Source organism: Kitasatospora sp. NPDC001664 (genome assembly GCF_053596675.1).
Genome location: NZ_JBSFGS010000045.1, coordinates 1 through 53,634 on the forward strand (window position 1 = coordinate 1; position 53,634 = coordinate 53,634).

Sequence of the window (53,634 nt, forward strand, 5' to 3'; positions counted from 1 at the left end):
GCCGTCATCTCCGGAGCCGGCCCCACGGTGCTGGCGCTGGCGGACGAGGCCGGAGCCGAGAAGCTGCTCTCCTTCGCGGCTCCGGGCACGGGGCCGCTCTCCGGGGTCAGAGGTCGGCGAGCGGACGGTAGGCGGCGGTGAGGTCGGGGCCGGGCGCGCGGACGACGCGCAGCCCGGCGGCGTCCAGCTCCTGCGCGAGCTCGGCGGGTGTGGCCGGCCACAGGTCGAACCGCTCGCTCGCCTCGCGCAGCGACCTGCCCTCCCGTTCGACCCGGTAGGTGAACTCGACCCGCTCCACGCCCCGGTGGGGGCAGCGGGTGACGGTGGCGCTGTACTGGTCCGGCCCCACTCGCACCGGGCCCAGCGACCCCAACTCCTCCAACCCTTCGGGCAGCGCGGTCGGCGGCGAGTCGAAGAGCAGCAGCCCGCCCGGTACCAGGGCCGCCGCGATGTCCCGCCAGGCGGCCCGCCGGGTGGCGGGGCCCAGGCAGGCGATGACGTTGGAGGCTATGGCCAGGTCCACCGCCTCTCTCAGTCCCGCGCGCACGAGCGGTTCGGCGTGCACGGTCACCCGGGCCCGCCTGTCGGCCCCCAGGGCAGCCAGGCGCGACAGCAGCGCGGCCCGCATGGCCGGAGCGGGTTCAACGGCGTGAACCGGGGCGCCGGAGGCGTCCAGCAGGACTTCGGTGACGATGCCCGTGCCGGCGCCGACATCCAGGATCGCCCGCCGGGCCCGGGCCGCCGCCCGGGCGAACCGCCGCTCGGCCAGCCGACGGTCGGTCTCGGCCTGGAGCAGGTCGTAGAACTCGACCGAGACCCGGTAGTCGTCCGCACCGTTCATGACGGCGCGGACACGGGGTGGGGCGCTGTCACGTGCGGCCCGCCGTTCCGTTCCGGCCCTCGGTTTCGTGCGGGTGTCCCTGCTCGGACTGCTCCGCGACAGGCGCTCCGGCCCGCACCGTCTTCACGGTCGACTCGGGCGCCTCCTGGGCGTGATCGTGCTTCTTCGTGGCAGCGGCCCGGTCCGGATCGGGCTCCTGGTGGCGGCCGGGTGCTCCGCCGGCACCACCCTGCGGGGTGTCGTCCATGGTCTCCTCCTCACCCTCGGGCCACGGCGTCGGCCGCCACCCGCTACGCGGAACTCCCCGAGCGCTCGGAGGGCCCCGAGGAGCGAGTCCTGGTGGGCTCGTCGACGGCGTCTACCCCGATGCCCCGGGCTGACACCATCCGCCTCACCTGCCTGCGGCCCGGAGGCGGGGCCGGCGCCACAGAACGGTGACCGATCAGCAGGAGCGGAAGCAGGGACACGGTGAGCCGGCGCCGAGCCGGGTAGACGCCCGGTCGCCGCCCGCCCCGGCGGCGACCGCACTCGTGAAGGGACGGGCAGACCCATGAGCGTGACGACCGATCACATCACCGGAACACCCGACGGACACCACGACCTGCTCTGGTACACCCAGACCTGCCTGGACAACGTCCCGCGCCTCGACGCCTGCATCCAGCACGCACAGGAGGCCGGCGACGGCGAGGCGGCCGAGCTCTTCGCCAAGGCCCAGCATGACAGCCGCAAGGGAGCCGAGATCGGCAAGCGCCTCCTCGCCTCCCGCCTCGCGCCCTTGACCGGCGACCCCGTGGAGCTCCGTTCTGACGACCCGCCGTCCGGGGTCCCCGGAACCGGTGAGGTGCACGCACCCGATGTCCGAGGCGAAAGCCCGCCCGAACCCGACCCCTCGGATGCACCGCTCCCCCAGGATCCGCAGAAACCCTGATCCGATGTAGAGCGTCCTATCGAGTCCGCGGCCCGTTGGCGGGGGCTCCGGCGGTGTGCAGCGGCGTGGGGACGGTGCCGGGGCGCAGGTGGACGGTGCCGGGGTGGCCGTCGCCGCCGGGGGTGACCAGGGCGATGTCGGGCCAGGCGATCCAGCTCGCCCGGCGGGTCATCCGCCGGGCGAGGGCGGCGAGCGGTGCGGGGCGGTCGACGGGCCGGTGGTCCAGGCAGAGCAGCCGGGCCAGGCGGCCCGAGCTTGCGACCACGCCGGTCACCCTCAACCCCGGCATCCTGCTGGGGAGTTCGGCTTCGGCCAGGCCGAGGTCGGTGATCCGGCCCAGCGGTGCGCCGCCCGCGTCCAGAAGGGTGGCGCCGATCAGGTCGGCGGTGCGCAGCCCATCTGCGCGGCTGGGCTCAGCGGTTGGCATGGCCGGCTCCCGGGATGCGGTCGATCAGGTGGGCGCGGGTCCAGTCCTCCAGGGCGTGGAGGCGGTCGGGCCCAGGGGTGCAGACCAGGGCGGAGCCGATGTGGGTGATCCGCTCAAGCGGCAGGCGTCCTGGGCCGGGGGTGCCGGAGAGCGAGAGCCGGGCGGCGATGGCGGTGCACCAGCGGCCGATCCGCCCGCCCAGTCGCGGGCCGAGCGCCTGCGGGCCGACCAGGACGGCGGTGGCGTACAGGTGGCCGTCGGTTCCGGGGGTGAGTTCGAGGTCGTCCACCTTGCACACCGAGGTGCCGTCGGGGTGGACGACCTGACGGTCCAGCAGGTGGTAGCGGGCGCTGTAGTGCCGGCCGGGGGTGCGGGGTCCGTCGTGGTCCTGGGTGTCGGTCATCGTGCCGCGCTCCTCACAGTCCTGCCTTGGTGGCGAACAGCAACGGGATCGCGGCCAGCGCCGCGAGCAGGATGACGCCGAGGAAGAAGGTGCCGAGGACATTGGCCAGGCGCCCGTTCACGTGTTCTCCCATGAAGTCGCGGTCCCCGGCGACCACCAGGATCGGCAGGTAGGTGAGCGGCAGGGCGACGGCGGCGAAGATCAGCGAGTACTCGGTGACCTTCACCGGGTCGACCGCGGTGAGGACCAGGGCGGCGGCCGCGAACAGCGCGGTGAGGACCACCGCGTGGAAGCGCGAGGCGCGCTGGGGCGCGGCGCTCTTCCCCCAGGACCAGCCGAAGTACTGGCCGACGGTGTAGCCGCAGGACAGGGCGGTCTCCAGGGCGGCGCCGAAGGTGGCGGCGAAGATGCCCAGCAGGGCCAGCGCCAGTCCGACCTTTCCGAGCGCGAGACCGGCCGGCAGTGCCACCTGGGAGAGGTGGTCCACGTCGATCGCCTGCCCTTGGAAGACCAGTGCGGCGCAGGCGGTGATGCCGAGCGCGAGCAGGCCGCCGAGCGGGAAGCCGATCATCACGTTGAGCCGGGACAGGCCCAACTGCCGTTTCGTCCACCGTTCTTCCGCCCCTCCGGAGGAGAAGAAGAACACCTCGTAGGGGGTCATGGCGCTCGCGAACAGGGCGATGGCGTAGTAGAAGTACGTCGGGTGGCCCTCCCCGGAGGGCACGGTGGGGTGGGTGATCTGGTGGCCGATGTCCGCCCACTGCGGGTCGAGCCGGAAGAACGCCACCAGGAAGACCACCAGGGCCAGGCCGAGCAGGCCGAAGACCCGCTCCATGGTCTCGAACCTCACCCGCCAGATGACCACCCAGACCGCGAAGGCCACGGCCGGCACCCACAGCAGGTAGCTGACCGAGGAGAGCAGCTCCACCGCCAGTGCCACACCGGCGAGTTCGGCCGCCAGGGTGAGGCCGGTGACCAGCAGCGAAGCGGCGAGGTTGCCCAACGCCATCCGCGGGCCCAGCCGTTGGCGCACCAGGTCGAAGGTCGGACGGCCGGTGACCGCGACCACCCGGCCGGCCATCTCGGCGTAGACGCAGATCCCCACCACGCCGAGCAGCAGCACCCAGACCAGGCCGAAGCCGAAGCGCGAGCCGACCACCGCGGAGGCGACCAGGTCGCCCATGTCGACGAAGCCGCCGATCGCGGTGAGGATGCCGAGGGTCACCCGGAGCAGGTTCTTCACCGCAGCGCCTCCTGCTCCTGCTCCATCCGGTCCGCCACGTCCGCGAGCGGGGCCGTCGGGGCGCTCTCGCCGCGCTGGGTCGCGATCCGCAGCTCGGCCGCCCGCTGTTCGGCCCGGTGCAGCAACTCGTCCACCCGGGAGCGGACTTCGTCCGCCTGCGCCGAGGGCGGCTGGCGCGAGCGGAAGGAGTCGGCGGCCGCCGTCAGGTCCTCGTCCGCCTCCCGCACCAGGACCGAGGTGAAAGCTGACGTCAGGTCACCAGCCGCGGCCCCGTCCACGCCGGTGGTGATGGTCCGGGCGGCGGCGACGGCCGAGCCGAGGGTGTGGGCGGCCTTGTGCCGGTAGTCGTCGTCGGTGCGTGAGGACCCGGCGCAGGCTGCCGAGGCGGCCAGCAGCAGCGCGGCCAGCAGCGCGGCACCGGCCCGGCGCCTCATCGCGGCCGCCGCAGCACGAAGAACAGCAACACGGCGGCCAGCACGCCCATCTGCGCCCAGGCCGCCAGCAGCACCAGGCCCTGGTCCATGTCCTCGCGCCTCCCTGGACGGGGTCGGGTGAGCGTCTGCCCCGGATCACCGCAGGCACACGCGTGGCTGCGGGGTCCGGCGCACCGCGTCGCAGGCCACCCGATCGGCGGCCCGGAGCGACTGCCCCGGGGTCGGCCGTTCGGGCCGCACCGGCCCGGGTCCGATCAGCGTGTCGCCCGGCGCTGCTTCATCTCCGCTTCGGCGATGTGGTCCCTTCCCCGCGCCAGTGCCTCGCGCACCAGCCGCTCCACCTCGGTGAAGTGGTGGAAGTAGCCCTCGTCGTACGCGGTGACGATCTGGAAGGTCCACTGGCCCGGCAGCACATCGGCCCCCCGTACCCGTTGCTCGACGAGATCCGCCTGCTCGTGATGGCCGGCCTCGCGCAGTGCGTGCACCGCCGCGCCGAGGGTCCTGTCCGCACCGCCGGTCAGTTGGTGGAAGTCGTACAGGCGGCCCCTGGCACGCTGGGTCGTCTCCAGCGCCTCGGAGAGCAGTCCGAGCGCTTCGACGGTCGCGTCGTCCATGCCCTCGGGGCGGGAGTGCCGGTCGGCGTCCTTGTTCTCGGTCATGAGCGTCCTCACACAGGTCGCGGGCCGCGCACGGTGCTCCGGCAGAGTAGGGGGCGCCGCTGCGACGGGTCAGGGACGGTGCCCATGGGTTCGTGGCCGAGGATGTCGCCGGGATCCAGGAACGGGCCGAGGACTTCGTAGAGGTGGAGGTCGGAGCCGCACAGCCCGGTGCTGGTCACCTCGACGATGACGTCGGTGGGCTGCTGGATCACCGGGTCGGGGACGGATTCGACGCGCACGTCGCGTCTGCCGCGCCAGGTCAGAGCCTTCATCGTCACTCCTCAAGAGTGCTCGGGCCCGGGCGCGTGCCCGCGAGCGCGGGCTCCAAACGGGAAAGAACCGCAGGCCGGGGCCAGCCCGGGTACTCCGCCACCGCCCGCGGGTGCCGACGGGCGCAGCACTCCCGGCGAGCGCAGATCCTGGACCGACGCTGGTGGCTGATCGCGCGACTGCCGGGGTAGACGCCGTACATCAAGCCGGAGCGCGCACGAGAGCAGCTGTCGCCCCAGTCACCAGTTGCGGCGGCAGGCGCCGGCTGATCAGCCGAAGGGAATCGCCATGAGCGCCCCGTCAGAGCCCCGGCCCCGGTACGACCTGGCCGACGAGCTCCAGATCACCGAGGGCAGTGGGCAGTTGGAGGCAGTGGTCCTCCATGTCGCGGGTGCCGCCCACCACGACACCCGGCACCAGCTCGAGACGAGCCTGGCCAAAGCCGTCGCTCAGGCGCCCACCATGCTGATCGTCGACCTCACCTCACTGACCTTCTGCGACTCCGCCGCGCTGAACGTCCTGCTGCACGCTCATGACGACGCCGAGGCCGGCGGCACGTGGATGGTCCTCGTCGGCGCCGGTCCCCAGCCACTGCACCTGCTGTCCCTCACCGGCACGGACCAGCTCTTCACCATCCGCCCCCACATGCGGGCCGTGCGCCCACCGGTCCCGTCCGCGAGCCGCCGGTGAGGCAGCGGTGCCGGCCGGCCCGTCCGTCGTCGGCACAGGCCGTTCGACGATGCCACCTGCTCCGCGCTCGCGGCCATGGCAGCTCTCGCCGCCAAAGGTGTGGTCACGGGCGTGTCAGGTGCGGCCACAGGGGCAGACGCCCAGCCATGAGGCTGCTGAACCCACCCGGTGTGTACCGGGTCCAAGAAGACACCGACCTGCTGGTCGAGTGCCTCGGCCGTGAGCCCATCGGGGCCGGCGACTCGGTGCTGGACCTGGGGACCGGCACCGGGGCGGTGGCACTCGCGGCCGCCGGCACCGGCGCCCGGGTCACCGCCATCGACATCTCCTGGCGGGCACTGGGTACCGCACGGCTCAACAGCCTGCTCAACCGGCGGTGGATCCGGCTGCGCCACGGCGACCTCCTGGAACCGGTCCGTGGCCGCCGATTCGACCTGGTGATCTCCAATCCGCCCTACGTCCCGGCGGCGGAAGGGGGCGGGCCGCCCCGGGGCATAGCCCGGGCCTGGGACGCCGGACGGGACGGCCGCGCGCTGGTGGACCGGATCTGCCGCCAGGCTCCCACCGTCCTGGCGAAGGGCGGCACCCTGCTGATGGTCCACTCCTCCCTCTGCGGAGTCGCGCAGACCCGCGCCCAGTTGCAACGGCAGGGCCTGGCAGCCGAGGTGGTCGCACGCCGCACGATTCCCTTCGGGCCGGTGATGACCGGGCGGGCCCGCTGGCTGGAGGAGCGCGGGCTGGTCGGATTCGGTCAGCGGGTGGAGGAGCTGGTGGTGATCCGTGGTGTCCGGACGCCTTGACCGCCCCGCGGTGAGGGTGACCATGCCCCAGGCCGTCGGGCCCGTTCTGGTCGAGGGACCCCTCGAAGTCGCCCTGCCGGACGGCACGGTGGTGAGGAGCGGGCGTCCGGTGGTCGCCCTGTGCGTGTGCCGGCGCAGCCGCCGCTACCCCTTCTGCGACACCAGCCACCGTCGCCGCTCCCGGCCGCCCGTCGAACACCCCGCCGCCGACGAGCAGGCCTGATCTCCACCGGTTCAGGAGGAGGGTCTCACCGCGTCGCCCAGCGGGGAGTGCAGTGAACTGCGCTGCCGGCGCCAGCTGCTGACGAGGTGTCGGGCGAGGCGTTCCTCCACCAGTGAGGACGCCGCGAGGCCGAACGCGATGTCCTGCTCGGTCTGCGGTTCGTCGCGGACCAGGGCATCGATGACGCCGTGGCGCACCAGTTGCTCGTGGACGGCGTCGGCCTCCACGTGCTCCCGGTAGAAGGCGGTGCCCGCCGGACCCGCGCCGAGCCGCTCGAACGCCTCGGCCAGGCGCGCGGACCCCGGGGAGGAGGTGATCTCCACACCCGCGAACTGCCCCACCAGCGCTCCCCGGTGACGGCGGTGCAGCGCGAACAGCGACATCAGGTTCACCACCGCCAGCGCCGGCGCGGGCACCGCGTCGAGGTAGTGCCCGTAGCCGGGGTCGAGCCCGAAGTCGGCCATCATGTCCGCGAACAGACGGGAGTGGACCCGCTCCGGGCGCCCCGCCCCGTACTCGTCGAACTCGATCGCCACCACTGCCGCCTGGGCCCCACCGTGCAGGCGTGGGATCACCCACGCCTGCGGATCGGCCTCCTTGAGGTGGTAGAGGGAGCGGTGCACCAGGTACTCCCGGGCCTGCCAGGGTCGGCCCTCGCGCAGCAGGAAGTGCGAGACGCCGTCCCCGTCGGCCGGCTCCACCAGCAACGCCTCCAGCTGCTCCGCCAACGGCGGCACCACCCCGATGTCGGCGCGTACGGCATCGAGGAACCGCTCCTCCAGACGGTGTCGCAGGCGCAGCAGGCCGGGGTCCCACTCCCAGTCGTCGTCCACTCCGGCGAAGCCTCGGTAGTGCAGTTCGTAGCAGAGGTAGAGGGCGAGCTGCGTGTCCTCGTCCCAGCCTGTCGTGGCGGCATCGTCCCGCGGCAGAGGTGCCCCGGTCATCGGGGTGCCCGCGCGGAGCAGGTCGGTCAGGGCGGCGCTGAGCGGCCCCCGGGGCCTCGGCAGGTTCGGGAGCAGACCGGTCGCGATGACGCCCATCGGTGTGTCCTTCCTCCTCGGCGGACGCTGACGGCCCGCCTGCGTACCTGGTCCGGAGCCAACGGGAGCCGCTGCGCGGGCTGACCCCGCCGGGCGCGGTGACGGCGCCTCAGCCGGCCAGGGCGGGGAGCACGCTCTGGTGGTAGGCGTCGAAGAACGCCTCGTTGTCGGGGCCGATCTGGCCGACGTAGACCTCGTCGAACCCGGCCTCGACGTAGGCGCGCAAGGTCTCGATGTGCTGCTCGGGGTCGTCGCCGCAGGTCACGTGGTCGCTGATCATGGCGGGGGTGACGAGTTCGGCGGCCTGCTCGAAGTGGGCCGGGGTGGGCAGCACTTGGGCGAGTTCGCCCGGGAGCATTTCGGTGGGCCACAGGCGGTGCACCAGATCGACGGCCCGGTCCCGGTCCGGGTGCCAGCAGACCTTGACCCCGCCGATCACGGGCTTTCCGGCACCGCCGCCCTGACGGAACTCCCCCACCAGGTCGCGGTCGGGGGTCATGGTGACGAAGCCGTCGCCGATCCGCCCGGCCAACGCGGCCGCCGCGGGCCCGAACCCGGACACGTGGACGGGCGGTGGCTCGGCCGGCACGGTGTAGAGGCGGGCGTTCTCGACCGTGTAGTGCCGGCCGTGGTGGGTGACCCGGTGTCCGGTGAACAGCCGGCGCATCACCTCGACGGCCTCCTCCAGCATCTGGGCCCGCTCGGTGAAGGGGGGCCAGCGATCGCCCAGGACGTGTTCGTTCAGTGCTTCGCCGGTGCCCACGCCCAGGGCGAAGCGGCCGTTCAGGAGAACGGCGGAGGTCGCGGCCGCCTGCGCGGTGACGGCTGGGTGCAGGCGCACGGTGGGGCAGGTCACCAGCGTGGTCACCGGCAGGTCGACGGCCTGCGAGAGCGCGCCGATCACCGACCACACGAAGGGGCTGTTGCCCTGCGCCTCGTTCCAGGGGTGGTAGTGATCGGAGATCGCCAGGCGGGTGAAGCCCGCCTCGGCGGCCCGCCGGGCCTGGGCGAGGAGTTGCGCAGGGGTGAACTCCTCGCAGGAGAGGAAGTAGCCGAATTCGGGCATGGCCTCGGTGGTTCCTTCCGTGCGTGAGGGGCCGCCTGCGCGGCCCCTCGGTGCGGGCTGCTGCCGGGGAGCGGCTCAGTGCCCGAAGTGCAGGCGGTGCTTGCGGCGGGCAGACGTCGGGCCGGCCACCGGCTCGCCGGTCTCCGACGTCAGCGGTGCCGCGTCGGGACGGGCAGCCGCAGCGGTGAGGGCAGCCCGTTCGCGCGCTCGGCGGCGCGACCGGGCCCCAGCCCCGAGAAGCAGCATCAGCGCGAACCCGAACAGCAGGGTCAGGGCTATCCCCGCGAGAAAGATCGACGAACTGTTCATCGTGGCGAGGTCATTGCCGAGCACCATCACCGTGTAGTCGGGGCCGCCGTCGAGATTGTCGGCGATCAGCAGCCCGGTGAAGGCAACGACCGCGCCCAGCAGGAGCAGTGCGAGGAGAACCATGGCTTCCTCTCCCATCGGTTGGCGTACAGCTGCGCCTGCCCCGCGACAGCCCGCCCAATCCGCGTGTCACTCGCGGGCGCTGGGGACCTTGAGGGGGTTGCGCGGGGCGTCGGCCTTGGCGGCCTGGAGCCGTTCTCCGAGCTCGGTGAGCTTGTTGCGGCCCATGGCCTTGCGGACTTCGGGGAACCAGTCCTTCTCCTCCTCCTTCACGTGGTGGCGCACGTTCTCCATCAGCACCGTCATCTTGGCGTCGAACCGCTCGTCGGCCGGGTCCAGGCCGGCGAGTTCGGAGAGCATCCACAGCACGACGTGGTGCTCCTCGACGCTCTCCAGCACGTGGTCGGTCGTCTCCGGGGCGGCCTCGCGGGCGGCGGGGTAGAAGACCTGCTCCTCGATCCAGGCGTGGACGGTGAGTTCTTCGATCACCTTGTCCGCGATGTCCCGCTTGCGCTTGTGCGCACCGTCGCCGGCCTTCTCGAACTCCTTGAACAGGGCCTCGACCGTCTTGTGGTCGTCCTTCAGCAGCACGATGCCGTCCATCGGGTCGTTCTCCTTCGCCTTGCAGGTGAGGGGTCGTCAGATAGGGGGTCAGGATGCGGGCTCGGGCCAGGGGCGTCCGGTCAGCGCGGAGGCGACGTGGTGGAGGTTGGCGGCCATGGTGCGCCCGGTGCGGTGGGACCACTCGTGTCCCTTCTCCGCCTCCAGGTAGTCGGGGCCGGGTCCGGGACCGAGGTGCCAGTACGTCCAGGCCTGCGCGGGGATGGTGTAGCCGATGTCGACCAGGCCACCGCTGATCTCGCTGATCACGTGGTGGGCGCCGTCCTCGTTGCCGGTCACCACCACCCCGGCGACCTTGCCGTACGCCAACGGCACGCCGCTGTCGTCGGTCTCGGAGATCATCGCGTCCATCCGCTCCAGCACCCGCTGCGCGACGGAGGAGGGGCGGCCGACCCAGGTCGGGGAGGCGACGACGAGGATGTCGGCGTCCACCAGCTGCTGGTGGACCCCGGGCCACTCGTCGCCCTCGCCCTGGTCGGTCTTCACGCCGGGCAGCAGGTTCAGGTCGACGGCCCGGACGGTGGCGACCTGGACGCCTCGTGAGGTCAGCTCGGCGCCGACCACGGCGGCCAGCGCGTCGGTGTTCGACGGTTCGGGGGACGGCTTCAGGGTGCAGTTGACGATGAGAGCTCGCATGGACGCCCGCCTACCCGGCAATCAGGGATCAACTCACCCAAAGCGCACGTAGTGAAGACGGCGGGATCCGCGGCCGGCCCTTCCTCGCGGGAATGACAGCCCGGTGGTGTCCGCTCACACCGGCCAGGTCCCCTATTGGAGCGGGCACTCGACGAAGCCCTAGGCACCAGCCTGCTCGCACTCTTGGTCGGCCTCGCGGCCAACACCTTCATCGACTCCTGCGGCCTCAACGCCCTGCTGCGCGCCCGGGGCCGTGCCGGTCGTCAGGGCCCACCGTACGCCTGGAGCGTTCGGTTCCTGTCACGATCGGCGCTGCGGGGCGCTCACGCCTGTTCGGGCCGGACCAGCAGGCGGGTCAGGCATTCGTCGACGTCGAGGTGCTCGCCCTCGGCACCCTGCGGGACCAAGGCGTAGGCGTCGTCGAGGAAGGCGCCGACCTGCTCCGCCGACAGGCCGAGGACGGCGCTCCCGGCAGGCCCGCGCAACTCCACCAGGACCGTGCCGCCGGGGCCGGGAGCGACCAGGACGTCCCCCTGTCCCGCCGGGCGACGCAGGCCTTGGTCGAGCAGGTCCCGGCCGAAGGTCCAACACACCGGCGGCTCGCCGTCCGCGAACGGCCTCGCCCCCGAGATCCCGAGGTGGACGCCGTAGGGCAGGGCGGTGTCGAAGGCGAGACGGCACGCGAGCACGAGGTCGGGGTGCGGTCCGTTGAGGATCCGTACGGCGAGGCAGTGCAGGGTGCTCCTGGAGGTGGTCAACGCTGTTCCCCTCGTAGCGGGCCGACCGGCGGGGCAAGTGGCCCGCCCTTCGTCCTGGCGCGGCTGCCCCGCCTGGCGCGGGACACTCCGGCGGGCGCACGACCTTCACAGGGTGTCCGGCCGGCGGTCATGAGCTGCCGCCTCACGGCAGGGCCGGCCGGGTCCCGTCCGGTGATCAGTCGGGCGGCTCCGCAGGACCGGGCTCGGGAAGAGGCGGTCCGGGGGCCGGGCGGGGCGGCTCAGCCGGAGGGGTGGGCGAGCCGGGCGGGGCGGGGTGGTCCGGGGGTACGGGCGGCGCGACCGGCTCCGGCGGTCCCGGAGGCGCGGGCGGGGCGGGCGGCGGCACCGGGACGACGTCGGGATCGGACGGTACGGGGACGGTTCCCATGGGACTGAACTCCTTCGATGCGGGTGGCTGCCACGTCGCGGGGCGGACGCGACCGGGAGGTGCTGGCCGGGGCGGGAGACGTTCAGGATGCGGCCTGCCCGATCCTGAACAGTCGCAGCAGGGCCGGGTGTGGGCCCCACCCCGACTCGTGGCCTCCTACCGGCCGTCACGCTCACTCGGGCGGCCTGCGGGGGCCTTGGGCTCGGCGTCCTCGTCCTGGGCCGGGGGTGGTGCTCCTTCTCCGGTCATCCGGGACTCGGGGGTCTCATCGCGTACCGGCGGCTCCGCCTTCCGGGCCCGTTCCTTCTCGTCATCGCCACTCATGGGCTCACACTCCTCCTCGGCTGTCGGCGAGCCGGTTCACGCCGCGCACTCGCGCCTGCCCCCGTGCGGCGGTTCCAACCGCAGCTCCTGCGCACCGCCGTGGTCGATCGGCCGAGGGCGGGCACCACGAGCTCGCAGTAGACGTCGAAGAAGACGTCCTGGGTCAACTCGGTCCGCCCGACGTTCACCACGTCGAATCCGGCCCGTGGGTGGGCGCCTACCGCCTCCACGTCGCCGCCTCGGCCGCGCCCCGGGGGGGCGGGGCAGGCGCCCGGCCCACGGTGTTGCACGTGTTCCGTAGCCGCCGACGCATCGTCAACCAGTCGGTGAAGCCGCCGAATTCGAGGACGGCCTCGTCGTACTCGACCAGGATCGCCGATCCGGAGGCGCACCGTGGTGCCGGCGGCCCTGAGTACGGGCAACACCGTGGGCCCGCTGGTGTGCCGGTCCTGATCGTCGCCGTCAACCAGCTCCCCGCCTCCCATCGCCACCTGCCCTGACCGTCCCACCCCTGTTCCCACCGCCCCGCCTCCCATCGCACCGCGCCGCACGGGGCGGGGTTGCCCATCCGTCGCCGGACACTGATCAGGGGCCCGGTCAGGCCTGCCCGGTTCCGGCCGGAACCGCTGGCCGCCCCGGTCGGATCCGGTCCCGCTCGAGCCGGTAGGTCCGGGACGGAAAATGCGTTGCCCTGCTTCGCGGGTCTGCCGCAGAGTAGGGGCATCAGCCCGGCAGCACCGCCACGGAGAGGAACGCACGCCATGAGCAACAGCCAGTCGTATCAGCGTTCTTCGAGCTCGCAGCAGAGCCAGGGGCATCCCTCCACGCGGTAGAGACCGGCACCGTCACGTGCCAGGCCGCCCGAGGGGGAGACCCCGTCCGGGCGGCCTTCGCGTTGTGCCGCCGCCCCGCAGTGCCGGATGGTGCAACTGGCAGCACGCCTGACTCTGGATCAGGAGGTTCGAGGTTCGAATCCTCGTCCGGCAGCGCAGCACCAGGAGAGTTGGCCGAGTGGTAAGGCAGCGGCTTGCTAAGCCGTAGTCGGGTGAAAGCCCGCGCGCGTTCGATCCGCGCACTCTCCGCGCAGCACACAGCAGTTCACGTTCACGGAGGAGCCAGCCGACAGGTGGCGCCGGCCGCGGTCTTGAAAACCGTCGGGGTGCGCGAGCACCCGTGTGGGTTCGACCCCCACCTCCTCCGCTTCTCCATCAAGGGCGAGCTGGGCACTGGAGAGCCCAAGGGCCTGTAAAGCCCCCGCTTCGGCTGTGCCGGTTCGACTCCGGCCTCGCCCACCCTTCCCCACCCCGAGCCCCGTCGGACCACGGTCCGTCGGGGCTCGCCCCTTGAGGGGGCGTCAGGCCGGGACGGCTTCGACGACCGAGAGGTACCCGAACGCGGCCGGGCGCCAGACCGAGGAGTCCGGCTTCGCCACGCAGGACAAGGCCAAGACCCGGCTCGCCGAGGTCTACCAGGAGCGCACGCACAACCCGCACGACCAGCGGAGGGCCGAGCGGATCCAGAAGTACGGCCCGATGCAGTCGCACGAGTACCTGACGGAGTGGCGGGCCTCCCAGCGGCACCTGAGCCCGGCCCCTGTCCGGCACCTCGACTCGCTGATCGAGCACCACCTGCTGCCGGCCTTCGCGAGCCGGCGGGTTGGGACCTTCGACTTCGAGGTCGTCGACGCCTTCATCGTGACCATGGAACGCAACGGCGTCGGCCTCGCCACCCAGTCGAACGCCTTCGACAAGCTGTGGGCCGTCCTGCTCGACGCACACCGCCTCTGCCTCTACGACGAGAACCCGCTGGAGGGCGTCGTCGCCCCGCGGTACGACCCGGAGCGCGCCGTGATCCCGTCGCCGGACCAGCTCCGCGACCTGCGCGTCGCGGGCGACGAGGTGCTGCAGCTCGTCGCCGACCTCATGAGCGGCTGCGGACTGCATCGTTGCTGACGACGTCTACCGGACTACCGAGCAGGTCAACCAGACCACTCAGGACTACGCGCCGCTGAAGCATCGCGAGGAGGGCGACTACCGGAACGTGCCGCTCCCCGCACGCGTCAAGCAGGGCATCGAGCCCCCGACCGGCTCGCGTTTCTGATCGGCTCGGTGGGTGCCGACGGTGCCGCGCTGCCCGCGGCGACCCCAGCGTGAGCTCGGCGAGCAGCTCCCCGGGCTGCGGGCGGCGAGGGCCGACCCAATTGGTTCAGGGAGCGGGCGTCCGTGCGGCGGAGTCCAGAAGAGCGCGGATGCGGGCGGCGGACGCGGGGGCGGCGGGGGCCTGGAAGATCCAGTCCCAGCTCTCGGGCTCGGTCGCCGGGGCCTGCGCGTAGGGGACGGCCTGAACCGCGGTGCCGGGCTCGGTGCGCCAGCTGTCCGCGAGGGTGCCGAAGGGGACGCCGTCGTAGCCGAGCACGTCGAGCAGCGCGACGGTCGCGGCAACGGCCGACGGGTCGTCGCCTGCGACAGGCAGCGCGCTGCGATCGGGCGCTCCGGCCGGGCGGGCGAGGACGGCCAAGTGCGCGAAGAAAACGTTGTTGAGCGCCTTGACCACGTGCGCGCCGGGGAGGTGGTGCTGGACCAGTTCGCTGGAGGTGAGCTCTCCGGACTCCAGTGGGAGGAGGCCACCGTCCCGCTCGGGGTAGTGGTTCATGGCGTCGATGACGGTCTTCCCGGCGAGGGCATCGGCGGGCAGCTGCCCGATCGCGCCGAGCGGGACGGCGGCCACGACCAGGTCGGCGGCGCGGGCGGCCTCGGCGGGGGTGGCTGCCCGGGCCTGCGGGCCGAGGTCGGCAACCTGGGCCTGCAAGGTGCGCGGGCCACGGGAGTTGCTGATGACGACGTCGAGGCCGGCGGTGACGGCCAGGCGGGCGATGGTGCTGCCGATCATGCCGCTGCCGATGATGCCGAGGGTCTTGGTCATGGCGGTGCTCCTGCGTTCGCGGCGGCGGGTGGGGGCCTTGGGCCATCCCGTCCGCTGCTCGTCGGTCGTTGCTCGTGGGATGGGGAGTCCCCGTCGCTTCAGTGAAGCAACAATCCCTTTATGGGCCATTCGGTCATTCATGACACTCAGTTCCACATCCGTTCCTTTGTACCATTACCGAGAGGCGGAGGCGAACGGAAGCGGGGATCGGGCAGTGAGCACGACACAGGGCACGGGCAGCAGGGGCATCGCCCGCGCCGCCGTACGGGCGCAGCTGGCGCAGGTCTCGTTCGACCTGTTCCGGGAGCGCGGGTTCGAAAAGGTCACGATCGACGACCTGGCCCATGCGGCCGGCGTGTCGCGCAGCACGTTCCTGCGGTACTTCCGCAGCAAGGAGGAGGCCGCCCTGGAGGCGTTCGACGCCCAGGGCGAGCAGCTCGCGGGGGCACTGCGCGCGCGCCCGGCGGCCGAGGACGACTGGACCGCACTGCGGCGGGCCATGGACACCGCCATCGCCCCCTACCTCCGCGACCCCGAGCACGCCCTCGCCCTGCTGGCGCTGGTCGCGGAGACCTCGCTGCTTTGCGCACGGCGACTGGAGAAGCAGGACGGCTGGCGCACCCTCTTGGCCCGAGCCCTCGCCACCCGCACCGGGACGGACCGGTCGGCGACGCTCGCCCAGTCGGTGCGCGCCGCCGCAGCTCTGGACTGCCTCAACATCGCCCTGGAGCAGTGGAGCGCCGACGGCGCACGTGGCGATCTGGGCCACCTCGTCGACGAGACCTTCGCCGTCCTCACCCCGCCCGCCCCCCGCCAGTCAGCCTGACCAGGCGGAGTACGCCCCGGCGGGACATGCGCGCCGGCGCTGCCCCTCGCGGCTCCTCGCAGTCGCCGACCACCAGGGCCCAGGCCGCAATGATGCGGACCGGGTTGCGGCGCACGAAGCAGCGTCGAGGCTCGGCAATCACGGGGTCCAAGGCCAGGTCGAACACGGAGAGGTCCAGGGACCACCGGTCCCGCAGGGGCGGCCCGAACGGCCCTGTGTGCGGGAACGGCGCGGGCCGAAGCTGGTCTCTCGGCCCGGTGCGCCGTGCCCCGGGCCGGAGGACACGAGGAGGGGGTCCGCCATGAACCGAACACTGTTGGTCGGTGTCGACGGCTCGCCCGAGAGCCGGGCCGCGGTCACCTGGGCAGCGGCGGAGGCCGCGCGCCGTGGGACGGAGCTGCGGATCAGCCACGTCCAGACCTGGTCGGACGACGCCCGCTCCGCCCCCGGAGCGCCGGGTGGCGTGCGGGGGTTGACGGAGCAGCTGCTGGACGAAACGGCGGCGGAGGTCCGTCGGGCGCACCCTGGTCTGACGGTCAGGGCCGAGCTGCTGGTCGGTGGTGACCCGGCGGACCTGTTGGTGAGGAGCGCCGAGCAGGCCGGGGCGCTGGTGCTGGGCTCGCGCGGCCTGGGTGGCTTCGCCGGTCTGGTGGTCGGCTCGGTCGGCCTCGCGGTGGCGGCCCGCTGCGAGCGGCCCACCGTCCTGGTGCGCGCTTCGTCCTCCGAGACCACCGGCGGCCACCAGAAGGGCGAGGTGGTGGTCGGTGTGGACAGCCACGCCCCGTCGTCGGTGACGCTCGAGTTCGCCTTCCGGCAGGCCGACCTGCTCGGTGCCAAGCTCCGTGCGGTGCACGGTTGGGAGCTGCCGGCCGCCTGGAGCTACTCGGGTTGGGTGCCGCCGCACGAGACCTGGGAGAAGCTCGGCAACATCGAGCTCGAGCGACTCGACACGGCCGTCAACCCCGTGCGCGACCGTTATCCGGATGTACCCGTCATTCTGGACGCCCGCGCTGGCACGGCCGCCGGTGCGGTGGTGGAGGCGTCCAGGGACGCCGCCGCACTGGTGGTGGTCGGGCGGCGCCGCCGGCCACACCCGGTGGGGATGCGGCTGGGCCCGGCCGCCCACGCCGTACTGCACCACGCCTACGCTCCGGTCGCGGTCGTCCCGCACGACTGATGCCCAGCCCGCTGACGGTGCGTCAGCCCGCGACGAGGCCGGACCACCCCGTTGCGGCCCGGCCCGTCGGCCGGCGGACGGACCTGCCGACAGCGGGCGCCGGGCGCCGCCACGGCGCTCGCCCACGCCCATGCCCGGGGCCGCCGGTGGAGCTGGATCGGGCTCGTCAGTGATGGCCAAGTCCGCGACGCGTACCTCGAGTTCGCTCCCGGGCCCTCGTCCCAACACGTGCAGGCCCCTCCCGGACGGCGCCTGACGCCGCCGTGACGGAGCGTCGGACTGAGCCGTCAGCGCACGAGTACCCGCTCGCCGGGCCGGGGGACGACGGCGGTCCAGCCGAGCTCCCGGTCGATCCGGTCCCGTAGCGCCCGGGAGCCTTCGGGTTCGCCGTGCACCAGGTAGGTGGCACTGGGCGGCGGGGCCTGGCGCAGCCAGTCGATGATCTCGGCGGCGTCGGCGTGGGCGGAGAAGGCGGGCACGTTGACCACCTCGGCACGGACCGGGACGTAGCCGCCGTACATCTTCAACACCCTTGCGCCGTCGACCAGATCGCGGGCGCGGGTGCCGGCGGCGGCGTAGCCGACCACGATGACGGTGTTGCGGGGGTCGGGGAGCAGTCGGCCGAGGTGGTGGACGACGCGGCCGCCGGTGGCCATCCCAGAGGCGGAGACCAGGACCGACGGTGCGTCGGAGTCCGCCAGGGCGAGGGACTCCTGGAGGGAGCGGATCAGGGTGAACGGCTCGGGGCTCAGCGCTCGCTCGCCCGCCGCCAGCGCCTCGGGGCGCAGCTGGGGCGAGCGGGTGGTGAAGGCCTCGCGGTAGATCTCCAGGGCGGCCAGGGCCATCGGGCTGTCGACGTACACCGGGATGTGGGCGGGCAGGCGGCCGGATGCGCGCAGTTCGGCGAGCTGGTGCAGGACCACCTCGGTGCGGTCGACGGCGAAGGAGGGGATGACGACGGTGCCGCGGCGGGCGAGGGTGCGTTCGATCGCGGTGGCGAAGCGCTCGCGGGCGGCGGTCTCCTCGTGCTGACGGTTGCCGTAGGTGGACTCCATCAGCAGCACGTCGGCGCCGGTGAACGGCTCGGGCGGGCGCAGGAGTGGGTGGACGGGGCGGCCGAGGTCGCCGCTGACGGCCAGGGTGTGGCCGTCCTCCAGGGTGAGGTGGACCCAGGCGGAGCCGAGGATGTGGCCGCCGTGGTGCAGGCGCAGCACCGTGCCGCCGGTGATCTCGACATCGGTGTCCAGGGCGACCGGGTCGAGCATGGCGATGGCGCGTTCGGCGTCCTGCTCGTCGTAGAGGGGGACGGCGGGGCGGTGCTTGGACCAGCCGCCCCGGTTGGCGCGGTCGGCGTCCTCCTGCTGGAGGTGGGCGCTGTCGCGGAGGACCAGTTCGGCCAGGCGGGCGGTGTCCCGGGTGGTGAGCACCGGGCCGCGGAAGCCGTCCTTGACCAGCCGGGGCAGGTAGCCGCAGTGGTCCAGGTGGGCGTGGGTGAGCACGACGGCGTCGATGTCGGCCGCATCCAGCGGCAACGGGCGGCGGTTGCGGCGGCGCAGGTCGGCCAGGCCCTGGTAGAGGCCGCAGTCGATCATCACCCGCGAGCGGTCGGTCTCCAGCAGGAACTTGCTGCCGGTCACCGTGCCGACCCCGCCGAGGAACGTCAACAGCCCTGGACGAGCTGTGGATTGAGGAGCGTTCGAGTCCATGTCCGTCCTCCTGCCGTGTCCCCCGCCCTCTCATCGTGCGCCCTGCCGTTGCCGGGTGTCCTGGGCCGTTCCGGCCCGCTGGGCAGGTCCGAACGGCCCTGTCCCGGGCCGCGCTCACGGGGCCACTCTGAGGACACCGACCCGAGGAGTTGAGGACAATGCAGCACCGCACCGTCGGCGACGTGATGACCCGTGAGGTCGTCACCGCCGGGCCGGACACCCCGTTCAAGGAGGTCGCGGGCCTGTTCCACCGCAACGACATCACGGCGGTCCCGGTCCTCGACGACCAGGACCGGCCGCTCGGCATGGTCTCCGAGGCGGACCTGCTCCGCAAGGAGGCCGTACTCCCCGACCCCGACGGGCACTCGCCCGGCCGCTGGCTGAACCCCGGCGACCGCGCCCGGGCCGAGGCCGAGACCGCCGGCGGACTGATGACCAGCCCCGCCGTCACCGCCCGCCCCGGCTGGTCGGTGCCCGAGGCCGCCCGCGCCATGGACAAGTACCGCATCAAGCGCCTGCCGGTGGTGGACGAGGCCGGCCGGCTGATCGGCATCGTCAGCCGACGCGACCTGCTCCAGGTCTTCCTGCGCCACGACGCCGCCATCCGCGAGGAGATCAACCACGACGTCCTGGGCGCCACCCTGTGGCTGGCCGCCGACGCGGTCCGAGCCGACGTCACCGACGGCGTGGTCACCCTGACCGGACGCCTCCCCCGCCGCAGCCTGATCCCGGTCGCCGAACGGCTCTGCCGCGCGGTGGACGGCGTCGTCGCGGTCCACCACACGCTCGACTGGGCCGAGGACGACACGGGTCAGCGGTTCGAGCAGCCGCGGGCCTACCGTCCGCGTGCCTGATCCCCCGGGGCCGGCACTGCCGGGCCTACCGCGCGCCAGGGCGTAGGCCCGGCCGTCGACGCCGCCACCTGGTCGGGGAGCGCCACGGCATCGCTTCCCGACCGGGCGCTGATCGGTCGTCAGGAGAAGATGACGGAGCGCAGCTTGAGTCGGCTTCCGAGCTTCTTGCCGGGGTTCATGACGTAGTAGGTGTCGCCGCCGCAGTCGGAGTCGAGGAAGACGGTGGCCGTGGCGTCGGTGAAGTTCCTCGGGGAGTGGGCGGGGCTCTCCTCGGTGGCGCCGTCGAGGTTGAGGCAGATGCCGCTGGTGGGGTCGGGGAGCACCGCCCCGACTCCGGCGGCGGTCTTGTACTCGAAGTCGCCGGAGGCGGCGTTCGCGGGCGACGGGGCGGACAACAGCAGGGCGAAGACGCCCACGGTGGTGACGGCGGCCTGACGAAGGCGCATGGGACTGACCCCTCGGGGTGCAGGTACCTTCCGGTACCGGATGTGCAGTGCGTGATCACCCTAGAAGGATCAAAACCGGAGAAACGTTACCCTTCGGTCATCCCGTCGTGTCGCACCACGGGCCGGCCGTAGCTCACCGCGCCGACGGGACGGTCACCACGGGACTGGTCGCACGGTGGAGCAGCCCGTGCGGGACGGAGCCCAGACGCATGCCGGTGAAGCCGCCCCGGCCGCGGCGGCCGACCACGACGGCGAGCGCGTGTTCGGCTTCCTTGGCGAGTTCCTCGACCGGGTGGCCGACCAGCACCTCGTGGACCACCCGGACGTCCGGGTGGGTGGCGGACAGGCCGGCGGTGCTCTCGTGCAGCAGCCGTCGCCCCTCGCGGAGCGAGAACTCCTCGGCCGCCAGGGCCACGAAGGGAGGCTGCCAGACCCAGATCGCGTGCAGCTCCGCGCCGCGCAGGGCCGCCGCCTGGTAGGCATGCTCCACGGCAGCCACCGACGAGGGGCTGGCGTCCACCCCGACCACCAGGTACGGCGGATCCTGGGTGACGTGCTCGGGTGAACCCACCACCGCGACCGGGCAGTCGGCCTGGGCGCTCACCGGTACGGTGACCGACCGGGCGCTGAGGACCTCCTCGACCCGGGAGAGGTGGCGGGAGCCGAGCACGATCAGCTCGGCGTCGGCGGACTCCCGGCAGAGCAGGTGGGAGGCCGTCCCCTCGCCGAGGGCGATCGAGGTCTCGAGCCCCGGGTGCCTGGCCCGGGCGGTGGCCTCCGCCTTCTCCAGTGCCTCGGCGCCCTGTTCGCGCAGCGCCTGCTGGTACCTGGCCTGCTCGAACGGGCGGTGCAGGGCGGGCTCGGACGGCACCGCGTGCACCAGCCGCAGGGGCAGCCCTCGCCGGCCGGCCTCGTCGGCCGCCCACGCGACGGCCATCGGGGACGGCCGGAGGGAGTCCACGCCCAGGACGACCGGTCGGCGTTCACTGGCGGATGTCATGGCTCCTCCACCGGTCCGGTGGCCGCGCCCTCGGCGGCCCTGTCCTCACGGTAGGCGGGCCCGCGCCGATCCAGCAGGGCCGAGTGGCCCCGGTGCTCCGGGCCGCTCGGCCGGATCCTCCTGGTGGCCACGGCCCGGAGGCTGGCCGCCGCGAAGCCGGTCAGACCCACTGCCGCCGCCACCGCGAGTTCCGCCGTCCCCAGCGGGACGGTGCCCAACAGTCCGTTGAGGAACGGCAGGTAGAGGGCGGCTGCGGCGAGTGCCGCCGAGGCGGCCACCGCCGCCGGGAGGAACGGGTTCTCCCGGGTGAGGACGCGCTCCCTCAGGCCCAGCACCATGCCGAGCTGCGCCGTCAGCAGAGCCAGGAACAGCACGCTCTGCCAGGGCCGTCCGGCCTCCACGGCCCACAGAGCGGCGGCCAGGGAAGCCGCCGTCACCACCGTGCCGAGCAGCAGCACGCCCTGCCACAGGCCGGCCCCGAGCACCTGCTGGCCCGGCGGCCGGGGCGGGCGCCGCATCGCCGCTGGGGAGACCGGTTCGGCACCGGTGGCCACGCCGGTGAGGCCGTGGGTGAGCAGGTTGACCCAGAGGATCTGACCGGCCGTCAGCGGGATCGTCAGGCCGAACAGCGGACCGAGCAGCATCAGCAGGATCTCGGCCGTGCCGCCCGCGAGTCCGTACAGCAGGAAGCGCCGGATGTTGTCGTAGACCCGGCGTCCCTCCTCGACCGCGGCCACCACGGTCGCGAGTTGGTCGTCGGCCAGTACCAGGTCGGCGGCCTGCCGGGCGACCTCGGTGCCGCGCCCGCCCATCGCCACGCCGATGTCGGCCTGCCGCAGCGCGGGGCCGTCGTTGACGCCGTCCCCGGTCATCGCGGTCACCTCTCCGCGGTCCTGCCGGGCCCGCACGATGGCGAGCTTCTGCTCGGGACCGGTGCGGGCGAACACCCGCACCGCGGTCACGTCCGTGACCTCGCCGTCCGCCAACTGCTGCCCGGTCACCACCTCGTGGCCCTCCGCATCGGGCGGCAGCAGGCCGACCCGGACCGCGATGGCGCGAGCGGTGGCCGGATGGTCGCCGGTGATCATCACAGGGACGATCCCCGCCCGGCGGCAGGCGGCCAGGGTCTCGGCCGCTGCCGCCTTCGGCGGGTCGCTGACCGCCACCAGGCCGAGCAGGCACAGCCCGGTCTCCGCGTCGGCCGGGTGGGTGGGGAGCCCGCTGCGCTGCCCGTCGGCGACCGCCAGGACGCGGTAGCCCTCGGCGGCCAGCCCGGCCGCCTCGGCCCGGGCCCGGGCGAGCAGGTCCAGCGGTTCGTCCAGCACCGCCGGGTCCAGGACGGCCTCCGGTGCGCCCTTCAGGCAGACCAGGACAGCGTGCGGATCGAGGTGGTGAAGGGTCGTCATGCGCCTGCGCAGGCTGTCGAACGGCACCTCGCCAGTACGCGGGTGGGTCCTGACCAGGGCGTCCGGGTCGCAGCCCGCCCGGTGGGCTGCCACCAGCAGGGCCGCCTCGGTCGGGTCGCCGAGGGCGGTCCACTCCGCGCCACCCGGGTCGGGCGGGCGCAGCGCGGCGTCGTTGCACAGGGCCGCCGAGCGCAGCAACCGGCGCACCGGGGAGAGCAGTTCGGTTCCGACCGGACTCCCCTGCGCGAGCACCTCGCCGGACGGCCGGTAGCCGTCGCCGTGGATCTCGACCTGTCCGGCCGGGGTCCAGACCCGTTCGGCCACCATCCGACCCTCCGTCAGGGTGCCGGTCTTGTCGGTCGCCAGGACGGTGACCGAGCCGAGGGTCTCGACGGCCGCGAGCCGGCGCACCACGGCCTGCCGGGCGGCCATCCGGCGGGCGCCGAGCGCCAGGGCCAGGGTGACCACGGCGGGCAGCGACTCCGGGACGGCGGCGACCGCGAGGCTGATCGCGGTCACGCCCATCACCTCGGGCGGCTCGCCCCGGGCCAGGCCCAGCGCGAAGACCAGCAGGCACAGCCCGGTGGCCACCGCGGCGATCACCCGGCCCAGTCCGGCGAGCCGCCGCTGGAGCGGGGTGGGCTCCGACCGCGGGTGCAGCAGGGCCGCGATCCGGCCGAGCGCACCCGCCGCGCCGGTCGCGGTGACCACGGCCCGGGCCCGGCCGCGCAGCACCACGGTGCCGGCCTGCAGGACGTCCGATCCGGGCCGGGCCTCCTTCTCCACCGGGACGGACTCACCGGTCAGCATCGACTCGTCCACCAGCAGGGCCGAGGCCTGGACGAGTGCCGCGTCGGCGGGCACGATGTCGCCCTCGCCGAGCACCAGGACGTCGCCCGGGACGACGGTCTCCGGCGGCACCTCGCGCTGTTCGCCCTCGCGCAGCACCCGGGCGGTCGGGGCGGAGAGTGCGGTGAGGGCGGAGACGGCGTGGTCGGCGCGGATCTCCTGGACGACGCCGACCACCGTGTTCACCACGATCACCAGGGCGATGACGGTCGCGTCGGCGTGGTCGCCGATGGCGACGGTCAGGGCCACGGCCGCGAGCAGGACGGTGATCAACGGGTCCCTGAGCTGCGCGGCCACCCGGGCCCACCAGGGCGTCCGTGGAGCGGCCTCGACGCTGTTCGGGCCGAACTCGGCGAGCCGGCGGCGTGCCTGATCCTCGGTCAGGCCACGGGGCACCGGATCGACGGTGGTGGTGACAGGCACGGTGATTCGTCTCCCATCTCGGCGCGCGGGCCACGAGTCGGCGTCGGTGGCGCAGCCGGTCCGCGTAGAGGTTCGGGTCGGGCTCCTCGGTCGTGCGGCGAGCTCCCCCGTGCTCCAGCACAGCCGGTCGGTCACGTTCCGGGCCAGTGCCGAGTGGCCCTGTCCGGTGGGCCGGGCGGCTCTCGCCCGGGCGGCGAGGCCGGAAGCAGAGTGGGTGCTGCCCGGACGGGTATCCCGTCAGCACGACGCCACCGCCGTGCCGGGATCCGCGACCCACCAGGAGGTGCCCGATGACAGGCCCGGCTCCCGCGATCGAACTCGGGGCGCTGACCAAGCACTACGGCCGCACGGTGGGCATCGAGCACCTCGACGTCACGGTCGCGACCGGTGAGGTGTTCGGACTGCTCGGCCCGAACGGGGCCGGCAAGACCACCGTGCTGCGCTGCCTGACCGGGCTGCTGCGGCCCTCCGGGGGCCGGGTACGGGCGCTCGGCCTCGACCCGGTCGCCGACCACCGCCGGCTGGCTCCCTCCCTCGGCTACCTGCCCGGTGAGCTCCGGCTCTACCCCGAGCTGACCGGCCGTCAGACCCTCGACCTGCTGGCCGACCTGCAGCGCGCGCCGACGCCCAGGAGGGCGGAGCTGTGCGAACGGCTCGGGCTCTCCGGGACGGTGCTGGCACGGGCGGTGCGGGAGTACTCCCGGGGCATGAAGCAGAAGATCGGCCTGGTCCAGGCGTTCCAGCACGACCCCGAACTGGTGGTGCTGGACGAGCCGACCGAGGGCCTGGACCCACTGGTCCAGGAGACCTTCTTCGAGCTGCTCGCCGAGGCCCGGGCCGCCGGGCGCACCGTCCTGCTCTCCAGCCACGTCCTGCCGGAGGTCCAACGGGCCTGCGGACGGGTGGCGATCGTCCGGGCGGGCCGGCTCGTCACGGTGCGCGGCGTCGCCGAACTGCGCGAAGCCCGGGCCCGCCGGGTCCGGCTGCTCTTCGCCGACGGGCTGGGCGCGCGGCCGCTCGGCGCGGCCGACCGCTGGCAGCCCGACTGGCAGGGGGACCGGGTCGAGCTGCTGGTGCCACCGTCGGAGGTACCGGACGCGCTGCGCGGCCTGCTGGCCCTGCCGGTGGCCGACCTGACGGTCGAGGAGGCCGGGCTGGACGAGGCCTTCCTCGACCTCTACCGCGAGCCGACCACGCCCGAGGAGGGGTCATGAGAACGCGCCTACCGCTGCTGTGGCTGGCGCTGCACCGGCGCCGTCGGATGCTGGTCGCCCTGGCGCTGGGCATGGTGCTGTTCGAGGCGCTGATCGTGGTGATCACCGGCACCCTCTCCCCGATGCAGCTCTTCGCCGGGGGTGGCAAGACCCCGCCGGGCGCGTTCAAGGCGTTCAGCGGCTCGGCCGGCGAGGTCTCGATCGCCAGCTACCCCGGACTGCTCGGTGCCGGGCTGGTCCACCCGTTCTGGATCGCCATGCAGCTCACCGCGATCGGCTCGCTGGCCGCCGCGGTGGCGGCCGACGTGGAGTCGGGCACCCTGGAACTGCTGATGGTCCGTCCGGTCTCCCGGGCCCGGCTGCTGGGCGAACGGACGGCCGCGCTGCTGCTGGTCACCCTGGCGCTGAACCTGGCGGCCACCCTGACGGTGGCGGCCGGAGTGGCCCTCTCACCGGACCTGCACCGGGAGGTGCCGGTCACCGGGGTGTTCGTGGCCGGGCTGCTGGGTTTCGGCTTCTCCCTCTGCATGACCGGCCCGGCCCTGGCCGTCTCGGCCGTCGCCCGGGGCAGGGCCCAGGTGATCGGCACCGTCATCGCCTTCGGCGCGATCGGCTTCGCCCTCAACTTCGTCGCCCTCGCCTGGTCCCCGGCCTCACCGTTGCGCTACGCCAGTCCGTTCCACTACTACACCCCGGGCGACGCACTCGCCGACGGCACCGTCCCGTGGGCCTCGCTCGCCCTGCTGTGCCTGATCGGCGCGGTCGGGATCGGCGCGGCGTTCGCCCTGCTCGCCCGCCGCGACCTGGCCCGCTGAGGAGGAGGTTCGCGCGAACGGGCAGCGGATGACCGGCGGCTCATCCGAAGGGCGACGTCGAGTCGTCCAGCAGGAGCCTCGGCGAGCCGGTCGGGGGCGACCTCGCGCAGCCGCACGTCGGCGAGCGCTTCCGGCCTGTCGACGTGGACGATCCGCTGGTGCGGCATGGTGTCGGGGCGGCCGTCGACGAGCAGCGCCCCTGGGCCAGGCCGCGATCGGCGGCGGCACGCTGAGCGGGGAGCGGCTGGACCTGCCGACCGTTTCACGGGCGTGGGCCGCCAGGGCCAGGCCGGTCTTCCCGTCAGAACGGTCCACCGCCCACGAGGCGTCGCCCGGGTACACCCGTGGGCGCCGATCACTCGATCGGGGTGAGCCGGGACCCCTGCCCTTCTACTGCGGTCGGCCGGTTCCGTGCCTCCTTCGCGAGGATGTGGGCGCCGAACTGCCAGATCGGGCGCATCCCGGTGTGGAACTCCTCGAACGAGACGCACCCGTCGCCGTCGTCGTACAGCCGCAGGTAGCGGTCGACCTCACCGTCCGGCAGACCCCATCCGAGCAGGAGCAGGCGCAGCTCGAAGGCATCGACGGAGCCGCTCCCATCGAGGTCGAGGCGGTCGAACACCCGGCGGGCGGCACGTTCTGACGAGAGGTCGGGCTTCGCCCGCCTGTCTCCGGACCCCCCGTCCATGCCGTGGGCGCGGTACAGGTGCCGGTAGAACACCTCAAAGGAGACCTCTCCCGCCGCGCCGTAGCGCTCGACGAAGGCGGCCAGGAACGGGCCGGGCCACCGGCTCGTCAGCGCGTCGATCTCGTCCAGGGTGAGCGATCCGCTGCGGTCGGTGCCGAGGGCGTCGAAGAGCGCTCGTGCCCGTCGCCGCTCCGCGCCGTCGCCGTCGTCCGCCTGCGCCTCGTCGGCGGCGATCGAGGCCCAGGCCTGGCGGACCCGCTGGTCGATGAGGGTCTCCCGCCCCTTCTCGCTCACGTACTCGGCGAACTCGGCCGGGGACGGCTTCATGACCGCCCGGTACAGGAGGACGTGCGCGAACACGAAGACGACGAGCAGCAGGTTGCCCGCGAATCCGACCACCGCCGGGATCATCAGGAGGCCGGAGAACATGATCGCGACGGAGTACGCGGACTCCTGGAACAGGCCGAGGAAGTTGAAGAGCCCGATGAACACCCGGCACCAGACGTAGATGTTGAGCACCAGGAAGGTGTTGACCAGCCAGAAGGTCGAGCGCGGTTCGGCGAGTAGGTGCACCGCGCAGAACGCGTGCAGCACGACGACGAACACGTACCCCGGCACCATCACCGCCTTGGCGCCGAAGACCACGGTGATCTGGTAGGCGGCCGTGGGGACGTGCAGGACGAGACCCGCGAGCGCCATCACGACGGCCGGCACCGTGGGGTCGGCGACGAAGTAGGCGGTGACGCCCGCGACCAGCTCCACCACGCCGCCGACCGCGTGGGTGCGGATGGCCAGCCTGCGCCGACGGAGCATCAGGAACTTGGGGTGCGGAGGATGCGTCAGGTGGTAGAGCAGGACGAACACGTTGAAGAAGGCGGCCGCGGCGCACAGGGCGATCCGCTGTCCCTCCTGCGCCGCCCCTCCGTGGAAGTCGAGCAGAACGAGGACCGCCACCGCGGCAGCGACCAGGGGGAACAGGACGAACGCCGCGTACTCGGCGCGCCGGGCCGGCCCCCGAGCGGGTCGGAAGGCTGCTTCGTGGGGTTCGCCGGACGGGGTGGCGATCTGTTCCTGACGCACGCGAACCGCCGATCTACCGAAACGGGCGGCCCGGGGGTCCCGATCGGCGTGGAAGGAGTCACGTCATCGTCCGGCCGGGCGCACGGGCCGGGCAAACCGTCCAAGGTCATTCGAGTGAGGCCCAGGGCCGGCCGGCCCCCGGGGCCGCCGCCCTCCCGGCCCTGTCCGGCGAACCGAGGCACGGAGAAGCTGGAGATGACCGCGCCCGTGGCCCCGTGCCGAGGAGGTGTGCCTGCGCGGCCCAGCCGTCCCGGAATTCCTCGGTCCGGACCACCGGAACGGCGGCGCCCGACCGGTGGACCCGTGTGCGGGCGGCCAGCGTCAGGCGGAGCCCCGAACCGGCGGTGGCCACCTCCAGCCGGAGCAGGCCGTCCCGGTCCGTTCCCTGTCCCACGGCGGCCCAGTGACGGCTGGTCAGCCTCCGGTACCGGGCGACACCGGTCGGCGGCGAACTCCCGCGCGATGGCCGCGCCGATGCCCCGCGCTCCACCGGTCACGACTGCGGATCTCCCGTCCATACGTCCCGTCACACTCTCCTCACCTCCGGGGGGGACTGGTGGTTCCGGCGGTCCCGGGGTGAGTGCTGCCTCCCCGCTGCGACGGGCGGGGCGAAGCTGCTGCGTCAGACCAGGTGGCGGCCCCAGTCCCTGGCCCGGTCCAGTTCGCCGTCGCGCAACGGGCCGACGGAGCCGTGGACCACGAACCCCTCGGGTTCGGCCACCAGGTCGAAGCGGTGGTGTGCCAGGCGGCGGGCGATCCCGCCGGCCGCGCCGCCGCCCCGGGCTTCGCCTCTGGTGTCGAAGGCGGCGGCACGGGAGTCGGGGCCGGCCTCGGGCAGCGCGTGGAACCAGCTGCGCAGGCCGGCGGTCGCGGCCTCCCGGGTGGGGCGGCTGCCCGACGGCGACTGCGGGTCGTGGTCCTTCCGGGCCCCGGGGCTCGTGGCCAGCCTGTGGCTGAGGCCCGAGGACAGGCCGCGCATGTGGGTGGGCCCACCGACGACCAGGAGGTCCGCGGCGCGGGTCACCTCGGGGCTCGCCTCGGAGACCCCCAGGCACCGGACGTCGGCGTCCGGCACCGCCTCGTGGACCCCCTCGGCCACGGCCTCGGCGATCCGGCGGGTGTTGCCGTACATGCTCTCGTAGACGATCACTGCGTGCATGGTCGCTCACCTCTCTGGTGTGCGGCCCGGCCGTTGCCGTGCCGGGCCTGTCGGTCCGTCAGCCGTCCGGGACGACCGCGACCGGGCAGGGCGCGTGGTGGACGGCGGCCTGGGCCACCGAACCGAGGTGGGTCCCGACGGGCACCCGCCGGCTGTGGCGGCCGATCACCAGCAGGTCCGCACCGGAGGCGGCGTCCAGCAGGGTGAGTGCCACCGTGCCCAGCCGTGCCTCCCCCGTGATCGCGAGCTGGGGGTAGCGGCGGTGCCACGGTTGCAGGGCGTCCTCGACCAGGTGCTGCTCGGCCTCTGCGAGTTCCCTTTCCGAGTTTCCGATGGCGGCGAACGCGAGGTAGTCGCTGCCGCTCGGCGGGCTCCAGACGTGGACCACCCGCAGCGGGGCGGACCGTGCTGCGGCGGCCTCGCACGCGAACTCCATCGTCCGCTCGGAAGGGTGACGCACCCTCAGTCCGACCACGACCTCCCGCAAGTCCCGGGCGGCCGGAAGTCCGCTCCCACCGGCCGGCGAGCTGTCGTCCGCCCGGACCAGGACCACGGGGCAGTCGGCCCGGCCGAGGACCTGCCTGCCCACCGAGCCGGTCAGGAAGCCCCGCAGCGCGCCGAGCGCCCGCGAGCCGAGAACCAGCATCGCGGCACCCTGGCCCGCCACCGCCAGGACGGTGACCGGATCGCCCTGGACGTGCCTGTCCGTCACGTCGACCCCGGCGATCCGGCCGCGCAACCCGGCCGCCTCGGCGGCCAGCCGCCGCCTGGCCCACCGGACCGCGTCGTCGCTGCCCAGCACATGACCGCCGTGCCACGGCCAGACCTGGACCAGCTCCACCGGCTGCTGCCGGCGCAGCCCCTCCCGGACGGCCCAGTCGGCCGCTGCCACGCTCTCGGGCGATCCGTCGAATCCGACGACGATCGGTACGTCCATCGGGTACTCCTCGTGTGCTGTCCCGCGCCGCACTCAGCTGTTCGGCAGGCCTCGGGCGCGGATGCGGCGGCCGGTGATCGTGTTCGGTTTGATCCGCAGCCACGTCTCCCGGCTCCCGGCCGGCCAGGGGCGCGGGTCGGCGTGCAGGCCGAGCCACCCCAGGGCCTCCGGTTCGGTCACCTGCTCCGCCCTGCCGGTCAGCAGCACGCTCCAGCCCTGGAGTAGCGCCTCGTCCAGCCGGTCCACCTCGAAGGCGACCCGGCTGCCCGCTGCCCGGGCCAGGACGCTGCCGGCCGCCGTGCGGTAGAGCAGAGTGCCGTCCAGGACGCGGTAGTTGACCGGCAGTGCCAGCGGGCCGTCCGGCGTGGTCAGAGCGAGTCTGCCGACCCCCCGCGGCGAGATCTTGGCCCAGCACTCCCAGGCCGCCAGCTCCTCCAGTACGGGCTCGGCACCCCGCCGAGCCGAACCAGGCGGCGCGGCAGCACTACCGAGCAGGTGACCGACCGAGGTCTCGAGCGCTCCCGCGAGCCTCGTGAGGGCTTCGACCTCGATCGCGGCCGGGCTCGTCTCCAGGTAGTCGAGGTGGTTCACCTCCATGCCGGCCCGCTCCGCCACCCGCTCCCGGCTCATCCCGAGCTGCTCGCGCCTGTGCGCGGCCCTGCGGCCGAGGTCGCCGGGGTGCACCGGCCGGGCCCCGGCCTGCTCTCCGTCCGCCGTGCTCATGGACATCTCCGCCTCCGGTTGCCTGCCCCCGATAGCGGCGTCCCAGCCTCCCCACGCCCTTGATCACCTTCATCGTGCGGCCCGGGCCGTGCCGACGGGAGGGCCGGTCGGCCCCGGCCGCGCAGCCGGTGGGCCCTGTCGCGGAAACCGGATCGGACCCACGGTGGAGACGAGGCCGCGCAAGCCGACGAGAGGAACAGGCGATGTCCACCGCCCCGTACCCGCCCGCCACCACCGAGGCACTGCTGGCCGACGGCAGGACCGCGGTCATCCGTCCGCTCGGCCCGAGCGACCACGACGCCGTGCTGGACCTGCACTCCGTACGGATGTCCGAGGCCAGCCGCCGGATGCGGTTCTTCGGCGCCAGCCGCAACGCCCCCCGACTCGCCACCGACCGGCTGTGCGGTCCGCCCCGGCCCGGCTTCCTGGCCCTGGGGGCCTGGGTGGACGGCGAACTGGCCGGCGAGGCCGACTACGAGAGCGTCGACACCGGCCGGGCCGAGCTCGCCGTGGCCGTCGCCGACACCTGGCAGCACCAAGGGGTCGCCACCCTGCTGATCGAGCACCTGCTGCACGCGGCCCGGGCATCCGGCATCCGCACGATCGAGGCCGACACGATGGCGGGCAACCTGGCCGTCCACCGCGTCCTCTCCGATCTCGGCCTGCCCGTCCACCGGCACGCCGAAGAGGGCGAGATCAAGGTCAGCTTCCCACTCGACGAGAGCGACGAGCACTACCGCACGGCCGTCGACGAGCGCGGCCGGGCCGCGGACGTGGCCAGCCTGACCGCACTGTTGCGCCCCCGCTCGGTCGCCGTCCTCGGCGCCTCGCGCCGGCCCGGCTCGGTCGGCCGCACGGTCCTGCTGAAGATCCGTCAGAGCGGCTTCACCGGCCCGGTCTGGGCGGTCAACCCGCGCGCCGAGGAGGTCGCGGGCGAGCCCGCGTACCCCTCCGTCACCGCCCTGCCGCAGACCCCCGACCTCGCCGTGCTGGCCGTACCGCCCGAGGCGGTGCCGGGCGTGGCCGAGGACTGCGGGCGCGCCGGTGTACGGGCACTGGTGGTGCTCGCCTCCGGACTGGACGCCACACAGGCCCGGCGACTGCTGCACAGCTGCCGCCGGCACTCGATGCGGCTGGTCGGCCCCAACAGCCTGGGCATCGCCCAGACCGACCCTGCGGTGCGGCTCGACGCCGAGTTCGGCGGCGCGTTCCCGGTGCCCGGCAGCGCCGGGGTCGCCGCGCAGTCGGGTGGTGTGGGCATCGCCCTGCTGGAGCGGCTGGCCTGGCTCGGGATCGGGGTCTCCAGCTTCGTCTCGCTCGGCGACAAGTACGACGTCAGCGGCAACGACCTGCTGCAGTGGTGGGAGGACGACCAGCGCACCGACCTGGCACTGCTGCACCTGGAGTCCTTCGGCAACCCCCGCGCCTTCGCCCGCACCGCCCGCCGCGTCACCCGGACGATTCCCGTCCTCACCGTGGACGCCGGCCGCTCGGCGGCCGGGCGGCGCGGCGCCGCCTCGCACACGGCGGCCGCCGCCACCCCGACCGTCACGCGCGAGGCACTGTTCCGGCAGGCCGGCGTCACCGCCACCCGCGGCATCTCCGAACTGGTCGACACCGCAGCCCTGTTGCACTCCCAGCCGCTGCCCGGGCCACGCGGGGCGGTCGCCGTCGTCTCCAACGCGGGCGGCATCGGCATCCTGGCCGCCGACGCCTGCGTCGAAGCGGGACTCAGCGTGCCCCCGCTCCCGGACGACGTCACCGCCGAGCTGGCCGCCCTGCTGCCACCGGCCGCCGGCACCGCCAACCCGGTGGACACCACCGCCGCCATCGGCCCCGCCGAACTCCTGGCGTGCGTCGAGCTGTTGACCCGCAGTCAGGCCGTGGACGCCCTGCTGGTGTGCCTGGTGCCGACCGCTCTCACGCCCGGGGCGGACCAGGACCTGCTGCGGACCCTGCTGGACGGCCCGGCCCGGCGGCGCGTCCCGGTGACAGCCGTCATGCTCAGCCAGGAGATCCCCACCCGCTGCCGTCCCTGCGCGGACGGCGGGCAGCTCCCGTCCTACGCCGATCCGACGGCCGCCGCCCGGGCTCTCGCCCACGCCCTCGACCGGGCCCGGTGGCTGGCCGAGCCGCCCGGGGTCGAGGCGCGGGCCGCCGACTGCGACCCGGACGCGGCCCGTCAATTGGTCGCGGACTTCCTCGCGGCCGAGCCGGACGGCGGCTGGCTCGACCCGGCCCGCACCGCCCGACTCCTGTCCTGCTACCGGCTGCCGCTCACCCCCTCGGTGCTGGCCTCCGACGAAGCCGGCACCATGGCGGCCGCCCGGTCACTGCGCGGCGCGGGCCACGAGGGAAAGGTCGTACTCAAGGCGCACGTGCCCGGCCTGGTCCACAAGAGCGTGAGCGGCGCCGTCCGCACCGGCCTGGCCGACGAGAGTGAAGTGCGCACCGCCTACCGCGAGTTCGCCGAGCGCTTCGGCGACCGGCTCGCCGGGGTGCTGGTGCAGCCGATGGCCGCCCCCGGCCTCGAACTGCTCGCCGGAGTGGTGCAGGACCGGGTGTTCGGCCCGCTGGTGGTCCTGGGCCTGGGCGGTACCGCCACCGAGGTCCTCGACGACCGGGTGGCCCGGCTCGCCCCGCTCACCGAGGCCGACCTCACCACGATGGTCACCGAACTACGCTCCGCCCCGCTGCTGCTGGGCCGCCCCGGCTTCCCCGGCGTCGACCTGACGGCGGTCGGCCGGACACTTGCCGGACTCTCCCGGATGGCCACCGACCTCCCCGAGGTGGCCGAGGCCGACCTCAACCCGTTGATCGCCTCGCCCGACGGCCTGGCCTGCGTGGACGCGCGCGTCCGGCTCCGGCCCGCGGCCGGCTTCGACCCCTACCTACGGCAACTGCGACGCCCGCCCGCCACTCCGACGGAGGAGGAGCGATGAACCACAGCATCCTCGACGGAACCCCGACCGGGCAGCACGGAGCTCACCCCCCGGGCGAGGCACGGGTGGCCGACTGGATGACCCGCCCTGCTGTCGCGGTCACCCCCGACACCGACTTCACCACCGTGCTCGCCGCGATCATCGCCTCGCACCGGGGCATCCTGCCGGTGGTCACCTCCGACAACGAGCCGGTCGGCGTGATCGCCGCCTCCGACCTGCTCACCTCCTACGACCGCACCGACGGCCCTGCGGAGCTGACGGCCCGTGACCTGATGACCACTCCCGCCGTGACCGTGCCGCAGGACTCCACCGTCCTGGTGGCCCTTCGCACCGCACTCTCCCACGCGCTCCACCACCTGCCGGTGGTGGACGAGCACGGCCGGCTGTCCGGCCTCCTCTCCCCGCGCGACCTGCTGGAGTCCCTGCACGCCGACGACGAGGCACTCCGGGCAGAGGTCCTTGCCGCGGTGCTCACCCCCGGCTCCGGGGTCGCTCCGCACAGCCTGAGCGTCAGGTGCGAGCGCGGCCACGTCATCCTCAGCGGACACACCCGCTCGCGCAACGACGCCGCCGCCCTCTGCCTCCAAGTGGCCCGGATCGAGGGCCTGGCCGGCCTGGTCGACCGCCTCTCCTGGGACGACGACGCACCGGACGGTGGTGGGCGCCGGTGACTCCCTCCGCCCGGCCCCCGCGCCCGGACACCGCTGCTCCACGCCCACGGCTACCGGACCGACCTGGCCGAGTGGCATCTCGGCCCGTCCGGCGACGAACTACTGAGCCTGCTGGCCTCCCAGGCCGACCGGCGTTTCGTCGAGATCCTGCTGCGCAGTGCCGGGCTGGTGCACCTGGTCGAGTACATCGTCGATGCCACCGACGCCGAGCGCCACCACCTCAGCGGCCCGCCGGATCCCGCCCTCCATCAGCTGGCGTTGAAGCTGCTGCACGCCACAGCCGGGCGGGCGGTCCTGCTGACGGACAGCCAGGCAGCGGCAACCGCCGGGCACCGGGCCGGATTCGGCCACGTCATCACCATCACCGATGACCGGGGCGCGGACGGGGAGACCGTCGCCGGCGCCGGATCGGCGGCGGACCTGGAGTCCGTCGTTCTGCGGCCCGGCACAGGGTGACCGCTGAGTGCCAGCGGCTCAGTGGCTGCCCATCAGCAGCGCGACCCGTACCCGCCGGAAGCCCGAGTCCGTCCACTGCCCACGGCCTCGGACGGCCCGTCAGCTCGTCCGCCCGCCTCATCCCTTCCGCCCTGACCGACGATGCGGTCCGGGTAGCGGCCTGCGCGTCGCCCATTGGAGTGGAGCTCGGTGTCGCTCTCCGCACGGTAACCGGTCCGTTCACGAACGGCGTGCTCGGATGGATCGGCCATCAGGCCGATTCCGTGACGATCCTGGAGCTACCCGTGCGACGTCCCCTGTTCCTCAAGCAGCCCTTCCCCGTCGCCGTCGCCGCGCTGGTGATCGGGGCGACAGCCGCGATGGGCGTGCCGGCGCTGGCGACCGGTGAGGACCGGGTGGACACCCACCGTTCGGTCAGGGTGGCCGTCATCCCCGACCTCGTCATCGACAGCGTGGCAACGCCCCTGGCGGGCGGCGCCATTCCGGAGGTCGGCGTCCCCTACGCCACCAAGGCCACCTTCAAGGCCGCCCGGGGCAGCGACGCCGGTACCGCGTACGGTCTCTGCACGAAGATGACCGTCGGCTCGGACGCCGATTCCGTCTACTGCACGCTCCAGCTCAAGTTCGACGAGGGTTCGGAGATCGCCATCGCCGTGCTCGCGTCCGTCGCGCACGAGGGGGTCACGCTCAAGCAGTTCACCGGCTCCGTCATCGGTGGCACGCTCCGCTTCTCCGACTCCACCGGCAACGCCAACTTCAGTGCCAACTCGGACGGCGGCTACGACCTGATGTTCTGAGCATCGCGAACCTCCCAGATCCGCACGAGGTCGACCAGGGCGCGTCCGGCGGCGAACTCGTCGCCGACCTCCGGTACGGGTGCGTCGTTCGGACCGCGCCGGGCGGTGGTGCGGCTCTCCAGGGTGTCGTCGCCGGTGTCGAGGACGGCGTGCACCTTGGTGACGTCACCCTCCTCGAAGAGGTCGAGGCGGAGTGTCCACCGTTCGGTGCGGGCCGGACCGGTGTGCGTGGTCATGTCGGAACCTGTCCCTTCGTCTGCGGGCGGGCTCGACCGGGGTCGCTCCGGACGGCGGCGCAGCCTTCGCCGAGCATGGTCCTCGGTCGTCGCTCAGTCGCTGGGGACAACTGCGACAGGGCAGGACGCGTGGTGGACCGCGGCGTGGGCGACCGGGCCCAGGCGCGGGCCCAGCGGTGCGTGCCGGGTACGCCTGCCGACGACCAGGAGGCCGGCCTGCGAGGCCGTCTCCAGCAGTGTGTAGCCGGCGCTGCCCATGATCGTCCGGGGGATGACCTCGACCTGCGGGTACTTGTCCCGCCACGGCCGCAGCGCCTCCGTGAGGGCTTGGGTCTCCGCCGCCTCCGGCAGGTCCCCCATCCCCGCGATCACGCCGTTCGCCAGGGAGGTGCCGACCGGAGGCCCCCAGACGTGCACCACCCGCAGCGGCGCCGAGCGGAGCTGGGCGGCCTCGAAGCCGAAGGTGAGCACCGCGTCGTAGGGGTGGTGCAGGTCAAGGCCGAGGACGACGTCCCGGAACGGGGTGCCGGTGGACGGCCGGCCCTCCGCATCCGGCTGGTGTTCGCCGGCATCGGTGGCACCGGCCCGGACCAGCACCACCGGACAGGCGGCCCGGCCGAGGACGTCCTGACTCACCGAGCCCACCAGGAAGCCGTGGACCGTACTGAGCGCGCGCGAGCCGAGGACCAGCAACGCGGCCTGCTTGGCGGCTGCTTCCAAGGCGGCCGCCGGCTCGTCCGGCACGTGCACGCCGGACACTTCCAGGCCGGTGAGCCGGCCCTGGAGTTCGAGCTGCTCCCGGCTGAGCCGTCGCCTGGCCCACCGCACGGCGTTCTCGCCGCCGAGTTCATGGTTCTCCGACCACGGCCAGGCCTGGACCAGTTCCAGGGGCAGCCTGCGGCGCAGGGCCTCCCTGGCCGCCCAGTCGACGGCGGCCGCGCTCTCGGGTGATCCGTCGAATCCGACGACGACCTGTCCTTGCATGATGTCCTCCTGCTGCCGAGTGCTCCGTCAGACTGGATGGTCATTTCCACCGTGCACCGTGCGGTGGGGGCGGGCCAGGGGCCGACCGGCCCTGGTCGCCGGTCCGGTCCGCCCCTGCCGTATGCCCCTGGACCGGCGGGAGCATGGGGTGCCCAGGGGTCTCGTCCCCACAGCAGCGGCTGGAGCGGGAAGGCCGGTTCCCCCCGACAGCACCTGGGCGCCGGCGAGATCCGCTCGCCCGGCGAGGGCCTCGCTGCCGAGCACGATCGGTCGGCGTGTGCCGGCGGATGTCACACCGCCGCTACCAGCGGTGCGTTGTCGGCAGGGCGCAGCGACCCCGACCGGGGTGGGCCGCGAGACGGCATGTCACGCCAGGGCCGGACGGCCCTTCGAAGCGGACCTTGGGCCCCTCGGCTGCTGTCCGCGCGAGGCGCACCCTGAAGGCAGATCGCGCCAGCGTGATGCCCGCAAGGGGGCAAGGAGATGTCCGCCATGACCGAGCCGTCGCTGACCCTCACGGAGTTCCGGCTGCTGGCCGCCGCAGGCGGAGCCGCGCCCTCGCTCCACAACAGCCAGCCCTGGCGCTTCCGCCCGACTGCCGACGCGCGCGGCCTCCAGGTGTACACAGACCCTTCGCGCGCCGTGCCCGTCACGGACCCGGACGGCCGGGCCCGGTACCTCTCGGTGGGCGCGGCGCTGCTCAACCTGCGCCTGGCTGCGGGCCGTCTGGGCCGGGAGGCACGGGTGCGGCTGCTGCCGGACCCGGCGGCCCCGGAGCTGGCGGCAGTGCTCGACCTCTCGCGGCCGGCGGGCGCGCCGGATGAGGCCGAGCTGTACGCGGCGATCGGACAGCGCCACTCCAGCCGTCGGCCGTTCGCCAACCGCGACGTGCCGGAGGCCGTGATCGGGGAGCTGATCGCGGCCGCCGGCGCCGAGGACGTGGTGCTCTCCTCGCTGGAGGAGGCGGGCGTGCGCCGGGTGCTGGCACTCACCGCCGACGCCGAGGAGCGGATCGCCGCCGATGTGGCCCGCCACGCCGAGACCCGGAGCTGGCTGCGCCTGGAGGAGCCCGCCACCGACGGCATCCCGGCCGCCGCGCTCGGCCCGCTGGACCACGAAGTCCGGGTGCCCGTACGGAGCTTCACGGGAAATCCCCGGACGATGCCGTCCGAGCGCTTCGAGGCCCTGCCCCAGGTGTGCACCCTCACCACCCGCGGCGACCTGCCGGCGGACTGGCTGCGCGCCGGTCAGGCGCTGGAGCGGGTCTGGCTGCTGGCGACGGCCCGCGGTGTGCGGGCGAGCGTCCTGCACCAGGCGGTCGAGTGGTCCGACACCCGCGGACTGCTGCGCGATCCGGCCGAGGGCCCGGGCCACGTGCAGCTGGTGATCCGGATCGGCTACGGCCATCCCGGGACGCCCTCTCCCCGCCGGCCGGTGGCGGAGATCCTCGATCTGACGGCCTGGCAGGAGGATCCGCGATGAGGCACCGCACCGTCGGCGAGATGATGACCGGTGAGGTCGTCCGGATCGCGCCGCAGACCGGCTTCCACGAGATCGTGGCCCTGCTGCGCGAGTTCGACATCACCGCCGTCCCGGTCGTGGCCGACGACGGGCATCCCGTCGGAGTCGTCTCGGAAGCCGACCTGATGCGCGTCCAGGCCGCTCAGGAGGACCCCAGCGGCCTGCTTCCGGCACCCGAACTCCCGAGCGGCGGTGCGGTCACCGCCCAGGAGCTGATGACCAGCCCCGCCGTGTGCACCACCCCCGACGCCAGCGTGGTGGCCGCCGCCCGGCTGATGGGGCGTCACCAGGTCAAACGTCTACCGGTGGTGGACGAGAACGGCCGGCTGGTGGGCGTGGTCAGCCGCAGCGACGTGCTGCGCGTCTTCCTGCGGGACGACCAGGCGATCCGCCGGGAGATCGTGGAAGAGGTCCTCGGCCTGACCGAGGGCGTCAGCCCCGCGGCCGTCGGGGTCGAGGTCGCACAGGGCCGGGTCGTGCTCAGCGGTGCCATCACCCCGCCCTACCTGCTGCCGATCGTGCTGCGGCTCTGCCGTGCGGTGGACGGCGTGGTCTCCGTGACCGACCGGACCGGGCAGCGGGACGAGGCGCTCTCGGCGGGTGTCGAGCAGTGACGACAGGAACGGATCGGCACGGATGAGGAGCCCCGTCATGGACAGGCAGAAGATCCTGGTGGCGTACGGCAGCAAGCACGGCGCCACCGCCGGCATCGCGGACGAGATCGGCCGGGCGCTGAGCCAGGACGGCTTCGAGACGGCCGTCGTCCCCGCCGCAGAGGTGCGGGACGTCTCGGAGTTCGACGCGGTGATCCTCGGCAGCTCGCTCTACGCGGGCCACTGGCACCGTGACGCCCTGCACTGCGCCCACCGCAACGCCGAGGCGCTGACGGGCCGTCCGGTCTGGCTGTTCAGCAGCGGCCCGGTCGACAGCTCGGCCGAGCAGCACGACATCCCGCCGGTGCCGGCCGCGGCCAGGGAGATGCGGCACCTGCACGCGCGGGGGCACACCACGTTCGGTGGCAGCATCACGACCGAAACCCCCGGCCGGCTCGCCCACAGCCTGGTCAAGCACGGCAGGGGCGGTGACTTCCGCAGCCCGGAGCACATCCGGCGCTGGGCTCACGAGATCGGGGAGGAGCTGCGCACCCTGAACACGCCGTAACCCGATCTCGACGGCGGCCCACTGTCCCGGCGCGGCCCGGGTCTCAGGGGGCCGCCACGTTCAGGCCGCTGCGGACTCCGCGGCGGCCACGTGCTGCTTGACAGCGGCGAAGCTGTCGGGGGTCACGGAGACCGAGTCTCGATGCTGCGGGTGACGGCCGGGTTTGCGTTCGTCGAAGAGGTGGGCGAGCAGGTCGGAGTCGCGGTCGACGCCGAGGGTGAGCTGGGTGAGGTCGTTGCTGCCGATGGAGAAGCCGTCGAAGCGCTCGGCGAGCAGGATGCTGGCGGGGATCTCGGCCATCACGTACACCCGCAGACCGTTCTGACCACGGGTCAGCCCGTTGCCGGCCATCACCGCGAGGACCCGGTCGGCCTCCTGCGGGGTGCGGCAGAACGGGATCATCACTCGGGCCAGCGCGACGCGGCGATCCTGGCGATGCCCTGGGCGAGGCGGTCCACGAAGTACTCGGTGCGGTCGCCGTACCCGTCCGAGAGCGAGTCGACCCGGCGGCGGTCCTCGGCCGTGAGCCGCTCCGGGTGCACCAGTGCCATCGGGTGCACCCGGACCTGGTGGGCCACCATGAACTCCATCCGGGCCAGCCCGACGCCGTCGGCGGGCAGCTGCCACCAGCGGAAGGCTGCGGCCGGGTCGGCCAGGTTGAGCATCACCTTGGTACGGGTGGCCGGCAGCGAGCCGAGGTCGGTCTCCGTCTCCTCGAAGTCGACGCGCCCTGCGTAGACATGGCCTTCGGCGCCTTCCGCGCAGGAGACCGTCACCTCCTGACCGTCCGTCAGTACCGAGGTGGCCCGGCCGGTGCCCACCAGTGCGGGTACGCCGAGCTCACGGCTGACGATCGCCGCGTGCGAGGTGCGCCCGCCGTGGTCGGTGACGATCGCGGCGGCGCGTTTCATCAGCGGTTCCCAGTCCGGGTCGGTGATCTCCGTGACCAGCACCGCGCCGGCCGGGAAACGCTCCAGCTCCACCGGGCTGTCCAGAGGGCACACCGGTCCGGCTCCCACGGCCTCGCCGACCGCGATCCCGTCCACCAGCCGATCGCCCGTGCCGGTCAGCCGGTAGCGGCGCAGTACCGTGCCGCGTCGGCGGGACTGCACGGTCTCCGGCCGTGCCTGGACGACGAACAGCTCTCCGGTGCGGCCGTCCTTGGCCCACTCCAGGTCCATCGGGCACCCGTAGTGCCGCTCCACCGCCACCGCCCACTCGGCGAGTCTGCGGACCTCGCCGTCGTCCAGCACCCGCCCGGCCCGCTCGCGCGGCGACGTGTCCACCGACCGGGTGAGGCCGCCGTCGGCGTACACGGCCTTTGTCCGCTTGGCGCCGACCGAGGGCTCCAGCACGGGGTTCAGCGCAGGGTCGTTCAGGGCCGGTCTGAACACCACGTGCTCGTCCGGATCGACCTGCCCGCTGACCACCGTCTCGCCCAGCCCCCACGCCGCACTCACCACGACCACCTCGCGGAAGCCGCTCTCCGGGTCGAGGGTGAACATCACCCCGGCACCGCCCAGGTCGGAGCGGACCATCAACTGCACCCCGACCGACAGCGCCACCGCGAGGTGGTCGAAGCCCAGGCGCTCCCGGTAGTCGATCGCCCGGTCGGTGAACAGCGAGGCGAAGCAGCGCCGGCACGCGTCGAGAAGGGCCGCACGGCCCCGGACGTTGAGATAGGTCTCCTGCTGCCCGGCGAAGCTGGCCTCGGGAAGGTCCTCGGCCGTCGCGCTGGAGCGCACCGCCACGTCCGGATCCGTCCGACCTGCACGGCGCGCCAGCTCCTCGTAAGCTCCGGCCAGCTCGTGCTCCAGACCGGGTGGCAGCGCGGTGGACAACACCGCGGCACGGACCGCGGCTCCCACCTCCGGGAGCGGCGCGCCGTCGTGCAGGCGCGCCAGCTCCTCGGCGAACCAGATCACGCGGCGCATGGCTGCTCCCGGAGTGTGTTCAGTACGGCAGTGGACGGCCCGACGGGGTCCGCAGGTCCAGCGGCGGACGCGGTCGGGGCCGAGTGGAGGGCCGGGCAGTGATCCTGATCCGAGACATTGCGCTCACCTTCTCCGTCACGGCCTCGACCGCGGTGCGCGGGAGTCCCGCTGTCCCCACGATCGTTCTCCCCCACGACCAGCTGCAGGGGGCGGCCGACCCGGTTCACGCTCCGAGCAGGCCAGTGCGATGGGGCCGACCGGCCCACCCGGGCAGTGCTCGTCGGCCCTGGCCCCCGCCGCGGGAGCGAGGTGTGCTGGTCACACAGTGCAACCGCCGAAACGGAGGACGGTCATGCGCAGCACCTTGCTCCCGCACCAGCAGAGCCTGATGCGCACCGGTGGCGGCCGGACCATCGCCGTCTCCCGCCTCACCCCGGGCGTCCTGCCCCCGCAGGTCGGGCCGATCCTCCTGGACGTGTCCTGCGAGCCGTACGACCGGGCGACCCTCTGGGCCCCGCTGACGCCCGAGGAAGCCAGGCAGCTGGCCGGGCTGCTGCTCCAGCAGGCCACCGCCGCCGAGAATCCGTCGGCCGGGCACGCCTATGACCAGTCAGAGCAACACCGTCGGTGACGCGACGACCCATGCGGTCGTCGCCATGGCCCGTCCGAGCAGTCCGTGCTGGAGCGGCTGGTTCGCGCGGTACCGGCCGTGGTCGACGTCGAGATCAGGCTCGTCTCTCCGCTCCGAGACGCCTTTGCGGCGGCTCGCCGGTCACCACGGGCCGGGTTCATCGACGCCCCGCACGCGGGTCCCGCCCACAGCCCCGCCAGAGCGAAGTACCCGCCGATGGCGATCGCCGCGTTGTGACCGATGTTCCTCGCCCCCTCCGCTGCCCATCACCGGCCCTCCCCACGGGCTCGGCGTGCCGCTGCGGCGAGCACGGTGCTCGCACAGAATCGAGGCAGCGGATCCAAGCCCTGTCCGAGGAGTACAGCGATGGACGTCACCGAGCCCCGTGAGTCCGACCGTCCCGTGCGGGTCTTCCTGCTGGACGACCACGAGGTGGTCCGCCGCGGGGTCCGGGATCTGCTGGAGGCCGAGCCGGACATCGAGGTGGTCGGGGAGGCCGACAGCTGCGCCCAGGCGCTGGCCCGGGTGCCCGCGCTGCGGCCGGACGTGGCGGTGCTGGACGTGCGGCTGCCCGACGGCGACGGGGTGAGCGTCTGCCGTGAGCTGCGCGACCGGGTGCCCGGGCTGGTGTGCCTGATGCTCACGTCCTTCGACGACGACGACGCGCTGCTGGACGCGATCATGGCGGGGGCCGCCGGGTACGTCCTCAAGCAGGTCAAGGGCGCCGACCTGGTGCAGGCGGTGCGGACGGTCGCCTCCGGCCAGTCGATGCTCGACCCGGCCACCACTCGCAAGCTCATGGAGAGCCTGCGCCACCACGACGAGGGCGAACCCGACGTCGCCCTGGCCCAGTTGACGCCCCGTGAGCGCGAGATCCTCGTCCTCGTGGGGGAAGGGAAGACCAACCGGGAGATCGGCAAGGAGCTCTACCTCGCCGAGAAGACCGTCAAGAACCACGTCTCGCGCCTGCTCGCCAAGCTGGGCGTCGAGCGCCGGCTCCAGGCCGCCGTCCTGGCCGCCCACGCCGAGCCCGACCAGCACCCGGGCCGCCCGCACTGACCCCCTCGGCCCGGGAATCAGGGCCGACCGGCCCAAGCTGCGGGAACAGCACCCGGCGGACAGTGGGGGTGAGAGCACCAGCTCCCGTCCCACCCGCCTTCGGAGCCCGCCATGAGGTACTGGAACGACCACGGCATGAACGGCTGGGCAATCGGCCTGATGACCGTCAGCATGGTGCTCGTCTTGGGGCTGATCATCGTCGTCGGCCTCGCCCTGGTCCGCCGACTCGACCGCACCCCGCAGCAGCACCCCGGCGCCCTGCCCACCCACACGGCCCCGCCGGACCCGGAGCAGCTGCTCGCCGAACGCTACGCCAAGGGCGAGATCGACACCGACGAGTACCGCCACCGCCTGGAGACGCTCCGTCAGGAGCAGCGCCCCGGTTCCGGCTCCGAGCGCACCTGAGAGGCCGTCATGTCCGCCCCCGCCCACACCCCGGCCCTGGACGCCGCCACCCTGGAGAAGCTGATCTCCGCCGCGGTGGCCGCGCCGTCCGTCCACAACAGCCAGCCCTGGCGGTTCCGGCTGCGGCCCGAGTCCTCGACCCTCGACGTACGCGCCCAGCGGGAGCGCTTGCTGCCGGTCACCGACCCGGCGGGCCAGGCCCTGCACATCTCCGTCGGCGCCGCCGTCCTCAACCTCCGCGTCGCCGCCCGCCACCTGGGCTGGGCGCCGCAGGTGCGGCTGCTGCCCGACTCCTCCGACCGCGACCTGCTGGCCTCCGTCGAACTGGACCGCCGCTCACCCGCCGCCCTGCCCGCCACCGCCGCACTGTTCGAGGCGATCTGGCACCGGCACACCATCCGCACGCCGTTCACCGCGGAACCCGTCCCACCCGCGGTCCTGGACCAGCTGGCTCGCGCCGCCCGCGCCGAAGGGGCGGTCCTCCGGTTCCCGGACCGGGCCGAGACCGACCGGCTGCTCACACTGACCGCCGAGGCCGAACGCCACAACACCACCGACCCCCAGCACAGCAGCGAGAGCCGCGCGTGGATCCGAGGGCCTGAAGCCGCCTCCTACGGCATCCCCGTCGCGGCACTCGGGCCGCAGGACCGGACCGGGCACCTCCCCATGCGGGACTTCTCCGCGCTCCGCCCCGACGGACACCTGCCACCCGTCGCCTTCGAGACCGACCCCCGCCTGGCGGTGCTGACCACCAGGGGCGACCAGCCCGTGCACTGGCTGCGCGCCGGCCTGGCGCTGGAACACGTCCTGCTGGCGGCGACCGTCCACCAGGTCCGCGCCTCACTGCTGCACCAGGCGATGGAGTGGCCGAGGCTGCGTTGGGCGGCCCGCGATCCCGGGCAGGGGCCCGAGCACGTCCAGATGCTGATCCGGCTCGGCTACGGACCCGAAGGCACGCCGACGCCCCGCCTCCCGGCCACCGATGTGCTGGAGCCCGGCAGCTGACAGCCTCTCAATCCCCCAGCGGCACCCGCCAGAGCAGCTCCGTTCCCCCCTCGGCGAGCGCGCGGGCCTCGAAGCTCCCACCGAGTGCGGCGGCCCGGTCGGCCAGGTTGGCCAGACCGCTGCGCCGCCCGCCGGCCGGCAGGCCGCAGCCGTTGTCCGTCACCGTGAGCACCAGCTCCTCCCCGGCCTCCACCGTCACCTCCACTCCGGTCGCTCGCGCGTGCCGGGCAGCGTTCGACAGCGCCTCTTCCAGCACCGCGAGCATTTCGTCGGCGACCTGCGCCGGAACCGTCACGTCCAACAGGCCGGTCATCCGCAGGCCCGGTGCGAATCCCAGGACCTCCGCTGCCCGCTCGACCACCTCGACCACCCTCGCCCGTACCCCTCTGGCTGCCGGTCCCGCCTCCTTCGCCCGCAGGCCGAAGATGGCTGCACGGATCGTCTTCGACGTCTCGTCCAGGTCGTCGATCGCGCGCAGCACCCGGTCGGTTGCCTCCGGGTGGTCGATGAACCGAGTCGCCCCCTGCAAGGTCATCCCGGTGGCGAACAGCCGCTGGATGGCCAGGTCGTGCAGGTCCCGGGCGATCCGGTCGCGCTCCTCCAGCATCGCCAGTTGCTCGGCGTCCCGCCGACGCTCCGCCAACTCCATCGCCACCGCCGCCTGGCCGGCGAATCCCAGCAGCGGGCCCGACTCGTCCTCCTCGAACAGCGGCGCACCCGCCGCCCGCGCCAGCATCAGCACACCCCGCAGACCGTGCTCCGCCGTGCCGATCGGCACCGCCACCGCGGGCCCGAGCCCGTCCCAGCGGGGCGGTCCCGCCGTGATCCGGGGATCCTTGCGGACGTCAGCGCTCACCACCAGCCCACCGGTGCGGGCCGCCGCCCCGACGAACGAACCCTCCAAGGGCACCACCAGACCACGATGCTGCCGCTCCCCGATTCCGACGGCGATCCGCACCTCCAGCTCGTCCGAGCCCGTCACCGGCGCAGCGACCACCGCCAGGTCCGCCCCCGCCACCTCCGCCGCCCGCGCCACCAACAGGTCCAGCACCTCCTGCTCGGAGCTGCCCGACAGCAGGCTCCGCGTCACCTCGGCGCCGGCCGCCAACCACCGCTCCCGCAGCCGGGCCTGGGCGTAGAGCCGGGCGTTGTCGATCGCCACTCCGGCCGCCACGGCGAGGGTGGCCAGCACCGCCTCGTCCTCCGCGTCGAACTCGCCCCCGTCCCGCTTCTCGGCCAGGTACAGGTTCCCGAACACCTTGTCCCTGATCCGGATCGGCACCCCGACGAAACTGCGCATCGGCGGATGACCGGACGGGAACCCGGACGAGGCTGGGTGGTCGGCGATGTTCGCCAGCCGCAGCGGCACCGGGTGGCGGATCAGCTCCCCCAGCAGGCCGTGGCCCGAGGGCAGCGGACCGATCCGCTCGATCTGCTGCTCCGTCACCCCGACCGGAATGAACTGCGAGAGCCGTCGATCGTCACCGATCACCCCCAACGCCCCGTACTCGGCGTCGACCAGAGTCACCGCGGCCTCCACGATGTGCCGCAGCGCCTGGGTCAACTCCAGGTCCCGGCCGACCGCGAGCACCGCCTCCAGCAGGCTGTGCACCCGGTCCCTGGTCCCCCTGGCCGCGTCCAGCCGGACCTGGAGCTCGTCCAGCAGATCGTCCAGTCGCAGCTGCGGCAGCGGCACCGGGTCCTCTCCTGCTGCTGCTTCGCCCACCGGGTCCTCCAGGGCACTAGCGGCGTTACGCGGACCTGCTTCCCAGCCTAGGGGGCCCGGTCCCGCACCGCTTCGGATCATCGTCGGCCGACAGGGCCATCCGGCCCAGGACCCGGCCCACCCGGCCCTGGGCACCCCCTCGCCCACCGGCAACCCTGGAAGGGACAGGGGCAGCGACCCGGCCGGAACTCCACGAGGGGTGAACGCGACCATGAAGGCACTGACCTACCACGGACCGGGCCGGCGGACCTGGGGAGAGGTCCCGGACCCGGTCGTCCGGGAACCGGAGGACGCCGTGGTCCGGGTGGACGCCGTGACCATATGCGGCACCGATCTGCACATCCTCAAGGGCGACGTGCCCGAGGTCACCGAGGGCCGGGTGCTCGGTCACGAGGCCGTCGGCACCGTGGTGGAGACCGGCCCCGGGGTGCGCACCGTCGCCCCCGGGGACCGGGTGCTGGTCTCCTGCATCTCCGCCTGCGGCCGCTGCCGGTACTGCCGGGCGGCCGTGTACGGCCAGTGCACCGGCGGCGGGGGCTGGGTCCTCGGCCACCTGGTCGACGGCACCCAGGCCGAGTACGTCCGCACCCCGTTCGCCGACAACTCCCTGCACAAGCTGCCCGAGGGCGTCACCGACGAGGCGGCCCTGCTGCTCGCCGACATCCTCCCCACCGCCTACGAGGTCGGCGTCACCAACGGCCGGGTCCGGCCCGGCGACACCGTCGTGGTGGTCGGCGCGGGACCGATCGGGCTCGCCGCCATCACCACCGCGCGCCTGTTCAGCCCGCGCGAGGTCATCGCCGTCGACCTGGCACGGACCCGGCTCGACGCCGCGAAGCGGGCCGGCGCCGACACCGTCCTGGACGCCCGGGAGGTCGACGCCGCCGCGCTGCGCGCACTCGGCCCCGACTCCCTGGGAGCCGACGTGGCGATCGAGGCCGTCGGGATCCCGGAGACCTTCGAGCTGTGCACCCGCGCGGTCCGGCCGGGTGGCCGGGTGGCCAACGTCGGGGTCCACGGCCGACCGGCCGTCCTCCACCTGGAGGAGCTCTGGATCCGGAACCTCACCATCACCACCGGCCTGGTCGACACCCGCAGCACCCCGCTGCTGCTCGACCTGCTCGCCGAGGGCCGCCTGGACACCGACGGTCTGGTCACCCACCGCTTCGGGCTCGACGAGATGCAGGACGCCTACGACGTCTTCGCCGACCCCGACACCAGCGGCGCCCTGAAGGTCGCCCTCTTCCGCACCTGATCCTGACCGGTCGTCACCAGGAGGACACCGTGAGACGCCCACCCCTCCCGAGCACACCCGCCACGTCGCCGGTCGACCCGGCCGCGGTGGGGCGCCGCATCGCCGAGCGGCAGCACCTGCTCGGCCTCACCGACGGGGCACTGTGCCGACGGGCCGGGGTGGCGCCGGCCTACCTCCGGCTCGTTCTCACGACGGACGCCGGGTTCGACCCCGAGAGCCTGCAGAGGATCTCTGCCGCGCTGGGCCTGAGCCCCCGAGAGCTGCTCGAAGGACCGGACCGTCCGCCCCCCGGCCAGGGCCGGGCCCCGGCACATCCGGCCCTGGTCCGCCTGACCCTCCGTCAGTGTTGGGCGCTGATCGGCGCCGGAGGCATCGGACGCGTCGCCCTGCCCGGCGCGGCCGGCCCGGCCGTGCTCCCCGTCAACTACGCCGTCGACACCGGATCGGTGGTCTACCGCACCAGCCCGCACGGTGGTGCGGCACCTGTGCCGGGCACCGCACTGTCCTTCCAGGTGGACCAGATCGACGACCTCGACGGCACCGGATGGAGCGTGCTCCTCACCGGCACCGCCGAACCGGTCGAGGACCCGGCGGAGGTAGCCCTGCTGTCCGCCGGCCCGGGAGTCGAGCCGTGGGCCGGCGGCAGCCGGGACCTGTGGATCCGGATCCGTCCCGGCACGGTCACCGGCCGCCGGATCGGCACGGTCGACGCAGACGGCCACCTCGACTGAGCCGGCGGCTCGCGACCCGGACCTGCGGGTACCTGCCCCGCCAAGGGCCCGCGGCGTCCCGGAGCCGGGCCCGCTCCGCCGCGCTCAGCAGGCGTCTGGTCTCGGCCCAGGACACCTGTGGCCCCGTCAGGAACCGCGCGGTGAACGGTGTCCAGGCTTCCAGTGCCCGGAGGACCGCTCCCCGTGACGCGGTCGGTCCGAAGGCGAACTCGGCCACCGTCGGGCTCACCCGGTCGACGTCGATCCCGAGCACCACCCCGCCCGCACCCCACAGCGCCCCGAACGGCGCCGGGACCAGGACCACCGGGCACGACGCGCGGGCGGCGACCCGCGGGCCGACGGAGCCGACCGGCCGCCCCGGCAGGCCCGGCAGGCCCGGCAGGCCGTACGACCTGCCCGTGCTCAGCACCACGATCCCGGCGCGCCGGGTCAGTCCGGCGAGCATCCGTACGGGGTCACCCACCAGGTGGTGCAGCCGGGCTCGGGCCGCCGGCAGAGCGGCCGCCGCCCGGGACCACTCGTCCGTCTGGGGCGCTCCGTCCTCCAGGGGTGCGGGCGCCACGTGCACCAGGTGCAGCAGAGCCCGTCGACGGCCCGCCTCTCGTGCGGCCCACCGGACCGCGGCCTCGCTCTGCGGGGAGCCGTCGACCCCCACCAGCACCGGAAGTGACATGGTCTGATCCTCCGTCCTGCCCTTGCGGTCGGCCCCGGCTGCGCCAGAGCGTCCGGGCCGACCGGCCGGGCCGGGTCAGCCCGCGTGCGCGGTACAGGTCTCGTCGGCGCGGACTGCGAGATAGCTGACGACCCCGACCACACCGTCGACACCGCGGCACAGCCGTTCCACGACCGGCAGTTGACTCCGGTGGTCGACGGTGCCGCCGAGGGTCACCTCGCCCTCCTCCACCTTGACGTCGAGGGCGTCCAGGGGGAGGCCCAGCACACCGGCCAGGATCTCGGTCCGGATCTCCTCGCGGATCGCCCGGTCCTGGCGCAGGAAGACGCGCAGCAGATCGCTGCGGCTGACGATGCCCACCAGGCGGCCCGCCTCGTCCACCACCGGGAGGCGCTTGAGGCCCTTGCCCTGCATCACCCGGGCCGCCTGCACCACCGTCCACTCCGGGCGGGCGCACACGGCCGGGCTGGTCATCAGCCCCTCGGCGGTGGTGGCCCGGCTCTTGAGTTCGTCGCGGGGCTGGAGGCGGGGAGTGAGCAGCAGGCCGGACGGGTCCTCCTCCGCGGCCTCGTTGACGAGCAGGTCCGCCTCGGAGACCAGGCCGAGCGGCCGGTCCTGGTCGTCGACGACCGGTACGGAGGTGATGTCGTGCTCGGCGAGGAGGACGGCGATCGCCTTGAAGCCGGTGTCCGGCCGTACGTGGACGACGGCGGAGGTCATCAGTTCTCCCACGATCCGGTGTCGCATCGTCGGTCTTCCTCTCGTGCGGTCTGCGCGGGACCGGAGCGGCCGTTGCAGGGCGGATGCCTCAACCATCCAGGTCCGACGCGCAAGGGCGAAGGGCCGAGAGGGCCACCGTCCCGGGACCTTCAGCACCTCACCGATCGAGCGGAGCCGGGCTGAGGATCGGACAACATCCCACTCACACAGCTGAGTTGACCGAGGAGAGCACACCATGGCCGTCCACCACGCCCCCGCGTCCCGCATCGCCCGGCTCGGCGCCAGGCTTCGGCACACCGCACACGCGCCCCGGGTGGCGGTGGGCACCGCCACCGTCACGGCCGCGCGCGTCCTCGCCGCCGCGCGCATCGGGCTCGGGTTCGTCTTCCTCTGGGCCTTCCTCGACAAGGCCTTCGGCTGGGGCTACGCCACCCCCGGCACGCGGTCCTGGATCAACGGCGGCTCCCCCACCAAGGGCTTCCTCAGCCACGTCTCCGCCGGTCCGCTCCGGTCCGCCTTCCGGCACCTGGCCGGCCAGACCTGGGCGGACTGGCTGTTCATGCTCGGCCTGCTCGGCATCGGTGTCGCACTGATCGGCGGCTTCGCCCTGCGGATCGCCGCCGGCGGCGGCACCCTGCTGATGGTGCTGATGTGGGCCGCCGAGTGGCCGCCCGCCCGTCACCTGGTCGACGGTGCGGCCAGCGGCTCGACCAACCCGGTCATGGACTACCACCTGGTCTACGCCCTGCTCCTGATCGCCCTCGCCGCGACGGGTGCGGGGGGCACCTGGGGCGTGGGCAGCCGCTGGGCCGACCTGCCGATCGTCCGGGAGCACGCCTGGCTCCGCTGAGCGCCTCGCCTCGCCTCGCCTCCCGGAGCGCAGCACCTCGATCCGGTGCTGCCTCGGGAGGCACACGGCCGTCCGGCCCGGAGCCGTACCCCGTTCGGCCCTCGCGACGAGCTCCGGGGGTTGCTGGGATGACAGAGGACAGGGCCGGGCGGATCCCGGCCCGTCACCGCAGAGCATGAGGAGACCACCATGAAGACCGCCGTGGTCCGGGAGTTCACCGGGCCGATCACCGTCGAGGACCTCCCCCTGCCGACACCCGCCGCACACCAGGTGCGGGTCCGGATCGAGGCGAGCGGTCTGTGCCACACCGACATCCACGCCGCTCACGGGGACTGGCCGGTCCGACCCGTGCTGCCGTTCGTCCCGGGCCACGAGGGGGTCGGTCTCGTCGACGCCGCCGGCGCCTCGGTCCGTCACGTCAGGGTCGGCGACCGCGTCGCCCTCCCCTGGCTCGCCGAGGCCTGCGGCCGCTGCGACCACTGCGTCTCCGGCTGGGAGACCCTCTGCCTCGCCCAGCACAACACCGGCTACTCCGTCGACGGCAGCCACACCGAGTACGCCCTCGCCCACGGGGACTACGTGGTCCCCGTCCCGGACGGCGTCGACCCGCTGGACGCCGCGCCCCTCACCTGTGCGGGTGTCACCACCTACAAGGCCGTCAAGGTCGCCGGTGCCCGGCCCGGCACCCGGGTGCTGGTCTCCGGCATCGGCGGTCTGGGTCATCTGGCCCTGCAGTACGCCCGGCTGGCCGGCGCGGAGACGGTGGCGGTGGACGTCACCGACGACAAACTTGCCCTGGCGCGCGAGCTCGGCGCCGACCATGTGATCGACGCCAGGACCACCGACGTCGCGGCCGGGGTACAGGCACTGGGCGGCGTCGATGCGGCGATCGCACTGGCCGTCAGCAACGACAGCTTCCGTGCCGCCTACGGCTCGTTGCGCCGGGGCGGCACCCTGGTCCTGGTGGCCCTGCCCGCCGAGGGGGTGCTCGAACTCCCGGTGTTCGACACGGTTCTGAACGGCACCAAGGTGGTCGGCTCGATCGTCGGGACCCGCCAGGACCTCGCCGAGGTGTTCCGGCTGCACTCCCTCGGCCGCACCCGGGTGGTCCGGGAGAGCCGACGGCTGGAGGACATCAACACGGCCGTCCAGGAGGTCCTGGCCGGCAAGGTCTCCGCACGCCTCGTCTTCGATCTGCGGTGACCGGGCTCCGCCCGAGGTCACCGAGCCCTCCGCGTCGGCCCGGGCTCAGTCGATCGCCAAGGTGAACCAGACCGTCTTCCCGGTGGCGGTCGGACGGGCGCCCCATCCGCTGGCGAAGGACTCCACCAGCGACAGGCCGCGGCCGTCCTCACTGGTGCTCTCGGCCAGGCGAGGAACCGGCAGGGAGGGGCTGGTGTCCGCGACCTCCACCGTCAACTCCCTGGCCGTACGGTGCAGGCGCACCCCGATCGGTCCCTCGGCGTGTCTGACCGCGTTGGCGATGAGCTCGGATCCGAGCAGACAGGCCGCGTCCTCGGCCTCGGAGCAGGACCACTCCCGGAGGGTGGCCCGCAGGAACCGGCGGCCGAGGGAGGCGGAGGTCGGGAGCGCGGGCAGTTCCAGGGCGGCGGTGGCCAGCGGCGGCGCGGGCAGCTGGGCGAGGAGCAGGGTCACGTCGTCCGCGTACCGGTCCGTCCCGGGCAGCATCACCCGGAGGACCCGGTCGGCCACCACCTCCAGGTCGGGGGTGCGGATGAAGGAACGCTCCAGCTCATGGCCCAACGCGGAGATCTGGAAGCCGAGATCGCTCTCGGGGGTCTCCACCAGACCGTCCGTGTACAGGACGAGGGTCGAGCCGGGCGGGACGGTCATCGTCGCCTGCTGGTGCGGGACGTCGCCCACTCCGAGCGGGACGCTGACCGGGGCGGCGAGTTCGCGGACCGTGTTGTCCGGCAGGACCACCAAGGCCGGCAGATGGCCCGCGGAGCAGATCGACACCTCGCCGGCGGTCGGGTCGATCACCAGGTAGCAGCAGGTGACCAGCTGGTCCGGCAGGTCGGCGACCACCGCGTCCAGTGCCTGCATCAGCTGCCGCGGCGGCATGCCCGTCTTGGCCAACGCATGGGCCGCAGAACGCAGTTGCCCCATGACCGCAGCGGCCTCCAGCCCTCGTCCCATGACGTCGCCGACGATGATGCCGATGCGCCCCGCCCCGAGCGGCACGAGGTCGAACCAGTCGCCGCCGACACCCGCTCCCTCGGTCGAGGCCAGGTAGCGACTGGCCGTGCGCATCCCGGGGATGTCGGGCGACTGGCCCATCAGGCTTCGCTGCAGGGTGAGCGCGATGTGGCGCTGCTGCTGGTACAGCCTGGTCAGCTCGAGCTCGGCCCGTTTGCGGTCGGCGACGTCACGGACGATCGCGGACGCACCGCAGATCGCACCGTACTGGTCCCGGGTGGGCCAGAGGGTGATGTCCACGTCCAGCAGCCGCCCGGAGGCGGCCAGCCGGAGCGATTCGTGGTTCTCCACCCGCTGGCCCCGGGCGAGCCGCTCCAGCAGGGCGGTCACCTCCTCCTTGCGGTCCGCGGGTGCCAGTACCCCCATGTGACTGCCGATCACCTCGTCCTGGTCGTAGCCGTACAGGCGCTGTGCCGCGGCGTTCCAGTAGGTGATCCGGCCGTCCAGGGTGGAGGTGATGATCGCGTCCTGCGAGGACTCCACCAAGGCGGCCAGTTCGCTGATCCTGGCCTCCGCCGCCTTGCGGTCGCTGACGTCCCGGATGGCCGCCGAGACCAGCAGGCCGTCGCCGGTCTCCAAGGGGCTGAGGCTGATCTCGACCGGGAACTCGGTGCCGTCCCGGCGCAACCCGTACAGGTCGAGCCCCGAACCCATCGGCCGCGTCCGCCGGGTGACGGTGTATCCACTGCGGTGCCGCGGGTGGTGCGCGCGGAACCGCTCGGGCAGCAGGGCCTCCACCGGCCGGCCTAGGAGCTCCTCCCTGCGGTAGCCGAACAGCGCCTCGGTCTGCGCGTTGACCAGCCGGATCACCCCGCAGTCGTCCACGATGACCATGGCGTCCGGGGCGGACTCCAGCAGGCCCCTGAACCGCTGCTCCGCGGCGCGCAGTTCGTCCATGTCCCGGTCGGAGGCGGCCTGCGGGGGGATCGTCACCGCGTCCGCGCCACCTCGTTCCGTGGGATCGCCGGATCGGTGAGTGTGAGGGGTGACCATGCCTCGTGACCGTACCGAAGGCTTCGGCCCGCCTGGACGCGTATTCGAGAACCGGTACAGAGTGGATCGTTTCAGCGCTTTTCCGTCGTTTCCTGATTGTGGTGCCGTCAGACGGCGTTGAGGCCGTGGCGGGTGAAGACGCCGCGGGCGGCGGCCACCTGCTCGGGGGTCGGCGAGGGGGTGCCGGCCAGCGCGAAGTCCTGGCCCAGGGCCTCGTACTTGGCCGCCCCCAGCTTGTGGAAGGGCAGCACGTCCACCCGGGTGACGTTGCCCAGCGAGGCGGCGAAGCCGGCCACGCCTTCGACGTTGTCGGCCGGGT

56 protein-coding genes, 4 tRNA genes and 1 pseudogene (1 of these 61 only partly in view) are annotated in these 53,634 nt (G+C 73.4%); 29 read left to right on the plus strand and 32 right to left on the minus strand.

Features of this window, described 5'->3' with window-relative positions; translation table 11 throughout:
* Positions 1-106: 106 nt before the first annotated feature.
* Together ACWCYY_RS37640 and ACWCYY_RS37645 are read right to left on the minus strand one after the other, a co-directional pair.
* Positions 107-841, minus strand: a complete 735-nt coding sequence (locus tag ACWCYY_RS37640) for a class I SAM-dependent methyltransferase (RefSeq protein WP_345280472.1) — start codon at positions 839-841, stop codon at positions 107-109.
* A 28-nt stretch (positions 842-869) separates the two neighbouring features.
* Entirely contained in the window at positions 870-1,088 is a 219-nt protein-coding gene (locus tag ACWCYY_RS37645; protein ID WP_380149611.1) for a hypothetical protein, read from the minus strand.
* Positions 1,089-1,397: 309 nt separating this feature from the next.
* On the opposite strand from ACWCYY_RS37645, the gene ACWCYY_RS37650 reads away from it, so the two are divergent.
* Positions 1,398-1,769, plus strand: coding sequence for a hypothetical protein (locus ACWCYY_RS37650; RefSeq protein WP_380149610.1), 372 nt, complete (start codon positions 1,398-1,400; stop codon positions 1,767-1,769).
* Between the two features lie 16 nt (positions 1,770-1,785).
* Here ACWCYY_RS37650 and ACWCYY_RS37655 read toward each other — a convergent pair whose 3' ends face one another.
* The 6 genes and pseudogenes from ACWCYY_RS37655 to ACWCYY_RS37680 form a co-directional block, all read right to left on the minus strand.
* A complete protein-coding gene (locus tag ACWCYY_RS37655) occupies positions 1,786-2,196 on the minus strand; it encodes a hypothetical protein (protein WP_380149609.1) in 411 nt (136 codons plus the stop codon).
* Positions 2,183-2,599 carry a hypothetical protein gene (locus ACWCYY_RS37660; protein WP_449798610.1) on the minus strand — a complete coding sequence of 139 codons (417 nt, stop codon included), beginning with the start codon at positions 2,597-2,599 and terminating at the stop codon, positions 2,183-2,185. The genes ACWCYY_RS37655 and ACWCYY_RS37660 overlap by 14 nt, the downstream gene beginning before the upstream one ends.
* A 13-nt stretch (positions 2,600-2,612) precedes the next feature.
* Positions 2,613-3,842, minus strand: coding sequence for an NRAMP family divalent metal transporter (locus ACWCYY_RS37665; RefSeq protein WP_449798611.1), 1,230 nt, complete (start codon positions 3,840-3,842; stop codon positions 2,613-2,615).
* On the minus strand, positions 3,839-4,276 hold the full coding sequence (locus tag ACWCYY_RS37670; protein WP_380149606.1) for a hypothetical protein: 438 nt from the start codon (positions 4,274-4,276) through the stop codon (positions 3,839-3,841). The genes ACWCYY_RS37665 and ACWCYY_RS37670 overlap by 4 nt, the downstream gene beginning before the upstream one ends.
* 254 nt (positions 4,277-4,530) lie before the next feature.
* Positions 4,531-4,935 (minus strand): hypothetical protein, encoded by a 405-nt coding sequence (locus ACWCYY_RS37675; protein ID WP_380149605.1) that lies wholly within the window; start codon positions 4,933-4,935, stop codon positions 4,531-4,533.
* A 68-nt stretch (positions 4,936-5,003) separates the two neighbouring features.
* Positions 5,004-5,207: pseudogene (locus ACWCYY_RS37680) on the minus strand (alcohol dehydrogenase catalytic domain-containing protein); the annotation flags it as partial.
* Positions 5,208-5,493: 286 nt separating this feature from the next.
* On the opposite strand from ACWCYY_RS37680, the gene ACWCYY_RS37685 reads away from it, so the two are divergent.
* From ACWCYY_RS37685 to ACWCYY_RS37695, 3 genes are all read left to right on the plus strand, one after another.
* Positions 5,494-5,895, plus strand: coding sequence for an STAS domain-containing protein (locus ACWCYY_RS37685; protein WP_380149604.1), 402 nt, complete (start codon positions 5,494-5,496; stop codon positions 5,893-5,895).
* 146 nt (positions 5,896-6,041) lie between these two features.
* A complete protein-coding gene (locus tag ACWCYY_RS37690; RefSeq protein ID WP_449798612.1) occupies positions 6,042-6,695 on the plus strand; it encodes a HemK2/MTQ2 family protein methyltransferase in 654 nt (217 codons plus the stop codon).
* Between the two features lie 22 nt (positions 6,696-6,717).
* Entirely contained in the window at positions 6,718-6,918 is a 201-nt protein-coding gene (locus ACWCYY_RS37695; RefSeq protein ID WP_380149602.1) for a CDGSH iron-sulfur domain-containing protein, read from the plus strand.
* Between the two features lie 11 nt (positions 6,919-6,929).
* On the opposite strand, the gene ACWCYY_RS37700 is transcribed toward ACWCYY_RS37695, so the two are convergent.
* The 6 genes from ACWCYY_RS37700 to ACWCYY_RS37725 all read right to left on the minus strand — a co-directional run bounded on the left by ACWCYY_RS37700 (position 6,930) and on the right by ACWCYY_RS37725 (position 11,408).
* The gene (locus ACWCYY_RS37700) at positions 6,930-7,958 is read right to left on the minus strand and encodes an iron-containing redox enzyme family protein (protein WP_380149601.1); all 1,029 of its coding nucleotides are present in this window, start codon (positions 7,956-7,958) and stop codon (positions 6,930-6,932) included.
* A gap of 109 nt (positions 7,959-8,067) precedes the next feature.
* Positions 8,068-9,024 carry a TIGR03557 family F420-dependent LLM class oxidoreductase gene (locus tag ACWCYY_RS37705; protein ID WP_380149600.1) on the minus strand — a complete coding sequence of 319 codons (957 nt, stop codon included), beginning with the start codon at positions 9,022-9,024 and terminating at the stop codon, positions 8,068-8,070.
* 75 nt (positions 9,025-9,099) lie between these two features.
* The gene (locus tag ACWCYY_RS37710; protein ID WP_380149599.1) at positions 9,100-9,456 is read right to left on the minus strand and encodes a hypothetical protein; all 357 of its coding nucleotides are present in this window, start codon (positions 9,454-9,456) and stop codon (positions 9,100-9,102) included.
* 66 nt (positions 9,457-9,522) lie between these two features.
* Positions 9,523-9,996: a hemerythrin domain-containing protein gene (locus ACWCYY_RS37715; protein WP_449798613.1), complete on the minus strand. Its 474-nt coding sequence runs from the start codon at positions 9,994-9,996 to the stop codon at positions 9,523-9,525.
* A 48-nt stretch (positions 9,997-10,044) separates the two neighbouring features.
* Complete coding sequence (locus tag ACWCYY_RS37720) at positions 10,045-10,650, minus strand: flavodoxin family protein (RefSeq protein WP_380149597.1); 606 nt, start codon at positions 10,648-10,650, stop codon at positions 10,045-10,047.
* A gap of 323 nt (positions 10,651-10,973) precedes the next feature.
* A complete protein-coding gene (locus ACWCYY_RS37725) occupies positions 10,974-11,408 on the minus strand; it encodes an SsgA family sporulation/cell division regulator (protein WP_345285155.1) in 435 nt (144 codons plus the stop codon).
* A gap of 1,626 nt (positions 11,409-13,034) precedes the next feature.
* Here ACWCYY_RS37725 and ACWCYY_RS37730 point away from each other — a divergent pair.
* From ACWCYY_RS37730 to ACWCYY_RS37750, 5 genes are all read left to right on the plus strand, one after another.
* A tRNA-Gln gene (locus ACWCYY_RS37730) sits at positions 13,035-13,107 on the plus strand.
* Positions 13,108-13,117: 10 nt separating this feature from the next.
* A tRNA-Ser gene (locus tag ACWCYY_RS37735) sits at positions 13,118-13,202 on the plus strand.
* Between the two features lie 26 nt (positions 13,203-13,228).
* Positions 13,229-13,320: transfer RNA gene (locus ACWCYY_RS37740), tRNA-Ser, on the plus strand.
* Between the two features lie 12 nt (positions 13,321-13,332).
* Positions 13,333-13,412, plus strand: a tRNA-Tyr gene (locus ACWCYY_RS37745).
* Between the two features lie 51 nt (positions 13,413-13,463).
* On the plus strand, positions 13,464-14,072 hold the full coding sequence (locus tag ACWCYY_RS37750) for a hypothetical protein (RefSeq protein WP_449798614.1): 609 nt from the start codon (positions 13,464-13,466) through the stop codon (positions 14,070-14,072).
* A 253-nt stretch (positions 14,073-14,325) separates the two neighbouring features.
* On the opposite strand, the gene ACWCYY_RS37755 is transcribed toward ACWCYY_RS37750, so the two are convergent.
* On the minus strand, positions 14,326-15,183 hold the full coding sequence (locus tag ACWCYY_RS37755; protein WP_449798638.1) for an NAD(P)-binding domain-containing protein: 858 nt from the start codon (positions 15,181-15,183) through the stop codon (positions 14,326-14,328).
* A 73-nt stretch (positions 15,184-15,256) separates the two neighbouring features.
* Between ACWCYY_RS37755 and ACWCYY_RS37760 the strand changes: the two genes are divergently transcribed.
* Together ACWCYY_RS37760 and ACWCYY_RS37765 are read left to right on the plus strand one after the other, a co-directional pair.
* A complete protein-coding gene (locus ACWCYY_RS37760) occupies positions 15,257-15,868 on the plus strand; it encodes a TetR family transcriptional regulator (protein WP_345285145.1) in 612 nt (203 codons plus the stop codon).
* 301 nt (positions 15,869-16,169) lie between these two features.
* Positions 16,170-17,045, plus strand: coding sequence for a universal stress protein (locus ACWCYY_RS37765; protein ID WP_345285143.1), 876 nt, complete (start codon positions 16,170-16,172; stop codon positions 17,043-17,045).
* Between the two features lie 287 nt (positions 17,046-17,332).
* On the opposite strand, the gene ACWCYY_RS37770 is transcribed toward ACWCYY_RS37765, so the two are convergent.
* The gene (locus tag ACWCYY_RS37770) at positions 17,333-18,682 is read right to left on the minus strand and encodes an MBL fold metallo-hydrolase RNA specificity domain-containing protein (RefSeq protein ID WP_449798615.1); all 1,350 of its coding nucleotides are present in this window, start codon (positions 18,680-18,682) and stop codon (positions 17,333-17,335) included.
* A gap of 227 nt (positions 18,683-18,909) precedes the next feature.
* Between ACWCYY_RS37770 and ACWCYY_RS37775 the strand changes: the two genes are divergently transcribed.
* Positions 18,910-19,605, plus strand: a complete 696-nt coding sequence (locus ACWCYY_RS37775; protein WP_449798616.1) for a CBS domain-containing protein — start codon at positions 18,910-18,912, stop codon at positions 19,603-19,605.
* Positions 19,606-19,724: 119 nt separating this feature from the next.
* On the opposite strand, the gene ACWCYY_RS37780 is transcribed toward ACWCYY_RS37775, so the two are convergent.
* The 3 genes from ACWCYY_RS37780 to ACWCYY_RS37790 all read right to left on the minus strand — a co-directional run bounded on the left by ACWCYY_RS37780 (position 19,725) and on the right by ACWCYY_RS37790 (position 23,729).
* Positions 19,725-20,051 (minus strand): hypothetical protein, encoded by a 327-nt coding sequence (locus tag ACWCYY_RS37780; protein ID WP_449798617.1) that lies wholly within the window; start codon positions 20,049-20,051, stop codon positions 19,725-19,727.
* A gap of 133 nt (positions 20,052-20,184) precedes the next feature.
* The gene (locus ACWCYY_RS37785) at positions 20,185-21,051 is read right to left on the minus strand and encodes a universal stress protein (protein ID WP_345285135.1); all 867 of its coding nucleotides are present in this window, start codon (positions 21,049-21,051) and stop codon (positions 20,185-20,187) included.
* The gene (locus ACWCYY_RS37790) at positions 21,048-23,729 is read right to left on the minus strand and encodes a cation-translocating P-type ATPase (RefSeq protein ID WP_449798618.1); all 2,682 of its coding nucleotides are present in this window, start codon (positions 23,727-23,729) and stop codon (positions 21,048-21,050) included. Before ACWCYY_RS37790 ends, ACWCYY_RS37785 begins: the two co-directional genes overlap by 4 nt.
* Positions 23,730-24,019: 290 nt before the next feature.
* Between ACWCYY_RS37790 and ACWCYY_RS37795 the strand changes: the two genes are divergently transcribed.
* Positions 24,020-24,943 carry an ABC transporter ATP-binding protein gene (locus ACWCYY_RS37795; RefSeq protein WP_449798619.1) on the plus strand — a complete coding sequence of 308 codons (924 nt, stop codon included), beginning with the start codon at positions 24,020-24,022 and terminating at the stop codon, positions 24,941-24,943.
* On the plus strand, positions 24,940-25,758 hold the full coding sequence (locus ACWCYY_RS37800; RefSeq protein WP_449798620.1) for an ABC transporter permease subunit: 819 nt from the start codon (positions 24,940-24,942) through the stop codon (positions 25,756-25,758). The genes ACWCYY_RS37795 and ACWCYY_RS37800 overlap by 4 nt, the downstream gene beginning before the upstream one ends.
* A gap of 355 nt (positions 25,759-26,113) precedes the next feature.
* On the opposite strand, the gene ACWCYY_RS37805 is transcribed toward ACWCYY_RS37800, so the two are convergent.
* The 4 genes from ACWCYY_RS37805 to ACWCYY_RS37820 all read right to left on the minus strand — a co-directional run bounded on the left by ACWCYY_RS37805 (position 26,114) and on the right by ACWCYY_RS37820 (position 30,345).
* Positions 26,114-27,526 carry an EF-hand domain-containing protein gene (locus ACWCYY_RS37805; protein ID WP_449798621.1) on the minus strand — a complete coding sequence of 471 codons (1,413 nt, stop codon included), beginning with the start codon at positions 27,524-27,526 and terminating at the stop codon, positions 26,114-26,116.
* Between the two features lie 622 nt (positions 27,527-28,148).
* Entirely contained in the window at positions 28,149-28,685 is a 537-nt protein-coding gene (locus ACWCYY_RS37810; RefSeq protein ID WP_449798622.1) for a flavodoxin family protein, read from the minus strand.
* 58 nt (positions 28,686-28,743) lie between these two features.
* Positions 28,744-29,622 (minus strand): universal stress protein, encoded by an 879-nt coding sequence (locus ACWCYY_RS37815; RefSeq protein ID WP_449798623.1) that lies wholly within the window; start codon positions 29,620-29,622, stop codon positions 28,744-28,746.
* 33 nt (positions 29,623-29,655) lie between these two features.
* Entirely contained in the window at positions 29,656-30,345 is a 690-nt protein-coding gene (locus tag ACWCYY_RS37820; RefSeq protein WP_449798624.1) for a pyridoxamine 5'-phosphate oxidase family protein, read from the minus strand.
* A 203-nt stretch (positions 30,346-30,548) separates the two neighbouring features.
* Here ACWCYY_RS37820 and ACWCYY_RS37825 point away from each other — a divergent pair, with 203 nt between their 5' ends.
* The 4 genes from ACWCYY_RS37825 to ACWCYY_RS37840 all read left to right on the plus strand — a co-directional run bounded on the left by ACWCYY_RS37825 (position 30,549) and on the right by ACWCYY_RS37840 (position 35,211).
* The gene (locus tag ACWCYY_RS37825) at positions 30,549-33,287 is read left to right on the plus strand and encodes a bifunctional acetate--CoA ligase family protein/GNAT family N-acetyltransferase (protein ID WP_380149593.1); all 2,739 of its coding nucleotides are present in this window, start codon (positions 30,549-30,551) and stop codon (positions 33,285-33,287) included.
* A complete protein-coding gene (locus ACWCYY_RS37830) occupies positions 33,284-33,958 on the plus strand; it encodes a CBS domain-containing protein (RefSeq protein WP_345285120.1) in 675 nt (224 codons plus the stop codon). Before ACWCYY_RS37825 ends, ACWCYY_RS37830 begins: the two co-directional genes overlap by 4 nt.
* 168 nt (positions 33,959-34,126) lie before the next feature.
* Complete coding sequence (locus ACWCYY_RS37835; protein WP_449798625.1) at positions 34,127-34,414, plus strand: hypothetical protein; 288 nt, start codon at positions 34,127-34,129, stop codon at positions 34,412-34,414.
* A gap of 284 nt (positions 34,415-34,698) precedes the next feature.
* Positions 34,699-35,211 carry a hypothetical protein gene (locus ACWCYY_RS37840; protein WP_449798626.1) on the plus strand — a complete coding sequence of 171 codons (513 nt, stop codon included), beginning with the start codon at positions 34,699-34,701 and terminating at the stop codon, positions 35,209-35,211.
* On the opposite strand, the gene ACWCYY_RS37845 is transcribed toward ACWCYY_RS37840, so the two are convergent.
* Positions 35,193-35,447 carry a dsRBD fold-containing protein gene (locus ACWCYY_RS37845; RefSeq protein WP_449798627.1) on the minus strand — a complete coding sequence of 85 codons (255 nt, stop codon included), beginning with the start codon at positions 35,445-35,447 and terminating at the stop codon, positions 35,193-35,195. The two genes, ACWCYY_RS37840 and ACWCYY_RS37845, sit on opposite strands and share 19 nt — an antisense overlap.
* A gap of 93 nt (positions 35,448-35,540) precedes the next feature.
* Positions 35,541-36,431: a universal stress protein gene (locus ACWCYY_RS37850; protein ID WP_449798628.1), complete on the minus strand. Its 891-nt coding sequence runs from the start codon at positions 36,429-36,431 to the stop codon at positions 35,541-35,543.
* 492 nt (positions 36,432-36,923) lie between these two features.
* Here ACWCYY_RS37850 and ACWCYY_RS37855 point away from each other — a divergent pair, with 492 nt between their 5' ends.
* The 3 genes from ACWCYY_RS37855 to ACWCYY_RS37865 are packed head-to-tail and all read left to right on the plus strand — an operon-like array spanning position 36,924 to position 39,113.
* On the plus strand, positions 36,924-37,913 hold the full coding sequence (locus ACWCYY_RS37855) for an Acg family FMN-binding oxidoreductase (RefSeq protein ID WP_449798629.1): 990 nt from the start codon (positions 36,924-36,926) through the stop codon (positions 37,911-37,913).
* Entirely contained in the window at positions 37,910-38,566 is a 657-nt protein-coding gene (locus tag ACWCYY_RS37860) for a CBS domain-containing protein (RefSeq protein ID WP_449798630.1), read from the plus strand. Before ACWCYY_RS37855 ends, ACWCYY_RS37860 begins: the two co-directional genes overlap by 4 nt.
* A gap of 37 nt (positions 38,567-38,603) precedes the next feature.
* Positions 38,604-39,113 (plus strand): flavodoxin domain-containing protein, encoded by a 510-nt coding sequence (locus ACWCYY_RS37865; protein WP_345285106.1) that lies wholly within the window; start codon positions 38,604-38,606, stop codon positions 39,111-39,113.
* A 60-nt stretch (positions 39,114-39,173) separates the two neighbouring features.
* Here the strand turns inward: ACWCYY_RS37865 and ACWCYY_RS37870 are convergent, their stop codons facing one another.
* The gene (locus ACWCYY_RS37870) at positions 39,174-39,515 is read right to left on the minus strand and encodes a putative PEP-binding protein (protein WP_449798639.1); all 342 of its coding nucleotides are present in this window, start codon (positions 39,513-39,515) and stop codon (positions 39,174-39,176) included.
* Entirely contained in the window at positions 39,515-41,047 is a 1,533-nt protein-coding gene (ppsA, locus tag ACWCYY_RS37875) for a phosphoenolpyruvate synthase (RefSeq protein WP_449798631.1), read from the minus strand. Before ppsA ends, ACWCYY_RS37870 begins: the two co-directional genes overlap by 1 nt.
* A 352-nt stretch (positions 41,048-41,399) precedes the next feature.
* Here ppsA and ACWCYY_RS37880 point away from each other — a divergent pair, with 352 nt between their 5' ends.
* From ACWCYY_RS37880 to ACWCYY_RS37895, 4 genes are all read left to right on the plus strand, one after another.
* Positions 41,400-41,678, plus strand: coding sequence for a hypothetical protein (locus ACWCYY_RS37880; protein WP_380149591.1), 279 nt, complete (start codon positions 41,400-41,402; stop codon positions 41,676-41,678).
* A 366-nt stretch (positions 41,679-42,044) separates the two neighbouring features.
* Complete coding sequence (locus ACWCYY_RS37885; protein WP_380149590.1) at positions 42,045-42,737, plus strand: response regulator; 693 nt, start codon at positions 42,045-42,047, stop codon at positions 42,735-42,737.
* Between the two features lie 111 nt (positions 42,738-42,848).
* Positions 42,849-43,142, plus strand: a complete 294-nt coding sequence (locus ACWCYY_RS37890; RefSeq protein WP_345285203.1) for an SHOCT domain-containing protein — start codon at positions 42,849-42,851, stop codon at positions 43,140-43,142.
* Between the two features lie 9 nt (positions 43,143-43,151).
* The gene (locus ACWCYY_RS37895) at positions 43,152-44,147 is read left to right on the plus strand and encodes an Acg family FMN-binding oxidoreductase (RefSeq protein ID WP_345285205.1); all 996 of its coding nucleotides are present in this window, start codon (positions 43,152-43,154) and stop codon (positions 44,145-44,147) included.
* A 7-nt stretch (positions 44,148-44,154) separates the two neighbouring features.
* Here the strand turns inward: ACWCYY_RS37895 and ACWCYY_RS37900 are convergent, their stop codons facing one another.
* Complete coding sequence (locus tag ACWCYY_RS37900) at positions 44,155-45,873, minus strand: sensor histidine kinase (RefSeq protein ID WP_380149589.1); 1,719 nt, start codon at positions 45,871-45,873, stop codon at positions 44,155-44,157.
* A gap of 211 nt (positions 45,874-46,084) precedes the next feature.
* On the opposite strand from ACWCYY_RS37900, the gene ACWCYY_RS37905 reads away from it, so the two are divergent.
* Positions 46,085-47,128 carry a zinc-dependent alcohol dehydrogenase family protein gene (locus ACWCYY_RS37905; protein WP_449798632.1) on the plus strand — a complete coding sequence of 348 codons (1,044 nt, stop codon included), beginning with the start codon at positions 46,085-46,087 and terminating at the stop codon, positions 47,126-47,128.
* Positions 47,129-47,157: 29 nt separating this feature from the next.
* Positions 47,158-47,859 (plus strand): helix-turn-helix domain-containing protein, encoded by a 702-nt coding sequence (locus ACWCYY_RS37910; protein WP_449798633.1) that lies wholly within the window; start codon positions 47,158-47,160, stop codon positions 47,857-47,859.
* Here ACWCYY_RS37910 and ACWCYY_RS37915 read toward each other — a convergent pair.
* Together ACWCYY_RS37915 and ACWCYY_RS37920 are read right to left on the minus strand one after the other, a co-directional pair.
* Positions 47,810-48,532: a universal stress protein gene (locus tag ACWCYY_RS37915; RefSeq protein ID WP_449798634.1), complete on the minus strand. Its 723-nt coding sequence runs from the start codon at positions 48,530-48,532 to the stop codon at positions 47,810-47,812. The two genes, ACWCYY_RS37910 and ACWCYY_RS37915, sit on opposite strands and share 50 nt — an antisense overlap.
* Before the next feature lie 75 nt (positions 48,533-48,607).
* Positions 48,608-49,279, minus strand: coding sequence for a CBS domain-containing protein (locus ACWCYY_RS37920; protein WP_345285213.1), 672 nt, complete (start codon positions 49,277-49,279; stop codon positions 48,608-48,610).
* Between the two features lie 208 nt (positions 49,280-49,487).
* Here ACWCYY_RS37920 and ACWCYY_RS37925 point away from each other — a divergent pair, with 208 nt between their 5' ends.
* Both ACWCYY_RS37925 and ACWCYY_RS37930 read left to right on the plus strand, forming a co-directional pair.
* Positions 49,488-50,102 carry a hypothetical protein gene (locus ACWCYY_RS37925; RefSeq protein WP_449798635.1) on the plus strand — a complete coding sequence of 205 codons (615 nt, stop codon included), beginning with the start codon at positions 49,488-49,490 and terminating at the stop codon, positions 50,100-50,102.
* A gap of 189 nt (positions 50,103-50,291) precedes the next feature.
* Positions 50,292-51,305 (plus strand): zinc-dependent alcohol dehydrogenase, encoded by a 1,014-nt coding sequence (locus ACWCYY_RS37930; protein ID WP_345285217.1) that lies wholly within the window; start codon positions 50,292-50,294, stop codon positions 51,303-51,305.
* A gap of 45 nt (positions 51,306-51,350) precedes the next feature.
* Here the strand turns inward: ACWCYY_RS37930 and ACWCYY_RS37935 are convergent, their stop codons facing one another.
* Together ACWCYY_RS37935 and pflA are read right to left on the minus strand one after the other, a co-directional pair.
* Complete coding sequence (locus tag ACWCYY_RS37935; RefSeq protein ID WP_449798640.1) at positions 51,351-53,219, minus strand: PAS domain S-box protein; 1,869 nt, start codon at positions 53,217-53,219, stop codon at positions 51,351-51,353.
* Positions 53,220-53,422: 203 nt separating this feature from the next.
* A protein-coding gene (gene pflA / locus ACWCYY_RS37940; protein WP_449798636.1) for a pyruvate formate-lyase-activating protein crosses the window boundary here: on the minus strand, positions 53,423-53,634 show its end. It continues 634 nt past the right edge of the window; the window shows 212 of its 846 coding nt (coding positions 635-846); its start codon lies beyond the right edge, outside the window — the gene reads right to left on this strand; it ends in the stop codon at positions 53,423-53,425.

What these genes read in the sequence shown, in the direction of transcription:
- ACWCYY_RS37640 (WP_345280472.1), bottom strand. Translation starts at nt 841, where the DNA reads ATGAACGGTGCGGACGACTACCGGGTCTCGGTCGAGTTCTACGACCTG.
- ACWCYY_RS37645 (WP_380149611.1), bottom strand. Translation starts at nt 1,088, where the DNA reads ATGGACGACACCCCGCAGGGTGGTGCCGGCGGAGCACCCGGCCGCCAC.
- ACWCYY_RS37655 (WP_380149609.1), bottom strand. Translation starts at nt 2,196, where the DNA reads ATGCCAACCGCTGAGCCCAGCCGCGCAGATGGGCTGCGCACCGCCGAC.
- ACWCYY_RS37660 (WP_449798610.1), bottom strand. Translation starts at nt 2,599, where the DNA reads ATGACCGACACCCAGGACCACGACGGACCCCGCACCCCCGGCCGGCAC.
- ACWCYY_RS37670 (WP_380149606.1), bottom strand. Translation starts at nt 4,276, where the DNA reads ATGAGGCGCCGGGCCGGTGCCGCGCTGCTGGCCGCGCTGCTGCTGGCC.
- ACWCYY_RS37675 (WP_380149605.1), bottom strand. Translation starts at nt 4,935, where the DNA reads ATGACCGAGAACAAGGACGCCGACCGGCACTCCCGCCCCGAGGGCATG.
- ACWCYY_RS37685 (WP_380149604.1), top strand. Translation starts at nt 5,494, where the DNA reads ATGAGCGCCCCGTCAGAGCCCCGGCCCCGGTACGACCTGGCCGACGAG.
- ACWCYY_RS37690 (WP_449798612.1), top strand. Translation starts at nt 6,042, where the DNA reads ATGAGGCTGCTGAACCCACCCGGTGTGTACCGGGTCCAAGAAGACACC.
- ACWCYY_RS37695 (WP_380149602.1), top strand. Translation starts at nt 6,718, where the DNA reads ATGCCCCAGGCCGTCGGGCCCGTTCTGGTCGAGGGACCCCTCGAAGTC.
- ACWCYY_RS37700 (WP_380149601.1), bottom strand. Translation starts at nt 7,958, where the DNA reads ATGGGCGTCATCGCGACCGGTCTGCTCCCGAACCTGCCGAGGCCCCGG.
- ACWCYY_RS37705 (WP_380149600.1), bottom strand. Translation starts at nt 9,024, where the DNA reads ATGCCCGAATTCGGCTACTTCCTCTCCTGCGAGGAGTTCACCCCTGCG.
- ACWCYY_RS37710 (WP_380149599.1), bottom strand. Translation starts at nt 9,456, where the DNA reads ATGGTTCTCCTCGCACTGCTCCTGCTGGGCGCGGTCGTTGCCTTCACC.
- ACWCYY_RS37715 (WP_449798613.1), bottom strand. Translation starts at nt 9,996, where the DNA reads ATGGACGGCATCGTGCTGCTGAAGGACGACCACAAGACGGTCGAGGCC.
- ACWCYY_RS37720 (WP_380149597.1), bottom strand. Translation starts at nt 10,650, where the DNA reads ATGCGAGCTCTCATCGTCAACTGCACCCTGAAGCCGTCCCCCGAACCG.
- ACWCYY_RS37755 (WP_449798638.1), bottom strand. Translation starts at nt 15,183, where the DNA reads ATGAATGACCGAATGGCCCATAAAGGGATTGTTGCTTCACTGAAGCGA.
- ACWCYY_RS37765 (WP_345285143.1), top strand. Translation starts at nt 16,170, where the DNA reads ATGAACCGAACACTGTTGGTCGGTGTCGACGGCTCGCCCGAGAGCCGG.
- ACWCYY_RS37775 (WP_449798616.1), top strand. Translation starts at nt 18,910, where the DNA reads ATGCAGCACCGCACCGTCGGCGACGTGATGACCCGTGAGGTCGTCACC.
- ACWCYY_RS37780 (WP_449798617.1), bottom strand. Translation starts at nt 20,051, where the DNA reads ATGCGCCTTCGTCAGGCCGCCGTCACCACCGTGGGCGTCTTCGCCCTG.
- ACWCYY_RS37785 (WP_345285135.1), bottom strand. Translation starts at nt 21,051, where the DNA reads ATGACATCCGCCAGTGAACGCCGACCGGTCGTCCTGGGCGTGGACTCC.
- ACWCYY_RS37795 (WP_449798619.1), top strand. Translation starts at nt 24,020, where the DNA reads ATGACAGGCCCGGCTCCCGCGATCGAACTCGGGGCGCTGACCAAGCAC.
- ACWCYY_RS37800 (WP_449798620.1), top strand. Translation starts at nt 24,940, where the DNA reads ATGAGAACGCGCCTACCGCTGCTGTGGCTGGCGCTGCACCGGCGCCGT.
- ACWCYY_RS37810 (WP_449798622.1), bottom strand. Translation starts at nt 28,685, where the DNA reads ATGCACGCAGTGATCGTCTACGAGAGCATGTACGGCAACACCCGCCGG.
- ACWCYY_RS37815 (WP_449798623.1), bottom strand. Translation starts at nt 29,622, where the DNA reads ATGGACGTACCGATCGTCGTCGGATTCGACGGATCGCCCGAGAGCGTG.
- ACWCYY_RS37820 (WP_449798624.1), bottom strand. Translation starts at nt 30,345, where the DNA reads ATGAGCACGGCGGACGGAGAGCAGGCCGGGGCCCGGCCGGTGCACCCC.
- ACWCYY_RS37825 (WP_380149593.1), top strand. Translation starts at nt 30,549, where the DNA reads ATGTCCACCGCCCCGTACCCGCCCGCCACCACCGAGGCACTGCTGGCC.
- ACWCYY_RS37830 (WP_345285120.1), top strand. Translation starts at nt 33,284, where the DNA reads ATGAACCACAGCATCCTCGACGGAACCCCGACCGGGCAGCACGGAGCT.
- ACWCYY_RS37845 (WP_449798627.1), bottom strand. Translation starts at nt 35,447, where the DNA reads ATGACCACGCACACCGGTCCGGCCCGCACCGAACGGTGGACACTCCGC.
- ACWCYY_RS37850 (WP_449798628.1), bottom strand. Translation starts at nt 36,431, where the DNA reads ATGCAAGGACAGGTCGTCGTCGGATTCGACGGATCACCCGAGAGCGCG.
- ACWCYY_RS37855 (WP_449798629.1), top strand. Translation starts at nt 36,924, where the DNA reads ATGACCGAGCCGTCGCTGACCCTCACGGAGTTCCGGCTGCTGGCCGCC.
- ACWCYY_RS37860 (WP_449798630.1), top strand. Translation starts at nt 37,910, where the DNA reads ATGAGGCACCGCACCGTCGGCGAGATGATGACCGGTGAGGTCGTCCGG.
- ACWCYY_RS37865 (WP_345285106.1), top strand. Translation starts at nt 38,604, where the DNA reads ATGGACAGGCAGAAGATCCTGGTGGCGTACGGCAGCAAGCACGGCGCC.
- ACWCYY_RS37870 (WP_449798639.1), bottom strand. Translation starts at nt 39,515, where the DNA reads ATGATCCCGTTCTGCCGCACCCCGCAGGAGGCCGACCGGGTCCTCGCG.
- ppsA (WP_449798631.1), bottom strand. Translation starts at nt 41,047, where the DNA reads ATGCGCCGCGTGATCTGGTTCGCCGAGGAGCTGGCGCGCCTGCACGAC.
- ACWCYY_RS37880 (WP_380149591.1), top strand. Translation starts at nt 41,400, where the DNA reads ATGCGCAGCACCTTGCTCCCGCACCAGCAGAGCCTGATGCGCACCGGT.
- ACWCYY_RS37885 (WP_380149590.1), top strand. Translation starts at nt 42,045, where the DNA reads ATGGACGTCACCGAGCCCCGTGAGTCCGACCGTCCCGTGCGGGTCTTC.
- ACWCYY_RS37890 (WP_345285203.1), top strand. Translation starts at nt 42,849, where the DNA reads ATGAGGTACTGGAACGACCACGGCATGAACGGCTGGGCAATCGGCCTG.
- ACWCYY_RS37895 (WP_345285205.1), top strand. Translation starts at nt 43,152, where the DNA reads ATGTCCGCCCCCGCCCACACCCCGGCCCTGGACGCCGCCACCCTGGAG.
- ACWCYY_RS37905 (WP_449798632.1), top strand. Translation starts at nt 46,085, where the DNA reads ATGAAGGCACTGACCTACCACGGACCGGGCCGGCGGACCTGGGGAGAG.
- ACWCYY_RS37915 (WP_449798634.1), bottom strand. Translation starts at nt 48,532, where the DNA reads ATGTCACTTCCGGTGCTGGTGGGGGTCGACGGCTCCCCGCAGAGCGAG.
- ACWCYY_RS37920 (WP_345285213.1), bottom strand. Translation starts at nt 49,279, where the DNA reads ATGCGACACCGGATCGTGGGAGAACTGATGACCTCCGCCGTCGTCCAC.
- ACWCYY_RS37925 (WP_449798635.1), top strand. Translation starts at nt 49,488, where the DNA reads ATGGCCGTCCACCACGCCCCCGCGTCCCGCATCGCCCGGCTCGGCGCC.
- ACWCYY_RS37930 (WP_345285217.1), top strand. Translation starts at nt 50,292, where the DNA reads ATGAAGACCGCCGTGGTCCGGGAGTTCACCGGGCCGATCACCGTCGAG.
- ACWCYY_RS37935 (WP_449798640.1), bottom strand. Translation starts at nt 53,219, where the DNA reads ATGGACGAACTGCGCGCCGCGGAGCAGCGGTTCAGGGGCCTGCTGGAG.